This window comes from Candidatus Bathyarchaeota archaeon (assembly GCA_030739585.1).
In the GTDB taxonomy this organism is placed as follows: Archaea; Thermoproteota; Bathyarchaeia; order TCS64; family TCS64.
Map to the genome: position 1 here is coordinate 57,672 of JASLYX010000001.1, position 57,671 is coordinate 115,342.

Sequence of the window (57,671 nt, forward strand, 5' to 3'; positions counted from 1 at the left end):
CCGGGGGATGGAAGTCGAACCTCTTCTGACCGAAGTGGAAGACATAGAAAGGTATAGAAATCTCTAGGTCTCCCTCATCCAGCTCAATTTTATATTTATCGACGGCCTTAAGCTTTTTTTTCTTTCTCCGGTTGAGGGAATCTATTTGACCAGAGATCGCTTTTGCCTCAGCCAGTATTTCTACTTCAATGGATTTGATCTCCTCGAGCCTGTCTAACGTCTGGCTTCGTTCATCAGCCAGCTTCTCCTCGTCGCCTTTTAACTCATCTTTGAACTGGCCCGTCAGGGCCTTGATCTCAGCGTCTCTCTCCTCCTGAAGGCTTTTTACCGCCCTCTCAAGCTCCCCGAACTTTTTCTTCTGCTCTATCAGGGACTTTTTCTCTGAATCAAGCTTCTCTCTACTATCTTCTGACTTAAGTCGGGAAATACGTTTCTCTGCCCGGGTGAGTTTTCTCTTGCGTTTTGTTCGCTCCTCCCTTAGTGGACCTACCTTTCGTTTGTATGCCTCACGGACACGGGCAGTCTCTCTGTTCATCTTCTTTTTGAGCCTGGCCCTCTTCTTCTCAATGGCCCTTTTCAATTGTTCCTGGATCTTCGCGCTGCTATCGTTGATGTTTAATTTCTCCTCTCTCAATACCTTCCGGGCTATATCTTGGGACTCTTGAAGACTCTTCTTAGTCTTTTCTAGGGTTTTCTGGTCTTGTTCAAGTGTTTTATTGTGCTTTTTAAGAGAGTTCACGACAGATTTGACTTCTTTATTCCCTAGGATCGGGCTAAAGATTGCTGAAATAACCTTTGTCTCCTGCGTCTTGGCCCTCTCTAGAAGACAGTTTATTTCCCTTGGGTTTGGAGGATGGGCCACAAGCCCTTTGAACGTCAGTGTTTCTTGTCCTGTAAAATCTTTAAAATGACCTGAGAGACCCTTTAGCGTTTTTAGATATTTCTTGGGCTCCACTGAGAACTTGTTAATGGCTTTGATGAATGCCTCCACGTCAGGAATGATATCGTATTTGAGGCTGGTCTTATGAAGTCCAAGGAGATCGACCATTAATGATCCCCCGTCGTATAGCTTGAAAAGGATCGGGTAAGTCGCGAAGGAGGCGGCCTCCAGAGCTTCTGTCCCTCTCCGTGTATCCCCCACTATGTAAAGTGATGCGAGTTCTAGTTCCCTGGTGAAAGGTTGACCTCTACTACGATCATCAAGAACATATGGTATGGTCAATCTCTTCAATCCCATGGTACTCTCCTTAACTAAATTATACTCTCTCCTAAAAAAATACAGTATGGAACCCCAACCACGGAATCACCAATATTCCACGCGGTGTATTCCTCGACGTTCCTGATGATTCTCTCGGTTCCTTGAAAACGGCCTTGAAGCTTCTTGGATGCGAAAACAGCTCCAAAAAATGATTCTAAGCGATCATCTCTACTATGAGGAGATCGATTACCTCTTCAGCGACAGCGATCCAAGTATAACTGCTCCAGAAAAGGTCTGCAACACCGCAATCTATCGCCTCAGCATCCTGGGATAGAGACTTTCCAACGGCACAGACCCCCTAAAAGATTAATTTAAGTCTCCTGAGGCTATCAAAAACATCAGGGTCGTATGTTCCGTCTCTAGCAATTGCTTGAGACTTAGATTTCCCTCTGAGTAGTTTGACATCCTCCTCAAGGGATAGGCTCCCGCGCCGCTATAAACAGGTGGAGGGAGAGGTGTCCCTCTATAGCTGGATACACTTTTTCCTTTATCTCCTATCTCCGTTACATGGGCTTTTAGATGGATTTATCCCCGAAGTTAATCTCCGGATAGTTTGAGCTCAGAGAAGCGCACGATTTAGAGAAACGCCGAAGAGGTATTTGGTTTTGACTATTAGGAAATGATCTCTTTAATGGCTTCTGTTGTCTCGTTGGGGAAGTCCCTCATGAGGCTAGATATCACGGTCTGTGCAACATACTTTTTGAAAGAGGCCTCATTGAGCTTTGGCCTATAAACCCTATGATACCCTCCTTTACCTGTTTTCTCATTATAGTCTAGGACGCCCTCTTCCACCATGGCGTTGAGGAAGTTGATTATTGATGCACGGCTGATCGTTTTACCAACAAGCTTTTCGTTAACACGGGTCCAGACCTCTCTCGAGATGGCGCCCTCCTCTTTTCTTTCCCAAACGAACCTCAAGGCTTCTTCTTGATAGTCGCGAAAAACCTTTGCAAGGCCGTTGCTTGCCGGATTAAATATCAGTGTCATTTTTAACTCACCGCACCTTTCCCCTAGTTAAAATATAAGTCTATTGCACCAAAAAAAATGGATTTTATGATTATTTGAAAAACGTTGTCTTGCGCGCCTCAGAGACCATGATCTTTCCGGTGAATTTTGAGAAGAGCTGCAGCTTAAACTAGAAAAAAGAAGGGAAGAGAGATAGCCTGCTCAGCGTCGCTCAGCACCACTCGCCAGATAGAAGATGCCGTTGAGCCCGCGATACGCCGTCGGGTAGTCATCGAAGACCGCCGCCACTGTTCTTCCATCAAGCCTTTCTATATAAGGCAGGATAGAGGCAGCATCGGCACTCGTTGCAGATACCAGTTCAACCTGAAGTTTCACGGGGGTTTCCAATCTGAAAGGTTCAATTTCCTCATAGCTTATGAGAGCCTCTGAGACCATTTTCCTGATAATTGGGCCCGTCTTATCTGGGTGGATACATTCAGCCGCGTACCTTCCCATGCCTTTCTTGAGGACGGCAGTTTTGATTTCAGGGATAAGGGCCTTAGCCTCTGTGGCGACTGCGGCGTCCCCGGAGATGAAAATGGATGGGACTCCATAGTGCCCAGCAAGAGCCGCGTTGAGCCCGAACTCCCCTAATTCGATGCCGTTGATATATACTGCTATGACCCCTAGGGTGTAGGTATGGCAGAGAACCGCGTTAGGGGTCCCCCTTCGGGCATGGTATCCCACAAATAGAGCTGCGTCAAACTCGTCGCTTATTCCCGCCATCATACTGAAGGGCTTCGGGGAGCCTCTGATCAGTGTTGCGGCCTCGTTGACCTCCCATGGATGTAGGTTCTTCATTCTACCGTGGGAGTCGGAGATGGTGATCTCCTTAACTCCAGAGGCAAGGGCTCCGTCGATCGCCGCATTCAGGTCTCCGACCATGAGCTTACGGTATTTTTCGTACTCCAATTGATCGCTGCCCACTTGGCTCCAGTCCACAACGCCGGTAGTCCCCTCCATGTCGTTTGTTATAAAAACTCGTTTAGGCTTGGTTGACAATCTGATCAGAATAATTCCTGACTTAGGAACTATAAACCAGTTGCCACCCTCAATCCTTTGCGGGAATTAAGGCGCCGCAATAGAGGCAAACCACAGTCTTGGGTACGACGTGGTCGCAAGTTTCACATAGATAGAGTGCTTTGTGAATAGGCTTCATCACAATGATATTTTCTATGCGAGTCTCTTTGGCCATGGATATTGGGTGAAATCCTCCTCTATTATTATAAGATGTTCGTATGTTCTTGTTCTGGAGAGGGTGTTGAAAGTATATAGTTGGACTCAAATGTGATTGGGGTTGAATGAAAACCCCTCAGCCAATTCTTATATGGAAAATCGAGTTAATTTGGGAGTATGAGGCCCCCGTTAATCTACGCTCCTAAAGGAGACACGTTAATGCGGGTGGCTTCCTTCGTTTCCGGTTCTGGAACCAACGCGAGGAGGATAATAGAGAGGTCCTATGAGGAGGACTCTCGTTTCGAGGTCTCCCTAATCTTCTCTGATGTCCGAGATGGTTGCCTTCTGAGGAACGGGAAGAAAAGGTGTAGGGCTAAGGATATCGCGGATGAGTATGGTATACCCTATGAGTATGAGGACATCCGGGACTTTTACAGGGAGAAAGGGGAAAAGAGGTCCGACCTCAGCCTCCGTCCTGAATATGACCGTCTAGTTGTAGAGAAATTGGCACCTCATAGGATAGATCTCATTGCCCTCGCTGGCTACATGAGCATCACCACATGGCCCCTCCTGGAGGCCTATAGAGGGAGGATAGTAAATGTCCATCCCGCTGATCTCTCACTCCTTGACGGAAACGAACGGAAATACGTAGGAATTCACGTGATAAGGGACGCCATCCTAGCAGGGGAATCCGAGCTCAGGGCAAGCACCCATGTGGTCCGAGATAAAGTGGATCATGGGGAGATCTTGGTCGTCTCCAGGCCCATCCCAGTCAGGTTACCAGAGGGGATCGTCTTAAGGGAGCTGGCTCTGGATAAACACCTTCTCAGTGTTACTGTGGATGAGCATCAGGAAGAGCTGAAGAGACAGGGAGATTGGGTGATCTTCCCCCTGACGATCCAGATGATAGCCGCGGGATTTTTCGCCTTAGACGGAGAGGGAGGGGTGTATGTTAACGGGGTGCTCTCCCCAGGAGGATACAGGTTTTAGATCAACTGGAGGAATCACCCTGGCGAGGGCGTTATCCCCAGTTCCTAGTGGAATTCCATAGATGAAAGACTTCCCAGCTTCGTTTAACACCTATGAGAAATAGCTAAGACCTTGCACCTTTGGTTGATCGCGGAAGGTGTATGGGATCTTTGAATACGTGCTCTCAGAGGTTCGGTTATATAATCATTTTCTGGAAAAAAACTCTAATTGATACGAGTTTTCGTCTATAATCCCGAGCCTTTTCATTGTATGCCTAAGGGTTGCCGAGTTCTTTTTTCCGAGCTCCTGAAGGGGCTTTCGGGGTTTCCCCACATTAGCTCCCACCATGTTCAGGGCTGCCTTAAGGGGCACAGGATTCGTCTCTACATACATCATCCGCATCAATGGGAAGAATCTAAAGAAGGTCTCCTTGGAGCGCACCACGTCCTCATAGTTATCCCATGGCTTCGAAAGAACCGCAAGTTCTCGAGGGGCGATAGAGCCCGTTACGTTACTAGTGCCCTTCCCCCCAGATGCGAGCACAGGGAAGATGAGGGCGTAGCTAGGGCAATCGCAGCATAATACGTTCAGCCTCCCTCGTGTGAGTTCAACAACCCTGAGGACCCCGTATGGGTTGGGTCCCGCCTCCTTTAGTGCCACGATGTTCTCCAAGCGGGCTAGTCGGGCCACTGTCTCTGCCTCCACATTAACCCCCGTTCTCGAGGGGTTATTGTAGATTACTAGGGGCAGGTCCACAGCCTCGGCGACATCCTTGAAGTAGCCGTAGATGGCCTCCTGACTCGGCTTGATGTATCCGGGCTGGACAATGAGCCCCCCATCGGCCCCGGCGTCCTTGGCGTAGCGGGCGTTTTCAATGGTAAGTTTTGTAGTGGATGCTGAGACTCCTACCAGGGCGGAGACCCTATTCTTCGATGCAGCAAGTGATTCGTCTATGATCTTGATCCTCTCGCTTTGGCTTAGGAGAGTAGCCTCACTTGTGGAGCCGAGGAGGAGTATCCCGTTGCTCCCGTTCTCCACTTGGAAGTCAATCAGGTTACGGAGGATGTCGTAGTCGACCTCATTGTTATCGTTGAAGGGGGTGACCAGTGCTGGCCAGGATCCCACTATATTGAGTTTCTCCATAGCAGTCTATTATGTGTTAGAACGAATTAGGATTTTCCTTTTCGGAATCTCTGTTAGTGCGCGCGACGTGCCCACCACAACGAGATCGATTTCCCCCTCGGCCTTGACCATATTGTTGTTGAAAAAATACGCGGCCAAGTATGACCTAAAAATCCTCTAATTTAATCTCACTCCTTGCCTTTCAAGGTTTTGAGCTCGCGTAGTATATGATCTAAAGATATTTCCAAATCTTTGTTAGATACGACAAATAACCCGCGCGCGCAAATATAGAAGTCTCAAATGTCTATGACAGATCTAACCATGAAACCTTTGTAATCTACGTTGAGATCTCTGCCACGATTGCGCCTGTCAAACGCTTTATATCGTTGACCCTGACTTCAAGCAGTCTATTATTAGAACCACCACCGCAGTAGAACGTCTTAAAGCCCGCCAGCTCCTTATCCAAAACCACCCTCATCAAGGTTTTGTGGAAGATGGTCGGGGTCCCCCCAGGGGGGTATCCACTAATGGTTTCTGCCTCTAAAAAGGGTATAAGTCTCACTTTCTTCGCACCCAATGCCTTGGCCGCGGCTTTGAGATCGACTCTCCTATCCCCTGGGACAACCAGCAAGACGTATTCCCCTTTCCGGGTTTTGGAGACAAGATTCTTGGTGATCCTGTGGAGATCGATTCCCGTGGCCTCGGAGGCGTCAGCCGTGTGTACCGTCTCTGATTTTTCAATGAATTTGTGCCAGATCCCTTTCTCTTGTAGGTAGACTTCGATATCCATGGTGCTACGTCTCCCAGTGGATGGGCGTAGTCACACAGTGGGAGCCTTCCCATCCCATGATAAGCCTGCTCCCCGGGATCCAGATGACGTTGAAGCAATATTCCGCAAGGACATGGTGATTACAGCACTTGATCTGAACACAGAAATCCATTATTGATCCCTAAAGCTAAGGACAATGCTAATTAAATCGTTTTCCGGGAGGCTCAATCCTAATAAAATTGCGGGGGAAGGCGGTCCCCCCCCCTCATCTGTCACCATTCTTGTTATTTCGCTACGCATAGGCTTTTTATGTCATGTGTCTGCTGTAAAATTCTAATACTTTAGAAGAGAGCCTTATCTACCTCGTCACAGTATCCTTCTCCTTCATTATGATGTTCTATATGCGCGAGTCCTTATGTACACGCATGCGGGAGGCAGGATACCAGTTACGAGGCCGAAGAGCTTGAACCACTCCTTAGTTACTTCATGGCTTCGGGTTCCAGCGATGATGTGATCCCTTACTACGTGACTACTGCCCTCAATATAGTGGGGGACAACCAGAGATCTAAGAAGAGATAACCTTGGAGTTCTATGGACTTTGAAGAGGTCCAGAGGATGGTCAATAAGAACGTTATCTAGGACGCCAAGACCATCATATACCTCCTTTTCCCATGGCGCGCAGCTAGGCTATAGGTAGGCTTCGACCAGTCTCTTTTTATAAAATGATCCATTCATCCTTTCTGAAATTATTCTAGGGAGAACTATACTATGAAGATCGGAGTCACCTGTTATCCCACCGTAGGGGGCAGTGGGATCTTGGCAACCCGCCTAGGTGTCGAGTTTGCCAAGAGGGGCCACGAGGTCCACTTCGTCACCTATGAGAGGCCCGTTGCCATCCAGGGTGGCGATCCCGAGAATGTCCACGTCCACTTAGTTTCCGTTCTTGAGTATCCTCTGTTTAAGTATCCTCCCTATACTATTGCACTAGCCTCGGAGATGTACCGAGTCTCAGAGCAGCATGATCTTGATGTGTTTCACGTTCATTACTCCATTCCCCATTCTACGGCAGCCCACTTGGCCCGGGAGATGACAGGCGTTCCCTATGTTGTCACGCTTCACGGCTCCGATGTAACCATCTTGGGGAGTGACTCTTCATATCTTCCCGTAAACTCCCACACTATTGATGAGGCAAACGCTATCACCACAGTCTCCCGGTTCATGGTGGATGAAGCCTACTCGAGGCTCGGGATCAACAAAGAGATCCGGGTCATTCCCAACTTCGTCGACACCGATATCTTTGCTCCGAATTCTTGCAAAGAGAACTATTTAGGAAACGGGGAGGACGTTGTTATATCTCATATCTCTAACTTCCGGCCTGTGAAGCGGGTTCATGACCTTGTCTACGCGATGAAGATGGTCTCTAGAAAGGATCCAGGCACTAAGCTTATGCTCATTGGAGACGGCCCTGAGAGGATTAGCGTCGAGCGGCTAGTTAAGCGCCTCGACCTTGAAGAGTACGTGACGCTTACAGGGTTCAGAAGTGACGTCGCGAACCTCCTGAAATGCAGTGACGTAGTGGTCTTGTGCAGCGAGACTGAGAGCGCGCCCCTCACCCTCCTAGAGGGGATGAGCAGCGGGCTTCCTGTGGTCGCGACGAGGGTGGGTGGGATACCAGAGATCATCAAAGATGGTGTTAATGGTCTTCTGGTGCAGTCTAAGAACCCTGAGGCGATCGCAGAAAAGATTCTTGAACTCAACTCGGACCCGGAGATGAGACGTAGCCTTGGGGAGGCAGCACGAGAGACCGTGTTAGAGAAGTATACCGCGGAGAAGATTGTAGGTCAATATCTGGAAACCTATGAGAGCGTGACAATCATCTAGTGTCCCCAATGAACTTGATTTCTTTTGACCTTTGAATACCATTCTGAAACATGGTAGTCTGATTTGCTCAATCTTGGAAAATCAGAGTGTCGACACAGACGGATATATCAAGTTTTCGAACAGCCCTAGCTTGGGAGTAGAGATCAATGAGGAAGAGTGCATTAAACATCTCTATGAATCCCGCCCCTCTAGGGATCTACCTGTAGAGGATTTCTTCACTTCCAAGCCAAGGTGGTTGGATCCTGCCTAAAGGCTCCCGTCGCGGGCAAACATCAGTTAACTTATAGATTCGCATAAAACATCAAAGAGTTGGGGGTGTTCTTGTTGTACTGTCTGAGGAAGACCCCCAGAAGATCCCTGACCCCAGCGACAGTCGCGATGTCAAACCAGGCCCAGCTCACCTCCTGGCCAAATCTCTCGGGGCTAAATCTGCCCATCGCTGATGACATATATCGCTCGATCTCCTGAACTTGCACCTGCTTTCCCCGCATCTCCGTGATTAAGGCTTGCCTGTCCTCCGGATCTCTGAGTTTTGCTTTGATCTCCTCGATCTCCTTCCTGAGGCATACGAGGGTTGCTTCGAGCCGACTTGCTGTCATCTCGATAAAGTCTCGGATGGCCACATGGGCGTTCCTCAGCCCTTCAGGGTCATCTGCATTCCTGGCCTCGACCCAGTCGCCTAATGCTTCAAAGAGCTCCCCGTCTATTAGGTTGCAGTTTCCCCTAGCCCTTAGATCCCAGGCGTATCTGTCGTTCCATGGGGCATTATAAAAGAGTCTAGTGTATCTTACGAAGACCGGAAATGGTAGGTCAAGGGCCCTAGCAGCTGGTATAACCTCTGCGTAGTAACTTGTCTCTCCAGGTCCCCCGATATGGGCCAATATCGGGACAACAAAGTCGACGACAACTTGGCGAGAGTCGACTCTTGGAGAGATATTTTCTGCAATCTCGGTGAGATCGGGGCTTCCGGCATTGAAGGAGAACTGATACATCTCGCCGCACCGCGGGCACTTTCCTGAAATACTAGCAGTGACAGAGCCAGCTTTTCTGCTGTAATTGACCTCGATTCTGGATCTGTTGCATTCTGATTCCTGGCATTCAAGGAAGAACGGCACATAATCGGTCTCCCTGAGACCAATCCCAGCATCATAGCCTGAGGCCTTGACGAGTTCCGCAGCCTGGTTGGTCGCCTTTATAAATCTCTCTCGATTGGTAGCTGAGAGAAGGTTTTCATACCCAGATTGAAACAGTATGCGGGAACCAGGCATCGAAAAGGATAGCATTGGGATACCTAGATCCGTTTCTAGATTGACGAGGGTACCAATGGTTTTAGTGGACCAATCTGAGACGTTTTCTGTTGAGTAATAGGCTCCTTTCAGGATAGTAATTGAATGTTCTAGGTTGAGGAGCCCCCTATCCCTGATCCCGGGGTCGGTGTTCCTGAGGAGACCACGATAGTTTCCCCGGAGGCTCTCTAGGGCCTTCTTAAGCCAAGCCTCTGGTGGGTTAGGTAATTTATAGATGGGAGCGTTCTCTAATTCTTGGCCCGCGGGGTAGCTGAAGAGGAGCCCCCTCGGTGAGGGACTGGGGACACGAGTATTGAGGAGCTCTGCCTGAACTCCGTCGTAGTCGGCGACGAAGAAGAGCGGTACATAGCCCTCCCCCCCAAGGCCGCTCAGACTGGTGATGTAGGCGATCTTGTTGAGGATGAGGCTGGATCCCCCAAGGGCGTAAGGCTGCTGCCCTGTCTCGATAGCTCCCCGGTCAAGGCGGTCGATATTCTCTGAGGCCTTCTTGGTGAGGATTCCGAGACCCCTCATGTTAGTCTTCATCGCCTTTTTGAGGTCCTCAAGCTCATCTGGGATCGAGCCGTAAGCCTCTCTGATGCCCCCCAACAACTTGTAGGCACTCCCCATATTGACGGGTATTTTTCCCCAGAGTTCTGTTGCTGTCTCCCTCTGGGCCCCGCTCTCGACGTAGTCTGTGTAGATCCTATGGACGGGGGCACCTTTAACTTCCTGCGTCAAATCGATCACAAATCTAGTTAACGGCTGATTATCCCTTCCCGGTCTAAAAATCCTTCTGGAATAGACTCAATCAACTCTTAGGAGCCTCGCGGCGTTTCCGTAAAAGATCTTCTCAATGCTCTCATCATCAAGCCCAATGGAGTGGCAGGCCTCAAGTTGCTTCATAAGATAAACCTCACTAAATCCCCGGGGGAAGTAGCTGGAGTCGGTACCGAAGACAAGTCTGTCCGGGCCTACGGTTTCAGTTGCCCTCTTTATCAGTTTCTCCAGGTCAAGTTCATATGGGAGCCACCGCATCCACTGGTTGGATCCCGAGGTGTCGATGAGGATATTAGGGCAGCTCCAGCAGAGCTGGAGGAGCTCCCGGAAATAACCTGAACCGAAGTGGGGGACCACGAAGTTGAGGCGGGGGAACATCTTGGCTGGCTCCCACAAGGTAAGAGGATTCATGTTCCTGAGGTTGTGGGGTGGGCCGCCTCCACCCCCTAGAACCCCAAAGTGGATCACCACAGGGATTCTGAGCCTCTCGCAGGCCTCCCAGACCGGATATCCTGCTTCGTCATCGATGGGTCTCGTTTGTCCCGAGGCGATAACTTTGTACCCTTTGAGGCCGAGCTCCTTGACTGCGCTTTTTACCTTCTCCTCAGCTCCCTCCTCAAAGAGGGCGTTATGAGCGAATCCGGTGAACCTACGGGGGTTCATCTTTATGACTTTGGCGAGGTTCTCGTTCCCCCCGCCTGTGACAAAGTTGACCATTTTGATGCCTTTGGAGTCCATGTCAGCAACCCATCGTTCGGCCAGCTGCTTGTCAGAGCAGCCCCGGGGCTCGGGGGGCTCAAACCCCCAACGTTTCCGCCACTCAGCCCTGTATTTCCTAGACTGTGTGCTGAATATTCCCATCCTTTCCTCACCGTATTTATCTAGGAGCCGTTTCCTCCGATCTCCCCTACTTTGCCAGTTGGCCGTAGGGAAGTGGGCGTGGAAATCTATGACATTTATACCGTGCTTCGTTTCGTTCACCAATTATGGTGTATTTCACGCTGAGCTGGACCTTAAACATTATCTCTTGAGCATCATCCCAATCAAAACAGAGACCTGGTCGCCTTCTTCAAGAAGAAGGGGCTGCTGATCGCGAGGGGCTCCATGAGGAACGCCTCTGCGTAACCGCAGCCTCCTTGGACGCCTCTGAGTTCCGCTTTCTTCACCATGAAATCCTGGTAATACCCCCATTGGAATTTAGCGAGCTGCGATACATATGCCTCAATGGCAGCCTCCTTTCTTTGCCAGACATCGGAGATGTCGACCACGATGTGAGGGCTGGAGATAAGGGTGTTCACCTCCATGAGCAGCAACCTTCCCACAACCCAGGGGTCGTCATAGATCGTTTCGTGGCCTGCCCACTCCAGTGCCTCTTTAACAAGCCCGTGGGCGGCCCGGTGCTCCCGGTGATAGTCGAAGGGGAGATGGGTGATGACAACCCAGGGGCGCCTTTTAACGATGACGTCCGAGACCTTCCGGATGAGCTCCGGCGTTGGCTTAAGGCTCTCCTCGGGGAATATTATGGGCTTTCTGATCCCTAAGGCCTCAGCGGCCCGATTCAGCTCAGGGCCTCGCTCAAGGTCTGAGCATGTGAGGCATAGGGCTCCTACGTTATGCCCCGCCTCGGCGTGGTGGGCGAGAGTGCCCCCACACCCGAATGTCTCGTCGTCAGGATGGGCGAAGATCGCCAGAATTCCTCCGGATAATGTAGTCATCGGTATTCGGGTCTACCCAGAGTTTAAAGGGGTTTCCAAGCTTCGTGGGACCGTCTGGATGATCATCTCAGGAAATTGTACCATTGATGACTCCTATTATGATGCGACCCATATCCCCTTTGGCTCCTCTCTACCTCCCTGGAGCCTCTAATCTGGGAAACAACCCCTGCCATATTCTTGACGCGATTGTCTCAATTACTTAGCTTTCTAATTCGTCCCTAATTCCTGAGACTGTGTCCTCAAATCCGGGGTCGCCTTCTAGGTCCAATATCCTTAGGGAGATCCCTTCAAGCCCATGAGGTCCCAGGTCACGAATTTTTGCGATTTTGAACTGCTCGTGCTCCCAGACGGCTCTTTCTATAACTTTGTCAGCCCCATTGAGGCGCATAAGCGCAACTGATGCTGCGTCTGATGCTACTCTGTTGCCACTCGCGATAATTATCCCTGGCTCGGCGGCGCGCCTTGAGTTGCGTTTGTTGGAGACCAAAATCTTGCTAGCGTCGGCAATTATGAGGTCGGCGGAATATGCGAGATTGAGGTCCACGACTTTCGCGTGGTGGGCGTGGCCGTCGTGGAGCCACTCCCGGCCCACTGAGTCGAGCATGCCCACAACGAGCTTTAAACTGATGGTGAATGTTGCAGTGCTATGAGGTCTCATAATTGGGGTGAGGATCACCCTCTCGGCGTCGTAAACCCGCTTGGGAATTTTGATGCCCTCCGGCCATGAGGGCGCCCCTGGTGGCTTAACTGTTACCCACTCTTCTTCCTCCTCGAAGAAGCAGACGCCGATGCCAAGGTCCTCGGCTACCGCAAGCATTCCTAGGTTCTCCATGGTTTGACGGGTGGGGAGTCCCCTCGCTCTCCCGGAGGTCTCCCCAAGGACGATCTTATCCGGCTGCACTCCAGCACCCATCAGGCTCTCGACAATTGCCCTAACTGTCCCAGGATGTGAGTCTATGGGGTATGGGTTGTCTGTGTTGCAGTTTGGCTTAATGAGAAACTCACCCTGGACCCCCTCGACAATAGGTGCCAGCCCCCCGAGGAGGGAGATGGCCTCGCGTATCCCGTTAGCACGGTCGTCCGATCTGACAATTGCAACAACATGCTTGCCGTTCTCATTATACGCGTTAGATCTCAATCGTTTTACTGGCGCCGTCGGTCCCAGCGGTGGATCTTTGAGGAGCCGGTTATAGAGGGCCATTGATCCCTCGTGAGTAATCTCCATTTCAGGCCTTAGATCTCGATGATACCGGATATAGTTTCCTAGTCAGGCGGCGTTCATCCCGAGGGTCTTCCAATTTAAGACCTCTCGGTATTATCGTTGATACAACGCCTTTGATTACTAGTTCGTAACCTATCCTAGTCGGCCAGAATTACGTCGAAAACTGTTAATGTTCATTGTTGAATTATTTATACTGGATAAAATAAGGAGGGAGGATGAAGTCCTACTTCAGGTACCTGTTGAACCAGCGGACGATGTGCTGAAGCCGTTCTATCCTATGTTTTGGCTTCCCATCCCTGGATAGACCATGGGGCTCGTCTGGAAACCTGATGAACTCGGTGGTCCGCCCCAGCTTCTTGAGCGCAATGTAGAGCTGTTCCCCCTGCTCTATGGGGCAGCGGTGGTCCTCCTCGCTGTGGATGATGAGCATAGGCGTCGTCATGTTCGTGACGTACGTGATAGGGGATTTCGCTAAGCAGAGCTCCGGGTCGTCCCAGGGTTCCTTCCCGTTAACGAGTTCGTGGGTGGGCAGGGTCATCCAGCCGATGTCACTTGTCCCATGGAAGCTGTACCAGTTACTGATGCATCGCATTGTCACCGCTGCCTTGTACCGATCGGTGTGGCCCACGATCCAATTGGTCATAAAGCCTCCGTAACTCCCCCCTAATACCCCTAATCTCTCTGGATCTACGTAGTTATAGTTCATGATGACGTGGTCCGTAGCCTCCATGATGTCCATATAGTCCCTTTCCCCCCAGGACCCGGAAATGAGCCTGGCGAATTGCTCACCGTAACCGATGCTTGCCCTGGGGTTGGTGTACACGACAGCGTATCCGTGGTCGGCGAGGACTTGGAATTCGTGGCATGTGGAGTCCAGTTTGAACCCGTAAGCCCCTCGGGGACCCCCGTGGATTTGGATACACGTGGGATATTTCTCCCCCTCTTGGAACTCCCGTGGCTTCACAATCCATCCTTGAACTGAGATGCCGTCACTCGCCGTGAACCAGAACTCTTCGGGTGCGATAATTCTGAGCTTCCTCAAAAGTCCCTTATTCATCTCGGTTAGCCTCCTTTGCTCTTTATCAAGGATGAATAGTTCAGATGGGGTAACAGCGTCGGACATATTGAAAGCAAATTTCGTACCCGAGCCGTCTAGGCTGAAGGAACCAATATTCATCTCACCTTTCGTCAACTGCCTCACTTCTCCGTTAATTCCTATTCTGTGGACGTGGGTAGTACCATTTTTAGGAAACAGGGCGTAGAGATGACAAGAGTCCGGGGACCATTTCAGGCCTGATGACCTGGCTACGGTTCTATCAAATTTGCTGGTGAGGCATTTCACGCCCTTCCCCTCCAAGTCGAGGATATAAATCTCAGTATTCTTATGCCAGACGAGGTCCGGGTCTTTTAGCTCCCTCCCCGTGAAGGCGATGTATCGCCCGTTGGGAGACCATTCTAGGATCCCAATGGGGCCCTTTCCTTCCCAGATGAGCGTGGGTTTCCCGCCTTTCACGGGGACGGTGTAGATGTTTCTGTGGAATGATTTGTCTGCGTCCTCTCCCCTGATGGTGACAAAGGCTATTCTTGTGGAATCGGGGGCCCATGTAGCGGTCTCGATATCAAAGAGTCCGTCAGTGAGCTGCTTGGCCTTCCCCCCTTTGGCCTGTACTACAAAGATATGAGGATACATCCCTACGCGATAGCCTTTCCCGTCGCGCTTGTACTTAATGCGGCGAATGATCTTTACATCACTTCCCTCGGCTTTCTCACCTTTGAAGACATCGGAGAGGAATAAGATGCTCTTACCGTCGGGGGACCATGCAGGGTTCTGAACCGCTTCATCTACCTTGGTGACCTGCCGCGCTTCCCCACCATCAGTGGGGAGTATAAAGAGCTGGGGCTTCTTCTTGTCTTCTTCAGGGTCACCAAGGCTGGGGCGATTTGATGTGAATAGAATTCTGTCTCCTTTAGGTGACCACCGGGGATTGGATGCGTTCTTCTCTCCTGAGGTGAACTGGATAGGCTTCTTGGTATCGAGATCGAGGAGCCAGATTTGGGTGTCGTACCTATCCTTTTCAATATTAACCTCAGAGTATGTAAACAGGATTCTTAAGCCGTCGGGGTTGATCTGTGGGTCTCCCACTGGGGTTGCGGGAAACAGGGACATAATCTCGATCTCCTCAAGTCTCTGCATCTCTATCATTTGTTTGTTTGATGTGAGGGCCTTAAAATATTCCTACTTATTCCGGAGCCGTCGGAGTTCAACCAACAATACTTGTTTGAACTAAATTAATAAAGAAAAGTCATTTGGAGAACTACACTTTATCGCGTGCGATTTACTCAATGGTACTGTGCTTCTCTCTCATCGAGGCCTCTGTGACCTCAAGTCGTGTCATTAGTTCAACTATCAGGCCGTCTAGGAAGACGGCGCAGGTGTCCTCGAACAGGGTCCCCATAGGGACTAGGGGCTTGTGTTCTCCCAAGAGCTGGCGGCTCTGGTACTCGCTCTCCTCAGAGACAGAATCCCGTCCGGGAACCACTACGAGATGGTCAGAGACCCGGGCTAGCTCAGATTCGGGGTAGCAGGTGACTGAGAAGATGATCGAACCGAGCCGTTTCGCTACACGGGCTGCCGTTATGGACATGGCACTTTTCCCAGAGCCCGAGATAATTATGACTATGTCTCCCTCCCCAATGGCGGGTGTTATGGTCTCCCCCATCACGTAGACATCAATGCCCACGTGCATTAGGCGCATCGCGAAGGCCTTTCCCACTAGTCCGCTCCTCCCCGCGCCCAGGATAAGGGCCTTTTTCCCACCCCTCTTTACGTTCATCAGGGTGTCTAGCAAGGCCTCCACCTGTCCCAGATCAATGGCGTTGACCGCTCTGCTTATCCCACGCAGGATCTCTCCGGATGCCTCCCACCAGCTCAAAAAGGTTCCCTAATATAATCGTCAAGGCGAATTAAAAACATAAGTCTCTCCACGAGTTTAAATCCCGAAACGGATCATTCTAGAGTGATGGAAAAACGCTCGAAATGATGGACGGGATCCACTTTATCGACTTTTCTGCGTAAAAGAATCGCGGTATAGCGCTGTATTTTAAACTGCTCGGAGGGCATATTCCCTTGGACTTCGGGATGGGGGGCAAGTCTTTGAGATGATCGAGATCGAGCTTGAGTTCCTGAGAAAGGGATAGGGTGACGTCAATGCCCTCTCTATCCTCACAGACACATGGACCCCGCGTGTGTGGTGCTGCTATTGATCTTGGGAGATCTGTTGCTCGCTGTGGCCCTCTATTATCCGCTCAATCTCCTCGAGGACGATGTCCCTATTCGCGGGCTCATCTCGCCAGCGTTTGTCGAGATCCCTTCGCTTTTTAGCAGATACCAAGCCCTTGGCCCGGACAGTATTCAGTAGCTCAACAAACTGCCCGTATCTTAACCGTTCGTTTTCTTGAATTGTATTCATTATTGTCTCCAACATTCACATTTAATCTGGATTGGATATATATCCATGTATATTCTAAAGGGCTTGGCCTTAGAGTTACTTTGCTCCTTCCTCATGCGTCGGACGATCTCCTAGTATTCCCTCTTGGACATTAAGTGGAATGCCCTTAGGCTCTTGGTTTACAAGCTCTAGGTAGATCCGTCTATGACCGGATGGTCTATCACCCTTACATCTATGGGCGGTCAACTGACGAGCTTGTGCAGAACTGTGGAAAGTCCGTGTGTAAGGGGTGGAAGTTCGTGCGTTAGGGGCTGCCTGAAACGGGAGGAGCCCTAGAGTATCGGGTCAAGGAGGGACGTCTTGAGTCTATGAAGTCCATCCGGATCGCTATGGAGCAAATATCCATGGTGAGGGATCCCTTAGTCATGATATTCAGATCTGCCTTGACATCAATACCCTTCTAGACATCGCTTGCACGATCACACTGTGTCAGGCCCTCGAGAAGCATAGGCCCTTTATCCTTGAGGGTTCGCTGAAATCTGATAACCCAGTAAGCTACAGGACTCTGGTGCGCCTCGTCTCAGTTCCCATCATATCGGAGAAGCAGTGGAGCTCCAAATTGAGGGGGTTCATTAAAGTCATCTAGGAGGGGCTCATCAACTACCCCTGCATTACAGGGGGGGCTTAAAGAGTCCCTCATGATCACCCACTGGCGTGAAATCCACTACTTCAATATCTCCCTCAGAACTCCTTAGGCCCTGTAGCCGCAGTAGTGTGTGCTATCTCTACATGACCCCCATCAATGTAGGCGTCCAGTAGATATGTCCCCCCAGCCAAGGAGCTTAGCCATGGGCCTCTTCCCCGAGCAGATTGAGTGGGATGGCGGCTACGCCTTTGCCTCGAACGTGCCCGGGCTGACGTTCGACGGGGCGCTAGCCGAAACTAGACGGATATAGGCCACAGGATGGCCTCCGCTGCTGAGGCACGATGATGGGCCTTCACTAACTGGTCGCCTCCACGGATTGCACTCTTAAATTGGCCTTGAAGTCTACTACTGTTATAACCGCGTTCTAAACGAACCTTAAACCGGATAATCAAGGATTTTTTTTATGGTGGGACCGGTGGGATTTGAACCCACGATCTCGCACACCCCAAGCGCGAATCTTGCCAAGCTGGACCACGGTCCCGAGTACCTAACAACGATCAACCCCCCGCCTAAAACTCTTACCCCCCAGCCTAGCGACATCTAATATCTCTTGAAACGACCCCTCCCCCGGCCGACGTCGGTACGCCGACAAAGCAGTCTTAAGCTTACCCCGGTCAGTTTGCGGCAAACTCTTTTCTAATCTCCCCGCCATCCCTCGGTTGAAGAAGAGATAATGCGCTAATGACGTCACATTGGCACATCTTCTAGATATACTAGCCGACTCGAAATCTACGATCCTCACGACTCCCTTCGATATAATCACATGACGCCGGGCGTTTGAGAGTTCCCCATGATCCAGACCTACGACGTCCATCCTCCGGGCCTGCTCCATGAGGTCCATTAGAACCATTCGCAAAAGTCCAACCTCCCCAGGCCCTAATCCCTCCACCCAGTCCACGAGGTAGTACCCATCTACAAGATCCATGACCAAAGCTTCCTTGGAGACCCTCAGAAGTTGCGGTCCCACCGAGACTCCATTCGCCACACCCAGAAATCTTGCCTCGGCCTCCATAGACGTCCTGTTTGCATCAGTCCGCCTGATCTTGACGGCAACCTCCTCTCCTCCAAGTAGCGCAGCCATCACCACTCCCACATGCCCTTTGCCCATAACTGGTATGCCAATTAGCATATGGCGCCCCCTCAGAACGAGAGCGGAGACACCCATCGCTTCAAGCTCCTTCAGGACAACATGTGCCCTCTCGGCATCATAGGAGGGGTAAGAGAGAAGAAAACTGGCGCGACTCTCCAAGAGCGCTTGGAGGGGGATTACGTCACTCAAACCATCCATGCCGGCCCCTCAGGAAAGCATCAAGGATCACAGCAAAATCGGGTGTCACGACAGATTCGGCCCCCCCTCCGAGGAGAATGCTGAAACCCCTGGACACTCTTTCAGCTATCCCCCCTGAGATGCCTATGCCCCGACCGCCGTCTTTGAGAAGCGATTTAAGCGCGGTTCCGACCTCTCGATTCCCCCGTTTCACCATGACCTGCCATCGATCCCCTTTCACCCAGGGACCTGATACCGTATCATCTGAGCTAGTATAGGTCTCTAGGAACCTACGGCTCCCTTCCACTATCCTCACAGGTGGTCCAGTTTTAACAACGAAAGATGACAAGATTGCAGACTCCAATTCGAAAACAAAGATATGGCGCGATAACTCATCACTCCAGACTTTGGAGCGGACCACGCTGAAACCCGTCTTCCCGAGGGCGGTAACCAAAGCCCTTTCCGACTTGTATAGCTGACCCCAGAGCACGTCCTGGACCTCTACCTCCCCATCCCTCACCACTAGGAAGACTAGGTCGAACCCGTGGCTACGAACTCTTGTCATTAACCCGTCGATATTCACTTCCCTCTCAACAGGATAGAAGAACTCCCAACGTGGCCCCTCAAGAAAAGCCCTAGCAGCGGCCGAGAACTCCCAAAACCGGTTCTCTGATACGGCCGAGGCCACGTTCCTCCTAGGGTCAACTGGGTCTTGAACTATTAGGGGCTCCCTGAACCGTTTCTTGAAATTCCCATGATCTGCATTCTTCAAGGGATCCACAACCTCGCCCTGTCTCCACCCAGAAGCCGTTTCAAGTACCCTCTCAAAGGAACCAATGGCGATCATAAGCAGCTCACAGAGATATCCGGAGAATCCCCCCACCTTTACTTCGGCACCGTAAACACCTATGCCCTTCATGAAACGCTTAAGGAGACGGACTTCATCCTTTGCTGATTCTGCGAGGTGATCTAAAACAAACCTCGTGTGGAGTGGGGTCCTATCTGTGGCTGAGACAAGCCCATTTTTGGGGTTTATATGGAAACATGGTACGAAGTCGACCGTGAAGCCATCAATCTCGGCAATCAGATAGGGGTGCTCGGCATAGGCCTCGATCCATCCCTCCCCAACAAAGTCTTTTACAACATCCAATACTGTTTGGAGGTCCGATCTCCTGTATTCTTCCTCAAGGACGATGAAGACATCAAAATCCCTATCCCCCGAAATCCAGGTCCCCCGGGCGACAGACCCGTGGACCTCTGTAATCCCACTGATCCCGACTTCTGCAAGTCTAATCCCAAGATCCTCTACTACCTTTCGGGCAAACTTCTCAACAGCCTCCACCTCGGCTTGCCCAGGTACCACGGCATCTAGCACTCTATCTCGTATCTCCTCCCAGGATGAGCCTCTCACCGTCTAGTACACCGCAGGGAATAGATCAAATAAGAATCCTATAAGCACACTGTACAGGTCAAGAGTAACCGGCTAACATGGCGTGAAAAGTCGTCACATCTGGAACCTAGAGTCACCGGTTCCCCTGGTTAACCGTGGATACTGAGAACAATCTCAGTATCCTCTCCCTTAGCATGGCGGTCGATCACCATTAAGTTTTGTCCCCGAGACGCGTGCACGCGCTGTCAAAATTCGGGATACACCTCCGGTAACCGTTGTAGCAACGCTCTTTCACCCGCGTAATGTTGAGGAGATGAGCTTATAGTTCATTTAGGCTATAGCCTCCCACCTCCTATGTTAGGGCGCCCCGCTTCTCCCTCCGGAGCCCCGAGATGGTTCTCTCCATCCAGCTCTTGCTTTTCACGATTGAGCTGAAACTGTCGCAGGTAGCTGTGTAGATGCATAGCTCCGTTCTTTCATAGACGTTTGCCAAGACACCCCTGGAATCAACTGCATGCGCAACGCACTAACTCCGATCAGACTCCGCTAGGGTCGAATATAACGGTCCCCTCGGTGTTAAGACGCTCTGCTTCAGCTTAATGCTCCTGACATCGAAACCTCCAAAAACCGCGTCTCTATACTTGAGAACCTCCTCCATGAGCAAATCCCGATTTCTCCCCGACCTCACCCTGGCGATAGTGATATGAGGGTTGAACCGTCGCCCCTCATGTTTGAACCCCAGCCCAACAAACCCCGCCTCCAACTCACGGAAAATAGCCGCCAACTCGTCAATTCCCTCAGAAACACCCATCCATATCACTCTGGGTCTCCTCAGATTTGGGAATGCTCCTATCTCCGTTAGGGTCATTCGGAACGGCTCAAATCTCAAACTAGTCACTATATGCTTCACCTCTTCCAGAAGCCTTTTTTCTATGTCTCCTAGGAATTTTAGGGTTAGATGGACATTTTCCAGCTTCACAAGCTTCAGTTCTCCCCCAGATCCAATCAGACCGGCCTGAAAACCCCTCAAAGCGTCTAAGATGCCTGGATCAGCCACATCGACCGCGACGAAACACCGGATACCCAATTCTCCGCACCCAGCAACAAATTGACCATACAAGATAAAGTAGTTATCATGATCTCGAGCTAAAGGGAAAAATGAATGATAATCTAGGTTCCCCTCACATCAAGCATATTAACGACCCACCTACCCTAGGAGCAATGGAACCCGGCCCCTTCCTCCTCGTTATGATCTCTGCGTGCTCCCATGCCACATGGAACTTCCTCGCGAAGAAAGGTGAAGACAAGGAAGCCTACATGTGGATCATGGTTTCCACCTCCCTCATAACCCTCATCCCCATCTATCTAATCTTCCTCCCCAACTGGACATTCCCCCTTACTGCCCTTCCCTACATGCTCGTAAGCGCCGTAGCTGAGACCCTCTATTTCATAACCCTGAGTAAGGCATACGAACTGGGAGATCTCTCCGTCGTCTACCCACTCGCTCGTTCCTCCCCCCTATTCTTATCTGTCCTGGCGGTTTTACTTTTGAACGAGAGTATATCGGCTTGGGGTGCAGTGGGTATCTTACTAATGGTAATCGGCGTCTACACCATTCATCTTAGAAGCTTTGATCTCAAGGGGCTGTTCCTCCCATTCCGCTCTTTGAAAGGGCGAGCTTCCCAATTCGCGATTTTGACTGCCATCTGGACTACGGTCTACTCCATCGCAGACAAAGTTGCCGTTGGCACAGTGGACCCTTTGCTTTACTCTCTCTGGCTTGAGGTGTTCATTTTTCCTCTATTGACTGTAGTTGTCCTCTGGAGGCGAGGGAAAGAATCAATAAAACGGGAATTGAGGAACTCCTGGGTCAACGCTACCGCAGGAGGCTTCCTAATGAGGATCGGCTATGTTCTCGTCCTTATTGCGATGAGCCGCGTCCAGGTCAGTTACATCCTTGCTCTCCGCCAGGTCAGCGTCGTTCTAGGAGCTGCTGCAGGAGTGTTTTTCTTACAGGAGAAATATGGTCGAGTACGCCTCATTAGCTCCACGCTCATATTCCTAGGTGTTTACATCCTCGCAATCTTATCCTGAGGACAGAACCTCTCGACGACTGGAATAGTAAAATGTATAATGGCCACCTACTCGTTCTGGGAGGAGCGCGCGCGTTCATAGGCCCAATGTTATTTCAGAACCGTTTATGGTTCTCCTTATTTAGTCTGATCGTTAGCTGGGCAACCCTGGAAAATTTGGTTGATGAAAATCAAGCAATTTAAATCCAGGTCTTCTGTGTTTGGTTTGATGCCCGATTATAAAGGGGGCGGGGGGCTAAGGCTGGACGAGTCATGTTTGGAGCAGACTTTAAGAACGTCTATGTTAAGGCCCTGTGATCGGTTCTTGAACGGATTAGATGATATATGGTTAAACAGCTCCTTTTGATCACTGGTATGACTGGGTCTGGGAAGACTACCCTCGTCGCACACTTCAAGAACATGGGGATCGCGTCCGTGACCATGGGGGACGTCATACGGGCTCTCGCCAGGAAAAAAGGTCTCCCCCCCACACCAGAAAATTTTGGACGTCTCTTCACGGAGATAAGGAAAGAGGGGGGTGATGACGCCGTGGCCAAGCTATGCATTGACGAGATCGATAAGATACCCGATGGCCTAATTCTTATAGACGGAATAAAGAATATGGAGGAGGTCGGGGTCTTCAGCAGGAAATTTAAGGTCACTCTAGTGGCTGTTTTTGCCGACCAGAAGACTCGATATGCACGTCTTTTAGCTAGAGGCCGCAGTGACGACCCACCTGACATAGCTACGTTCAAGGCCCGAGATGCCCGTGAGCTTGGTTTCAACCTGGGGCATGCCATCGCCCTCGCCGATTATACTATTCTGAACGAGGGGAATCTCGAGGACCTCAAGGCAGAGTTCGATATCTTGAGAGAACATCTGAGAGGGATATAGCGGAATGAAGGGAGTGGTTAGGGTTAAGGTACATTCTACTGAGAGCGTGGAGAGGGTAAAGCAAGCTGTTAGGAATGTTTTAGGGGAGATCAAACTTCATAAATCCGATGATGGACGGGGGTCCATCCTCAAAGGGGATCTCGAGAAGATGGAGGACCTCCTTCCTATTAGACAACTGATTGCCAGGATGCGGATAAGAGACGCCGCTTTTTCGTTTTTGACCCAATCATCCACTGACGATCGCTTATCCTTCGGTTTAAATAAGCAGGCGGCCTACGCAGGTCGCGCCTCCTTCCATAGCGCTGATGTGTCTGTATTGGGTCCAATCCAGTTCCAAATCACTGGAGAAATTGAAAATATAGTTGGTTTTCTGTGCGGAAAATTCTGAGAATCTCTTGAGTCCGTTTTATATGCAGAGTGTCTATGCTGGGAATGCCCCACCACAAACAATATATAACGCGCATCTAACCATAAGTGATTCCCCGAAATGGTGAGGTTTTCAATTTTCTCCGATGCAAAAAGATATCGCTATTTGTGCCAAATACATTCTCTTTTTACAAAGGGTTTGAGGCTTCAATTCTATTCTACTTAAGGGATGAAAGGTTTCATGATTGAGCTAAACGCAGCATCGCTTTTAGATGAGGGAGTTGCAGAGTTCAGTTGGGATGAGTGCCATCAGTGTGGAAAGTGCACCAGTGGCTGTCCCTCGGCGAAATATTTGGACCTGAATCCGAGACGGATTGTCGCGATGACTCAACGGGATCTCATACGTGAGGTCCTTGACTCTGGTGTCATCTGGACATGCACGGGGTGCCTCCAGTGCATAGAACGGTGTCCTCGGGATATCACCCCCTATGACATCATCGTATCCCTACAGAATCAGGCCGTCCGAGAGGGACTTCCGTACCCGAAGGGGCTTTCAAAGATGATGGGCTCCGTAAAGCGCCATAGTTCCATCCAGCTCCCCCAAGAGGTTGTTGATAGGGAATTCGATTCTTTCGAACGTGATGAGCTTGGTCTTCCGGAGATGAGTAAACCGATGGATATGAAGAAGTTCCTTGAGGCCCTCGAGAAAGTAATGGAGGAAAGAGATGATGCCTGAATACGCCTTTTTTATCGGTTGTACAATTCAGACGGAGCAATATGGCTTTGAGATGTCCGCGCGGGAGACACTTCCCCGGCTAGGGATAGATCTTGTGGATCTCGAAGGTTTCAGCTGCTGCGGCTACCCTTTAAGGAGCATCAACGAAAAAAGCTGGGTATACCTTACCGCAAGAAACATGGCCATAGCGAACGACAAAGGGCTCAATGTTCTTACCTTGTGTAATGGATGCCACCTCTCTATGTGCGAGGTCAAACATCTCCTTAACGAAGACCCAGAGCTCCATGAAGAGATCAACAAGATTCTGGCTATAGAGGGGTTGAAATATTCGGGGGAGGGTAGTTCTCATCACCTCCTCGACGTTTTGAGGAAAGACGCCGGCGCTGATGATATCAAGGGACTTGTGAAGGTACCGCTAGATGGGTTCAAATTTGCGGCTCATTACGGGTGCCATGTCCTAAGACCGAGTGTCATAGGGAGACCCGATGACTCAGAGAATCCCCATCTCATCGAAGATCTCACCATAGCTCTTGGGGCCAAGACCGATCTATATCCTGAGAGGCTCGACTGCTGCGGGGCAAACCTCGTAGTGAACGACCCCGAGACCTCTTTTAAGATGACGGGGGAGAAGCTGAAGGCCGTTCAGGCCCAAGAATTCGACGGGATGGTGACCGTCTGTCCCTTCTGCCACAAAATGTACGATGCGAAGCAGGGCGCGGTCAAGAATATACTCGGTGATGATACCATTGAGCTCCCGGTAATATATTATACCCAGCTCCTTGGCCTCGCCATGGGAATTGGACAGGAGGCGTTAGGAATCAACTTCAACCTAAGCCCCGTTGATGTTCTTCTTGAGAAGCTGGAAGTCGATTGAATTGGCAAAGATTGAATCCGTTGTCGTGATAGGTGGAGGCATAGCAGGGATGCAAGCTTCCCTAGACCTAGCCGACAGGGGTTACCAGGTCCATCTTGTTGAGACGACTCCAAGCATAGGGGGGAAAATGGCGCTCCTCGATAAGACTTTCCCCACCATGGACTGCTCCAACTGCATCCTATCCCCTAAAATGATCGAGGTTTATCGCCACCCTAACATAGAGCTCCTAACCTACTCTGAGGTTAAAGAGATTACGGGGGAAGCTGGGGATTTCACAGTTGAGGTTATAAAGAAACCTAGGTACATCGACGAGGACAAATGTGTGGGTTGCGGGATATGCGCCGAGAAATGCCCTGCGAGAGTCACAGACGAATGGCAGATGGGACTCTCCCGGAGAAAAGCAGTTCATATTCCCTTTACCCAGTCCGTTCCACTTGTCTACAGGATTGATAGGGAGCACTGCCTCTACTTTCAAAAGGGGATCTGCAGAGTCTGCGAAAAGTTCTGCGATCCCAATGCCATCGACTTCGAGCAGAAAGGGGAGATCATCAAGATCAAAGCCAGTGCCACAATAGTGGCCACAGGCCTCGAACTCCATGATCCCTCAGCCCTGAAGGAATACGGCTATGGGCGGTATGAGGATGTCATCACGGCTATGGAGTTGGAGCGGCTCGTTTCGGCCAGCGGCCCGACGAAGGGGGATCTGACTCGCCCCTCCAACCAGGATCACCCTCATGACGTCGCTTTTATACAGTGCGTAGGTTCAAGAGACCTCGTCGAAGGCAAGCCATACTGCTCCGCGGTCTGCTGCATGCATGCAACAAAAGAGGCTGTTCTGGTCAAGGAACATGCTCCTGATGCTGATGTTACAATATTCTACACAGACATCAGGGCATTCGGAAAGGGCTTCAGAGAGTTTGTGAACAGAGCCCGAGAAGAGTATGGGATAAAATATGTCCGGGCCAAGCCCAGCGAGATAAGGAAGAATCACGAATCCGGAAGACTATATTTCTGGTACGAGGAGACCCATACTGGTGAGATGAAAGAGGGGGTCTTCGATTTAGTCGTTCTCTGCACGGCTTTGACCCCCAGTGAGGGAAACCCCGAGCTATCTGAGATCTTGGGCGTAGAGCTTGACGAGCATGGTTTCTTTGTCAAACCGAGCCCTATACTGGCCCCCTTTGACACAACTAGAGAGGGTGTCCTGATGTGCGGTTTTTGTCGAGGACCCAAGGACATTCCAGACACTATTATAGAAGCAAGCGGTGCGGCCGCAAGGACCGCAGAGATAATTGAATCCATGGGAAAGGCGAAATAGTTTGAGCGAAAATAATACAAACGAACCTAGGATAGGTGTTTTCCTATGCCATTGTGGCTCAAATATCGCCGGCGTCGTCGGCATGAAGGAGGTTGCGGAGCATGTAAAGGGTCTCCCCTCGGTTGATTACGTTGAAGAGAACCTATTCACCTGTTCCTCTGACGGGATTCAGTGCATCCAGGATGCTATCGCCGAGGAGAAGCTTGAAAGGGTCGTGGTGGCCTCCTGTACCCCTAGGACCCACCAGCCCCTCTTCAGGAATGCCTGTGAGGAAGCTGGCCTCAACCAGTACCTCTTCCAGATGGTCAATATCCGGGAGCATGATTCTTGGGTCCATAAGGATCAGGCAGCGGCCACGGAGAAAGCAAAGTACCTGGTCCAGATGGGTGTGGCAAAGGCCCAGTTCTTGGAGCCCGAGAAGGAGCCCGAGATTGATATTCTTCCTGTTTCCCTTGTGATTGGTGGAGGCGTCTCCGGACTTTCAGCTGCCCTCTCTGTTGCTAAACAGGGCTTCGACGTCTACTTGGTGGAGAAAGAGACTGAGTTGGGAGGGATCGTCAAAGATCTCCATAAGATATATCCCACTGGAGATGATGCGAAAAAAATACTAGAAACTATTATTGAGGCTGTCAAAAATCACGAAAGGATCACCGTGTTCACTTCATCTGAGGTGAGTTCTATCAGTGGTTTCGTTGGAAGCTTTTCCGCCCAGATCACGTCACGTACTGGTAAGGTTAAACGTGTTGATGTAGGTACCATTATCGTAGCTACAGGTGCTGAGGTCTTTGAGCCCCAGGGATATTACAGCTATGGAATCAATGAGAAGATCTTGACCCAACTTGAGCTCGAAAAGTTCTTGGGATCGGGCTCTCCGAGCCTTCCAGAGCGGGTTGTTATGATCCAGTGCGTCGGGGCGATGGAGGAGAACGGAAGGACCTACTGTTCCCGGATCTGCTGTGGGGTCGCTATCAAGAATGCTCTCCATATAAAAGAACTGAGCCCCGATACGGACGTCTACATACTCTATAGGGATCTGCTGGCATACGGCATCGAACTGGAGGAGTATTATAGGGAGGCCCTGAGGGCGGGGATTAAATTCGTGAACTTTGTTCCCGAGCAGCCTCCGAATGTGTCTATCCTTCCAGCGGGTGGCTTCGGGGTCAACATCTATGACACGCTGGTTGGGTTGGAGACTACACTGAATGCCGATATGATCATCCTCTCAACCCCTCTTATTCAGAGAGAGGGCGCTATTGACCTCGCCATGATGCTCCGGGTCCCAATAGGCACTGACCAATTCTTCTTGGAAGCTCACCCTAAGATGAGGCCTGTGGACTTCTCATCTGAGGGAATCTACCTATGTGGGACGGCCCACGGGCCCAAAGGCATCATGGAGAGCATTGCCCAGGCCTACGCTGCAGCATCGAGGGCGGCAATTCCCATGGCCAAGGGGAAGGTCTACGGGGAAGCAGTAAAAGCAGTATTTGATCCGGCGTTTTGTGTGGGATGTGCAGCATGCGCTGAAGCGTGTCCCTTTGAAGCTATAACTATGAGCTCTTTTAGCGAGCCCAATGTGAACGAGGCGGAATGTAAAGGATGCGGCATCTGTGCAGTGGAGTGCCCCATGGGAACTATGCAGTTAAAATATTTCAAGGATAGCCAGCTGATCCCTGCTGTCGAGGCCCTCCTCTCCCCCGGAAAGTGGATGAACCCGGACAAAAGTGCGGAACCTGCGATCGTTTGCTTTGCATGTAAGTGGTGTAGCTACGCGGCCGCCGACTTTGCAGGAGTTATGCGTTTACAATACCCTGACAACCTCAGGATAATCCTCGTTCCGTGCACGGGCAGGGTAGATTTCAGCCACATTTACAAGGCATTTGAGAAGGGAGCTGACGGTGTTATCGTGGCGGGATGCCTTAAGGAGCAGTGTCACTATATCGATGGAAACCTCAAAGCGGAGAGGCGGATCGATGTGGCAAAAAAGGCTCTTGACGTGCTGGAGATAGGTGGCGATCGGCTCGAGATGCTCTTTAATAGCGCAGGCATGCCTAGAGAGTTCGCTGAATTTATATCTGATTTTACCGAAAAGTTGAGAGGCATGAACCCCTCCATATCAACGAAGGAGACAACGTTAGAACTGGAAACGTTCAGTAAGGATTGACATCTAGGTATAGTTATGACAAAATTTCCATGATCAAGATAATCACTATTTATCTAAACCATTTTGTAGTATTTGTATAACAAATATTGGATTCCATCTAACCGGAAAAAACATATATAGTAAACGTGGGCTTCCCTATCCTATTTACGATGTGATGAACTTTGAACAGTTACGCTGAGAAAGTTTACAATAGCGTGGTCGAGAATGACCCCGGTCAAAGGGTCTTTCATCAAGCAGTCTATGAGGTTCTTGATACTATTTCGCCTGCAATTAAAAAATATCCCCATTACGAGAAATATAAGATCCTAGAGAGAATAGTCGAGCCGGAGAGGGTAGTTCAGTTCCGCGTCACCTGGGAGGACAAGGAGGGCGAAATCCAGGTTAATAGGGGCTTTAGGGTCCAATATAATTCCGCTATAGGACCTTACAAGGGTGGTCTCAGGTTCCACCCAACAGTCGTTCTTGGTCTCATCAAGTTCCTGGGCTTCGAGCAGAGCTTTAAGAACAGCCTCACCGGCCTCCCTATGGGTGGTGGAAAGGGTGGCTCAGACTTTGACCCAAAGGATAAGACCGATGCGGAGGTTGAACGTTTTTGCCACAGTTTTATGCTTGAGATGCACCGGCACATCGGCCAGTTCGTTGACGTCCCCGCGGGTGACATCGGCGTAGGGGGGCGCGAGATCGGCTACTTATACGGTTCCTTTAGGAAGATCACAAACATCCACGGCACTGCTGCCTTCACCGGTAAAGGATCTAACTACGGAGGGAGCCTCATCAGGCCAGAGGCTACTGGCTATGGTGACGTCTACTTCGTTCAGGAAATGCTCAAGACGAAAGGCGAAGATATGAAGGGCAAGGTTGTCACTATCTCTGGCTCAGGTAACGTCGCTCAGTACGCTGCTGACAAGTGTCTTCAGATCGGAGCCCGGGTCGTTACGCTGAGCGACTCCAGCGGTTGCGTCTACGTGCCTGAAGGGATCACGCGTGACCAGTGGGACTATATCATGGAGCTTAAGAACGTCAAGAGAGGAAGGATTAAAGATTTCGCCGAAAAGTACAACGAAGAGTACATCGCAGGGGGAAACCCATGGGTATACAAGTGTGATATCGCATTGCCTTGCGCCACCCAGAACGAACTGGATGAAAAGGACGCCCAGACCCTTGTGGATTGCGGGGTGCTAGCCGTGGGCGAGGGAGCCAACATGCCTACCACCCTAAAGGGTATCAATATCTTCCTCGAGAACAATGTCCTCTACAGCCCTGGAAAAGCCTCCAACGCTGGAGGCGTCGCGACCTCCGGTCTCGAGATGGCCCAAAACAGCCAGAGATACTTTTGGAGCAGGGAGGAGGTCGATGCTAGGCTTCACCAGATAATGGTGAACATCCACACGGCTGCATACGAGACTTCCAAGATCTTTGGTGAATCGGGTAACTATGTTCTCGGCGCAAATATCACGGGCTTCCTTAAGATCGCCAATGCTATGGTCTCCCAAGGATACCTATCCTAGATGGCGATATGATTGTGAGAGGGGAATGACTCTACTTTTTTGTACTCTATGGGGTAATGAGGACGAGATCTCCCCGCTTCGAGTTTTTTCCTCCCGAATCTCCAAAATATTCGGCTTTTCCCAAGTATAAGGTTATATCCCCTTTTCAGGGGAAATATCCATAGGCCTCACAGGCCATCATTTTCTGACCTCAATTTTATTAATAACCCTTTCAATTGATTTAGGATTCATCAAGGGCTTCAAAAATGTCAAAGATTGTCTCAAAGGTGGTTCTCACCTCTAATGTAAAGCTGTTTGAGGTGGAAGCCCCAGCAGTTGCCAAAAAGGCCCGCCCGGGGCAGTTCGCGATTCTCAGGACCCACGAGAAGGGCGAGAGGGTCCCTATCACGCTAGCCGGGAGTGATCCAAAGAAAGGGACGGTTTCCCTCGTCTTCGCGGAGGTCGGAAAGTCCTCAATTCAGTTGGGGAGACTAGAGGAAGGGGATGAGATCCTCAATTTCGCGGCGCCCTTGGGAAAACCGGCCCCGATGGAGAACTTCGGCAAGGTTATGTGCGTGGGTGGAGGCACCTTTATCGGAGCCCTCCTCTATCACGCTATGGATCTTAAAGCGCTCGGGAACGAGGTCGTTATCGTCCTTGGGGCTAGGAGCGAGGATCATCTCTTCTTCGTTGAGGAGGCCAGAAAGATCGCTGATGAGCTGTATGTGTCCACCGACGACGGGAGATTAGAGTACACGGGCCTAGGCTTCTTGGAGGGCCTCTTTGAGGAGTCTTCATACAATCACGTGTTCACTATAGGCCCCACATCGATGCAAAGGATGATTGCGGACATGACTAAACCCTTTGGTATACCAACTTCGGTGAACCTCTTTCCCATCATGGTAGACGGCATGGGGATGTGCGGGGCTTGCAGGGTTACCGTTGGAGGCGAGACCAAATTCGCTTGTGTTGACGGCCCTGACTTCGACGGCCATCAGGTTGACTACAACCAGCTTTCCTCACGGATGAAGGTCTATACCCCTCACGAGAAGATCTGCATGGTCCTAAGCGAGGAGGCTTAACACTGGCGAACTTGAAGCCTGAGGTCAGGATGCCTAAGCAGCCTCTAGAGGAGAGGATTCGAAACTTCGAGGAGGTGGCGATTGGCTACACCGAGAAGATGGCTGTCGAGGAGGCGAAGCGGTGCCTCACCTGCCCCAATCCCCAGTGCGTTAAGGGATGTCCCGTAGGCATCGACATCGCTGGGTTCATTGCGTTCGTCAAGGAGAAAAAGTTCGATGAGGCCATTAAGAGGATCAAGGAAAGGAATGCACTCCCTGCAGTCTGTGGGCGGGTCTGCCCTCAAGAGGATCAGTGCCAGTTTAAATGTATCCTGAAATACCGTGGAGATCCTGTCTCTATTGGTCGTCTAGAGAGGTTCGTTGCCGACTGGGAGAGACAGAATGGCACGGATATACCCCCCATAGTCGAGAACTCCGGGGGGAGAGTGGCCGTTGTAGGAGGAGGCCCCGCTGGCCTTACATTAGCCGCGGAACTAGTAAAAAAAGGACATGGGGTCGAGATCTTTGAGGCTCTTCACACTGCCGGTGGTGTGCTGATGTACGGTATCCCCCAATTCAGGCTGCCCAAGGAGATTGTGCAGGCCGAAGTTGAGTACGTAAAAAAGCTCGGTGTTAAGATCCATCTTGATTCCATGATCGGAATGCTCCACACCGTCTCAGAGCTGTTTGAACTCGGCTTTGACGCGATCTTCATCGGGAGCGGCGCTGGTTTACCCCGGTTTATGCAAATCCCTGGGGAGAACTTGAACGGAATCTATTCCGCGAACGAATTCCTCATTCGGATCAACCTCATGAAGGCCTACCGTTTCCCCGAGTACGACACTCCGCTTGATATGGGGAAGGTCGTGGCGGTTATAGGAGGGGGCAACGTTGCGATGGATGCTATCCGCTCGGCTTTAAGGATGGGGACAGAGAAAGTCTACATCGTCTACCGGAGGGGTATGGAGGAGCTCCCTGCAAGGCATGAGGAAATAGAGAACGCCGAGGAGGAGGGAGTCGAGTTCAAATTACTGACCAACCCCGTTAGGTTCATCGGCGACGACAAGAACCAGGTTAAACAAATTGAGCTCATCCGGATGGAGCTTGGGGAGCCTGACGAGTCCGGCAGAAGGAGGCCGGTGCCAATAGAAGGCTCTGAGTTCCTTCTTAATGTTGACACAGTAGTCATCGCCATCGGCCAGACACCAAACCCCATCATCCAGCAGACCACGGAGGGGCTCGCGACAACCCGGCGGAACACATTGGTCGTCGATGAGGATACGATGCAGACCAATATAGAGGGCATCTACGCGGGAGGTGACGTCGTTAGCGGGGCAGCCACTGTCATCAGCGCGATGGGAGCCGGCAAAAATGCGGCGAACGCAATACACGAATATATCATGTCTAAGCGTGATGGTTGACCCATCCCACGAAAAAAGACCATTGGCGGGGTTTTCAACATTTTACTATCCTAGAAGAATAATCTTGAACATATAATTGACTAAGTGGACTGTTGAGATCGTCTTTAGCATCGCAGTGATAATAGCTGAACAGCTTATCCAGCCATACCTACCACGATAAACGAGCTTCAGAACCCAAGTTCAAAGGTGGTCCTCAAGGAACTATTGGAGATCGAGGAGTGCCCCCAAGAGGAACTCGCCGAGGCTAGGACCAACCGGAGAAGATTGCCAGGATAGGGTCCTTGCACTACAGGGTCATTGACATGGAAACAGCGGAAACCTAAAGCGGTGCTTACCTCTCTCCTGGAGCAGACTATGAGCAGTTCCTACGCTTCAAGGCACAACTGGAGAAAGAAACCCCCAACTATTGCTTAAGGCAATTAGGAGACTTTGAGGGAAAGCTGATAGGTGGGATGTTTGAGGCCTCCCGCCAGGAAAAAAGGAAGCATCAGTACTGGCTCGAACGGGTGTGCGACGAGTTCGACCCCTAACTTACAAACCAATCTATTCACGTTTTCAAAAAAGGAAAAGAGGCTAATCAGCCTAGACTTAATGGGGCTACAGGTCCATCTTGATTGTGAGTTTCTGGGTGAGTTCCTTGTACCTGTTCCTGATGGTGACCTCAGTTACCTGGGCGCCCCTGGCGATCTCACCCTGAGTGCGGCGCTCATCCGTAAGGAGACTAGCGATATAGGTTGCGGCCGCTGCGATCCCAGCCGGCCCTCTGCCGCTCGTTAGTCTCATCTCCGAAGCCTGCGTCAATATTTTCATCGCGAGGTTCTCGACACTCCCAGAGAGAATAAGCTGGTTCACAAATTTGGAGACATAACTCTTTGCTTCCACTGGGGGAACTCGGGTCTCAAGCTTTCGAAGGAGAAATCTATAGTTGCGACCGCTCTCTTTCTTCGAGATGTTCGAGGCTTTTCCTACTTCCTCGAGGGTACGGATCACCTTGCATTGACGGCATGCCATGTAAATAGATGCTGCTGCCACTCCCTGGATTGAGCGTCCCCTTATGAGTCGTTTCCCTACGACTTGGCGGTAGATCACTGAAGCAGTTTCGAGGACGTTTTTAGGCAAATTAAGCTTGTACGATATCTTTGTCAACTCTGAGAGGGCATACGCGAGGTTCCTCTCGCTGGCCCCAGACACCTTGGACCGTCGGTTCCATTTCCTGAGGCGATACGCTTGTGCCCTCTGCTCAGGCCTAAGCCCTCGACCGTAAATGTCTCTCCCTGTCCAGTCTATGATGGTTGAGAGACCCTTATCGTGGATCGTCCATGTTAAGGGTGCACCCACCCTGGTCCTTTTCTCCCGTTGCTCGAGGTTGAAGGCTCTCCACTCTGGCCCGTGGTCGAATAGTTCGGATGAAACGACCATGCCACAACTTTGACAGATAAGCTCCCCCGCCTCATTGTCCTGGAACAGATTACTTTTGCCGCACTCTTGGCAACCCGTTATTTTCTCACTTTTGATCAAGTCATTACTCCCATCCTCTGCTTGCCTTAGGGTCATATCTGGGAACCCTTGACTTACTATCCTAAGTATATCTCACGAAGGGGCTACGGTGATAATTTTTTCATCCAGTCCGGCAAATTTCATAGAACCCCTTCAGAACCAATGATCTAAAACGAGGGCTTCTTTATATGTGTTTATTGTCTCTAGCTGATACACCCTTAATCTCTGGTTCTAAGTTATGGTCTTAATTATTCTCTTTTTGACCTCCTTTTCATGTATGGTGGCATGAATAAGGGTAATTAGAGGCATTCACTTTGATAGTGATTTAACTTATCTTCACTCTTAAACATTGATCTAAGCGAATTATTTACCTAATTGAGTCACGTTTAATTCTGCAATTTCTAGAATCCCTTGCAGATGGTTCTGGACGCGCACATCCAGCAGGTTCTCATTATGGAAATCGACCCGGAGAAGATATGAACGATAAGAGGACAAGCAGCTAGTACGATCTAAACAAGAATAGAGAAGACGTACTTAGCTACTTCAAAAAGACGGGAGCCCTTATGGAGTTAGAGGCCGCCTCAAGCTGCTCCTACTGAAATTTAAGTGGATGCCCTGTTCTTCTCTTTTGAGCCTAACACCCTTTAGATATTTACAGTCACCTGAATGGGTGTCCTGTTGAACCTTTGAAAAATATTGGAGCGAAAAAACGGCTCCTACAAAAATTTCTATATCAGTAGGAGGTTCTAAGACGTCCTTGGAGCGCATCCTCGATGACATAAGGAATTTTTTCTATTAAATCTCTGGGCTCTATACGGTAACCCTTCTCTCTCACGGCAATGTCTCCTGCCACCCCATTGATGAAAGCAGCGGCAACTGCCGATTCTAGAGGCGGTATTCTCTGGGCTAAGAATGCACCCGAGATCCCAGAGAGGACATCGCCTGTTCCACCGATTGTCATTCCGGGATTCCCCGTCCTATTGAACCGCGTACATGATCCGTTGCTCACAATATCGATGTTTCCCTTGAGAAGTATCGTGGCACCTAGCCTCTCCGCCTCTTTCCTCACCATCTCTCCTCTCTCTTCAAGAGTCCCTGAGGGGGACTTTTTAGTTAGGATCCAGAACTCTTTAGAGTGTGGGGTGAAGACTGCATCCGTTTTAATCTCTCTCCTAAACGGATAACTTTTCAAAGCGTCCGCATCGATAAGAACTGGAATCTTCTCCCTCTCAAGCTCTGTAACTATCTCCATTACGGCTTCCTTGGTTTCTGTGTGGAGTCCCAGGCCAGGACCGATGATTGCTGCATTGATTTTAGTATAGAGGGCGCCTATCTTCTCAGCGTTCCTAGAGTTTAGTCTAGACCCCTTCAGCTTAACTGTGATTAAGCTTGGAGAGAAACCAGCTATGACAGACGCAACGGATTCGGGGGCTGCAATGTAGACAATGTCTACTCCTGTCGCATACGCAGCCATCGCGGCCAGTGAAGGGGCCCCGGAATAGGTCTCACTCCCGCCGATTACGAGGAGGATGCCGTGGTCTCCCTTGTGGGAGTTTGGAGAACGTTTGTTCGTGGCAATGAATGCATCTCCTGGTCCTGCAAAGAGTTCCGCTTCAGGGGGGATCCCAATAGGCGCAGTTTCAAGTTCTCCTATATATTCTTGGGCGATCATGAGCCCCTTTTTCTTTCTGTGGAACGTGATGGTCAAGTCAGCTTTAACTGCACTACCCGTGACTTCTCCGGTGTCCGCATTGATGCCTGTGGGGATGTCCACTGCTATCGTGTATCCCTTTGATGCATTGATGGCTTCAACCATTTCCATGTAAGGCGATGCCAGTGTTCCTATCCCCCCTGTCCCGATTAGCGCATCAACAATCACGTCTCCTTTGAGATCACTAATCTCCGCTGAGTCTCTTACCTGTATTATGCTGATTGTTTCACTCATTCCTTGGAGAGCGTCCCAGTTTACCTGAGCTTCTAGGGAGCCAATATTTTTAGCTTGGCCTAGGAGGACGACCCGGGGGATATATCCTGCACCTGCAAGATGCCGTGCGGCAACGAATCCGTCGCCCCCGTTCCCCCCGAGGCCACAGATGATGTCAATGCTGGTTTCCCTCCTGTAGCGCATCATAATCGCGGAGGCAACCGCACTTCCAGCGTTTTCCATGAGTTGGAGCTTAGAGACCTGGAGGTAGTCTGAGTTCATCTCCACGGCCTTCATCTCACGGGAGGTAAACGTTCCGTTTGGGTGCATTGCCTTTCCCGTCTGTCATCAAGTCTTGCCGGTTCTTAAGATTCGCGTAAGGCTAGGCCTTTAATTTCCCCGGTTTATTCGGTATACTCCCTCTGAACAACGAACATCTGTTGTGTTTTTTCACGGAAATAAGGGAAAACTCTAGTTAACTTCGATGCTAGCAAACGTTAAGTATTCCTGTTAGATTAAAATAATTGAGGTAAACTTATGGCGACTGCTTTTGTACTAATAAACGCCGAGATCGGCTCGGAGACCGAGGTGCTAAAGGATTTAAAGGCGATCGAGGAGGTCAAAGAGGCCCACATGGTTTATGGCGTCTACGACATTATAGCCAGGATCGGGACCGAGACGATGCAAGAGCTCAAGGACACAATCAGCTGGAAGATCCGCCGTCTGGATAAGGTCCGCTCAACTCTCACGATGATCGTCGTCTAATGCAAAGACCGATCAACTCACTGTTTTTAATCTGATAATCTGTGTTGACCTTTTCAGTCCTTGTGCGAGTTTGAATGTTTAAGACTGAGTTCTTACGCGTGTAAATTATATGCCATCACTCCCAGCCTTTCATTTTACTGTATTTAGTCTGCAGTGACCCTAATGTTAGGGATTTTTATTAAAATATCTTCCAAAGTCTGATGCAAAAAACGTGCACGAATTGATATGTAATCATCAAAACCGATTATTTGAATACCTGTTGAGTTAAGCGGTCAGTTTATAGTGTCTTCAGGAGATCTGCCTTGGTGATTATCCCTGTGATTTTATCTCGTCGTTGGACTATGATAGCCGGGTAGTTTCTCAGGAGTTCGGCGATGATGGAAATTGGGGCGGCCTCTCCGACTTGGGGAAATGGTTCGTCCATGATTGTCGAGATGGATTGCTCCCCCATGGGGATCTCAATGCGCCCATTCCTCATGGTGTCGATGATTGTCCTCTCGGTTATGCTCCCTACAGGCCTCTCGCCGTCCATCACCGGGATCTGGGAGAAACCAGTGTCCCACATTATGTCCATTGTCTTTCGAATTAGGTCGTCCATCTGGATGTTCACGATCTCCTTGGACATGATCTCTTCCGCCTTCTTCTCATTTCCTCTCTCCAATCCATTAAGGACCTTCAGGATCGACCTTATCCTGGTGTAGGAGGGCTCGATTTTCCTGGCCTCGAGCTTGGCTATGTAGGACTGGCTTACCTCGGCCTTCTTTGCGAGTTGGGTCTGGGTGAGTCCAAGGGCCCGTCGCCTGTGAGAGATCGAGTCTATTTCTGGGAGCATGAGTTAAATTTCATCTCAATTACGATATATTCTTTTCGGAATTTTTTTTGGGAGTCGACATTCATTTTGGAATAGAATCCATAGGATCCTCTGGGAAAGTTTTGATGCTTCCAAGGTTCAGACATCCTTTTTAATGGAGGTGTCTCACCAATTTGAGAGGTTTCAAGCTGTGCTCCTTCACATAGGGATCGATGATACCGACTCCCTCAGCGGAGGCTGTACAACTTACATTGCAGCCCGGCTTATTGATGTGCTCAACGGTCTCGGAGCCCGGTTCGTTGATTATCCTAACCTCCTGAGACTGAATCCTAATGTCCCTTGGAAGACTCGGGGAAACGGGTCCATATGCCTCCGTGTGGAGATAAACCAATCCCGTGAGGAAAAATTACATAGGATGATCCTAGAGCTAGTAGAATCCTACGCGGATTTCCATTGTGACCACACCAATCCTGGTGTTGTCTTTCTGGAAGGTACGGTTCCGGCGGATATCATCAAGTTCTCTGAAAGAGTGGTGAAAACCGTTGTATCCCTCGATAATGCGCTAAAGTTGGTCGATGATAACGGGGCTTCAGCTATAGGCTTTAAGAACATGAGGGGGATCATCGGGGCACTGGCTGCAGTCGGAGGGCTCCAAAGAGGCGATCACACATACGAGTTCCTAGCTTACAGATTGCCCGGGAACTGGGGGATCCCTAGACAAGTTGACCGTGACTCAGTGGTACGCATGAACAAGGCAACCGCCGGAGCCACATTTAATAACCTGGATCCGGAGACGGGCCAAGCTCTTATCGCGCCAAATGGGCCGGACCCTGTTCTATATGGGATCCGTGGTGAGGGTCCGTTAGCGGTGAGGAAGGCGGGGCTAATGGTGGATTCTGAGCCTTTGGAAAGTTGGGTGATCTTCAGGACCAATCAGGGCACAGACGCTCATTTTGATACTCGTATCCCCGTATCATCTTTAAAACCATATAGTCCTGGCGTCCTTGAGGGTCTTATTTTAGGTCTCCCAAAGACAGTTCAGGGGGGGCATGTATTTGTTGGGCTCATGGACGAGACGGGGAGTGTTGATTGTGCTGCCTATGAGCCCACAGGCGCTTTAAGGGATATCGTTCGGAAACTGATCTCCGGGGACCGAGTCCGCGTGTATGGAGGAGTTCGAGGTAGTTCTTTTGGTGATCGGGTTACATTCAATTTGGAGAAGCTCGAAATATTGGCACTTGTTAGGGACCTTCGCAAGGTGAACCCAAGATGTCCGGAGTGTAGCGGGAGCATGGAGTCGATGGGACGGGGAAAAGGATTCCGATGCAAGAGCTGTAGTTTCAGAGGAGCCAAGCTAGAGAAGCAAACAGTGGAGGAGGCGAGGCAGATTGGAGAGGGGCTATTTATGCCTCCTCCGAGGGCTCAGAGGCATCTTTTGAAACCCAAGGTCCGATACAATAAGGAGAAGACGGGGGCTTTCCGTTTAGAGCTGGAAGCTCCGTGGCACTGGCCATAAAAAACTTTTCTTAAAGCATTCAGTTAAAATAATATCATAGGATCGTGCAGGTTATTTGTGTACTTGTATAGGTGATTTGAATGGAGTTTGATGATGTTATTAAAACGAGGCGGAGCATCCGCAAGTACAAGGGAACCCCCGTGCCCAGGGAATCTCTGATGACGATACTTGAGGCGGCGAGAATCGCCCCCTCCTCAGGCCACCGTCAACCTTGGCACTTTATAGTTGTGGAAGACAAGGGAGTCAGGGTGAAGCTGGCGGGTCGCCGGGCGTGGGTAGCTGATGCTCCGGTGATTATAGTGTTTCTCGCAGATCCTGTGGCTTCACCTAACTGGCACCTGAATGACGTGGGGATTGCAGGGGAGCATATCGTCCTCGCGGCGAGGGATCTAGGTCTCGGGACCTGTTGGGTTAGTTGTACCAAGAGAGATGCGGAGATTAAGGAGATTCTAGGGATCCCCGACGAGCTGAAAGTGATAGCTTTGACACCATTAGGAGAGCCCGATGAGGTCAAAGTTCCCAAGGAGCGTAAGAGCCTTGAAGAGATCGTAAGCTGGGGCGAGTATGCAGGCAAGCCGAGTTAAGGGGCACAATTTGACCTAGATCGAACTCAAAGGATGCGGGAGATTTCAGTTAGGGTCACCGCGTGTGAAGTATTGCTAGTGTGGAGTAATTCTACATGTAGTGCTTATCGGTTGGCTGAGATATAAAATCGCTATGTCAATTTCCAATTTCATGAACTTTTGTGATCTACTATTTGTCATATATCCCAAGTTTATGCCGAACTCAATCAATAATTCATAAATACTTTTATTTTTAATTAGATTTTTATAGATTAATGTGCAAAGATACTTTATAATTAAGATAAAGATCTGTTTTCTTTTCTTATTATTAACCACGATATCGGGGACCTGCTCTGTATACGCTGATCATGAAATCACAAGCATTACTGAGTCTAGTGATGTTATTGAGGTTTTAAGCCATAGTTACTATGTTTCTGTAGGTTATTCCTCTGTCGTAGGCGAAGTTCAGAATATTGGAAGTCAAAACTTGGAGTATGTTGAACTAACTGTAACCTTCTATGATGCCAGTAACAACGTAATCTCCACCTCGTTCACATTCGTTGGGGCAACATTCGGCATCCTAAAACCAGGTGACAAAGCCCCCTTTACGCTTTCTTCATTTCCCGATGAGAACCTGGCTGTAGATCATTACAAAGTGGTTGTAGCCGATCACATGGTTACCTCAGTGTCTCCTTATCGGGAACTTGAGGTCAAAGGAGTGACTGCAGGAACTGAGTTAGGATATTACAACATTCAGGGAGAAGTAGAAAACACTGGATCGGTTGATGCGACGTAAGTACAAGTTATTGCTACTTACTATGATTCAGATGGAACGGTTATTGGGACAAGTTTCACATTTACGAATCCGGAAGATATCAATTCGGGAAGAACCGCTCCCTTTGAGATATCTTCGTTTCCGTTGGAGATTCCCCCGACAGTTATTCCTTGATAGTTGAGCCTATGGAAACAGTTAGTGAATCTACACCATCACCTGAAGCAACGCAGGGTATCCCCGGATTCCCGATAGCGTCCATATTCCTTGGTCTTCTAATTGCGATATTTGGACTCTTAATCAATAATCGTAATATTTGATAGCCTGAATTTCATTTCAAGACATTTTTTTCCCGCAAGAGACCGGGAATCGCAATAACCTGTTATAATAGAGTAGCGGAGTTTTGACAGGTGTCAACCCATGCCGTTCAACCAGGACGAAGATCCCCACCTCTGGCTCGAAAATCTGGAAAACCCAAAGGTGATCGATTGGGCAACCGTCCGAGACGCTGAAACTAGAAGCGCGTTAGCCCCGATCTCGAATAGTCTCAGATCCCGTATCGCAGCCTACTACAGCATCCCCGTGGTCATCTCCCTCAAGGCATCAAGACGGGGGGTCTTCGCCCTCACCCGGGAGGAGGGTGCTTACAAGGTCAAGCTCATTCATCGAGACGGATCGTTCCAAGGTCTCATGGACTCGAGGGACCTCGGCGATGATATCCTTATCAAATACGTTCACCCAGACCCAGATGGCGACCGATACGCTCTCAACTACTCTTACGCAGGGTCCGATAAGGGATACACTGATCTCATGGACACCGACTCTGGTGAGCAGTTTGATCGGCTCGAGGGGGTCACAAATGACGTGACCTGGTTAGATGATGACCGTTTCTACTACGTTAGGTCCTATAGGGAGACCGCTACTCCAGATGGTGTCAAACCCCCAACCAGCCGGGTCTTCCTTAGGGATGGTGGCCAGGATGAGATGGTGTACGGCTCAGGGGTTCCCACCTCCCACGGGTTGAGCATGGGAGAGAGTCTCCATAGCGAGAAGGCTCTCCTCGTGATGAGCTACGGCTGGCACAGGAGCACCGCCATCGCGGGCGAGCTCGCGAGCCCCGACTCCTGGGAGAAGATCTACGGAGGCAATGATTTCCTAGCTTACCCGATCGACCGCGTTCGGGGCAAGTATCTCGTGGCATCATTCGAGGGGAACGGATGGGGGCAGGTCCTCTCCATCGACGATGCCGGGTCCGTGGAGACCGTCCTAGGAGAAGGAAAGGAGGTCCTCCAAGGCGTCATATCCACGGCGGATAACCTCGTTTCCATCTACATGGTGGATGCATCATCAATTGTCAGGCGCCACGACCTCGAGGGACACCTCATCGACCAGTTTGATTTCGAGGCCCCCGGCTCTGTATCCTCACTGACGACAGACGGCTCCGACTTCTTCTTCAAATACCAGTCGTTTACCACCCCTCATAGAGTCTACCGCCTAGGAGAGGATGGGCTAAACCTTCTCACATCTGAAGATGCGCCCGGCGATTTTGACATTAATGACCTCTGGTCCACCTCCAAAGATGGGACTCGGGTCCATTCGTTTCTTGTTAAGAAAAAAGGCGTCAAACCTGTTAAGGCTCTCCTATACGGATATGGGGGCTTCTCGATCCCGTTAACCCCAGTTTACTTCCCCAGCGCCATTCCCCTCCTTGAGGACGGTGGGGCATTCATCTACGCCAATCTCCGAGGTGGAACCGAGAACGGTGAAGAGTGGCATCGGGCCGGGATGAGGGATAGGAAGCAGAACGTCTTCGACGATTTCATCTCGGTCATTGAGAAGCTCCGGGAGGAGGGGTCCACAGTCGTAGTCACAGGCAGGAGCAACGGGGGGCTCTTAGTCGGGGCGACCATGACGCAACGCCCCGAGATCCTCGACGGTGCAGTAATCGGCTACCCCGTACTTGATATGGCGAGGTTCCATGAGCTCTTGATAGGCAAAGCCTGGGTCCCCGAGTACGGTAACCCAGAGGACCCGAAGGATGTCGAGTTCCTCTCTCGCTACTCCCCCTACCATAACGTCAGGAGAGGCACGGGGTATCCCCCAACACTTCTGTTTACCGGGCTCCATGACGACAGGGTTCACCCAGCTCACGCCCTCAAGTTCGCCGCCCTTTTAGAAGATCACGGCCACAAGAGCTTCCTCCGGGTTGAGACCAAAAGCGGCCACGCAGGAGCGACCCCAGAGACCAAGATTTCAGAAGAGGCGGATGTCTTGGCTTTCGTCTACCAGTCCCTCAGTTTATCTAAAGACGTCTAGCTCCTAATAAAATTGCATATATTCCTTGTTTTCATGATGCAGGGATTAATCTAGCTGATACGAAACTGGGAAATCAGCCTTCTATCTCCTATTCCATCTCTGCGGGTACGTAGAGTTCTTAGGTGAGGCTCTTCCTGAGCCCCAGATATAGGGCGGTATTAGCGTCAGGAGCTAGCTTCGTAACTAGGCGCCCTTCCTTGGTGCTGAGAAGAGGATTGACTCCGGGGCCGTGACCGGCGTAGTCACTGGCTCCGTGGATGATAACTCCGATTGTGATGGCGCCTTTGTAATAACCCCTTCCGTTGATACAGAGTTGGTCCTTGAGGGCGACGATATCCCCAAGTCTCAGAGACTCAAGGCCGTACTTTTTTATAGCATTGGGATCGTTGGTCTGGATATCGTAGTCCACGGGCTCGGTGTTCCGAGAGAACCCGACGCCAGAGCCCATGAGGTATCCTGGGATCTCCTTCACGACTGGAGCGACCAGCTTTCCGTTGACCTCCCCGATATCCATTGACTGTAGGAGCCTTGGGCTGCACTTGTTTACCCTTACGTCGTCGTATCCTTCGATTTTAAGCCCCACGCCGTAGGCCTTAATTTGGACCTTATCACCTATGGCCAGCTTCTCGATGTCATCTTCGCTGAACCAGACCATATCATCTGAGCCAGCGTGGCGCCCCGTGAAGACCCCCCTGACCCCTTTCCCCTCTTCACTGGTCACCACTTTCGCCTCATTCCCGATACACGCGAAGTGGGCTAGGGCGCAGTCGCTGGGAATTGGCTTATCCTTTCCCCGGATGGTGACTCCGGGCTCCACGTGGTCCCCTGAGGCCCATCCAAAAGCAGGGTCCCCCACCCTGAGGTTGTATTTGATGCCTCCCATTCCAACGGAAAGCTTTGGCTGACCGTCCCACTGAGCCCTGTAGCCAATGCTTACTGGGGAGACGATCTCCCCCTGGACGGCGACCTTGATGAGTCTATCGCAATTTGTTAGGATCATCATACGTTTCCCCCTAGGTTCAGGTATTTCGTAAGATTCGCCCATTGATCAATCTTTGGCTGGAGCTCTCCGCCCTTGCCTGTTAGGAGGGCCGTGACCCCTATGCCCTGACCCATGGAGTTGCTGGCGCCACACGATACGACGCCAATAGTGGCTGCCCCACCAAAGTAGCCCCGGCCCCAGGCAGTGAGGATGTCCTTAAGATAGACGAGGTCCCCCAGCTTCAGGTCCCTGAGATGCTTGACTGCATCAGGCGATTGGGTCATGACGTCCCAGTTCCGGCTCTCCGTTGGCGAACCCCCAGAGCCCTGCCCCACGTACTCTGGTGGGATAACCTTAGTCACAGGCACGCAGAGCTTCCCGTTTCTCTCTTCAATCCCCCATGCATTTAGCAGCTTGGGGGATGTACTCACTGCCCTCACGTTAGGATACTCCGTGAGCTGCAAGCCCATGCCTCTGGCCCGGATCTGAATCTTATCCTCTATGGCGAGGTTCTGAAGAGTCTTCTCGCTGAAGCTGATAAGGACGTGGTGGGCTCCCCCAGGGAGATAGCCTACCTTGCCGACGACTATCCCTTTATCACCCTTTGCTTCTCCCTTTATTATCTTAACCTTGTTGCCAACGTTGGAGAGGTTCCGAAAGGAGCCTTTCTCCCGCTCGTTGCCGATCCCATCTGCAGATGCCCCTGGCTCTACCTTTTCTCCCCATGCCCAGCCGAAGCAGGGGTCGCCCACCTTGACATTGTAGACTATGCCTCCCCGGCCAAGGCCTACTTGGGGGGTCCCGTCCCATCCCGTCATATAGGCCCCCTCAACTGCTGGGTGGGTGATCTTTCCCACTAGGGCCACCTCGAGGAGGCTTCCTTCATTGATTTTCACCATCTGTTCTCAACACTTGTTTTAGCCCGTAGATCCTATTTGACTGTTGTCCGACTTTTTTCAAAGACGTTTATATATTTCATCCCCATTCATTATCGAAGTTATTAATCTGAGATGATCGTCTATGATGCGTTCTAACCAATACGATGCTGCCATCACCATATTTTCTCCTGAGGGCCGGTTATACCAGGTTGAGTATGCTTTGGAGCTCGTGAAACGAGGTGCCCCCATTGTGGGCATCTACTCCCCCTTTGGTGTGGTCCTTGCTGCAAACGAGGCCGTCGACAGCCCCCTCGAAGACGCCACTTTTTTCAGGAAGATTTTTCAGTTTGACAACCATATCGGAGCGGCAATTGCAGGCCTTAGCAGTGATGCCAGGGTCCTCCTGGATCAGGGCCGCGTCTACTGCCAGAGCAACAGGCTTCTTTATGATGAGGCACCTGATGTCGAGGGGCTCGTGGGGAACCTGAGCGGGAGGATTCAGGTTTATACCCAACACGGGGGGATCAGGCCTTTTGGGGTTAGCATGATCATTGCTGGTGTCGACGTAAACGGCCCTGCCCTTCTCACTACGGACCCTAGCGGCTCCTATAGGGGTTACAAAGCTCGGGCTCTTGGGCGGAGCGCGGATGAAGCGAACCAACTTTTGGACGAAAAATACTTAGATGGCCTCTCTCTTGATGATGCCATAAAGCTTGCTATTGAGGTGGTAAATGTTGCCTCTGGCGGGGAGCTCCAAGCGGCGAGCGTCAAGGTAGCAGTCATTCCTACAGAGACCAAGACTCTAAAGAGACTCCCCGAAGAAGACATAGTAAACTATATGTAGTATTTGCAGGCTTTTTGAATCATTTTTACAGATCCGTTAGAACGAAAAGTCTCAATAAATCCCTAAAACTAAATAATGCCGCTAGTCGTCATCCGAGTCCACGACCCCGGCTGCGGTGATTGCAAACCTGATCTTCTCCTCTGGGAGACTAGGGGAGTCGATGACCCTAGCAAGTCTGGTGTTTTTGCGCCCTTTCCTGAGGAAAACTCTGTGGGTGCAGGCATGAGCCATGACGTGACCCCCTGTCGGCTTGTTGGGATCTCCATACATGGTGTCAGGGGTGGACATCACCTGATTGGTGAGGACTACAGAGACGTTGAAGGCCTCTGCAACCCTGAGGAGCTTGCTGAGGCAGCTGCCCAGCTTCTGTTGACGCTCTGCAAGGGTGCCTCTTCCGATGTACTCTCCCCTAAAGTGGCCGATCATGCTGTCCATAATGACCAGTTTGATGCCACTCTTTTCCACGAGCTCCGGAAGGCTGTTAATGAGGATGATCTGATGCTCGCTGTTATATGCTCTGGCAATGAGGATCCCCTCCAGAGTCTTGGTAGCATCTAATCCTCTTTCCTCGGCGACTTGCATTATTCTTTCCGGCATGAAAGTGCCCTCGGTGTCTATGACACATACATTGCCCTCGAAACCCCCCTCCGTAATAAGCTGTTGAGCAGTAACCGCGAGGGTGAAGCAGATCTGGGTCTTCCCCGAACCAAACTCCCCGATGAGTTCGGTGATAGCTCCGGTCTCAATACCTCCGCCTAGAATCCTATCGAGCTCCTCAGAACCTGTGGTGCACTTTATCATGTGTTTGCGCATCTCCAGAACCTCGATCGCCGGGACGAAGCCAGGGTCTATGTGCATCCGAGCCAGGCGACAGACCTTAACGGCTGTGTCACTCCCCATCCCCGCCAGATCAGCGATCTCCCTTGCTGGTGTGACCGCCACAGCCTGTACAGTGGTGAACCCAGCTTTCAGAAGCTTTTTCACCGTCGTGCTGGCCACGCCCTTCAACATTCCTGACTCAAGTATCTCGGTCAATCTAATTCTCCTCAGGCGCAGAGTCAGTTCCGCCTCATATAAGAAGAACGTAGCTTCCGGTAGAGGGGAGAGGCGGGTGAAAGTAGCCCCGATGCAGTTTTAACAGGAGGGGCTCTACAGATGTTTTGTGGACCTAATCAATGCTCTAGTCTTGGGGCTTCTCCAGGGCATTCTGGAGTGGCTCCCCGTCTCAAGCCAGGGGAACCTCGTCCTTCTGGCTATTACTCTACTAAGACTCGAGCCAAGTTATGCCCTGAACTTCTCGGTTTATCTCCACCTAGGTACGGGGCTCGCTGCACTGGTATATTTTCGGCGAGAGGTTATCCGAATAATCAAGCGGGGATCTGAGGATGATCGAAGGCTCTTCCAGTTCTTAGTTGTAGCGACATTGTTGACTGGGCTCGTTGGTTTTCCACTTTTTATATTCGTAGAGCTAACCAGCCTTTACGGGGAGGCATTGCTTGCATTGACTGGTGTGGCGCTCCTCTTGACCGCGTGGATTCAGAAGGATAGGGGAACCCTCAGTATACCCCTCCCGAATGGCCTCAGGCTTAAAAACGGTCTTATCTTGGGTATTATTCAGGGTCTGGCAGTTATCCCTGGACTGTCTCGCTCAGGGGTGACCACTACGGCCCTCCTGATTAAGGGGTTTCCAGGTAAGGAGGCATTCCGCCTTTCCTTCTTGATGAGTATTCCAGCTGTATTTGCGGCCGCAACGGGGCTAGCAGTCGTTAAGGGGGTGCCCCCTCTTGATAGGGGCATCCTTGTGGCTATTTCAGCGGCTTTCATATCTGCTCTCGTGTCGATTGATATTCTCATCAAGCTGGCTCAGAGAACCCGGTTTTGGAAGCTCTGTATTCTCTTTGGTTTAATTGCGATCCTCGCTGTCCTCCCGTCCTTCTTTTAGTAATACTTTGTTTATCGAGAGGAACTGATATGATTAATGAATCGCAGAAATAACGCCCGGAAATCAGAGAAAATCCAATTGATGTGTTTATTACCTACTCTGAATTAAAAATCTCTTATCCTCTCTGTTCGATATCGATGACTGCTCTCAGAGGAAAAGATCCATCTCCCTGAGCCGAACAAGTTCTAACGCTGACGAAGATTCAGTGGGCTCGTACGGATATCCCCTAATTACTGCTGCGGGGATTCCCTCATCCGCCTGACCCATGATCAGCTCAGCGGCCCCCGCGAGTTCATCCGCTACCGCTGTCCGTTTCACTTTAAGCTCATACCCAAAGAGGTCGTACTCTCCCCGCCTATCCCGAATGACGCTTAAACCTGAGGCCCCTACTGCCACGTTCACCTCGCCGTCTCTGTGTCCCCTTCCATGGGTATCGCAGACGATCACCGCAATGTCAACTCCCGCCAGCTCTTTGATCCGGTGGCGGAACGCCCGGGCAGATGCATCAGGGTCCTCCGGGAGGAGGGCCACCACATCCTCCCCTGGGACGTTAGACTTGTCAACACCGGAGTTGGCGCAGACGAACCCCTGCCAGGTCTCGGTAATTAGGATTCCCGGGGCCATCCTCCGTATCGACCTAGAGTTGTCTAAGACGACTTCCACGAGCCGAGGGTCCTTCTGTGTGAATTCTGCATATCGGACAGCTATTTCCGAGGGTTCGACGGAGCCTAGGTTCACGGTCCTCCCCTCCGCCCTGGAGACGATAATGTGGGACAGGACTACAATATCCATGCTCCAGAGGGGGTTCCCTTGGGTCTTCAAATCCTCCAGGATGAGGGCTGCAAGGTCATCTCCCTCCCTGATTATAGGTAAGCCCTTGACGCCAATAATCTCAATACCCATGAAAATCTCATGTGACAACCAAACTTCAATCTGTTAAAAGGGAGCCGGTTAGAAAATGCCATTAGACTGGGATCTTACAATGAGAGAAAGACTTTGCGCAAAGGATTTTAATCGTGTTGAACGTCTATTCATTCGCATTTGACTTAATTCATCATCAAGATGGACAACCTCCCGGGTGTTTTTCAGATCGATAACCTTTTCGAGACTAAGATCAAGGGTAGCGGTATCAAGCAGTACCCTCACGTGGTGACGAGAATGCGTGAGGGTGACGAGGTCTGCGTTGTGATCTTCGATCCATGATTTTAGAAGGGCACACGGCTCTCAACAGCGATGATTTGTTAGGTTGCGAGGGCCTCAATAGCACCTAATACAGGACGGTAAAGGGCGAATCAGGTCCCAATCACCAACATGCACAATTCCCTGGTTATTACAGGCGTAAAGAAATACCTAGAGATGTCCAATGCCAAGTTCATAATGTTTTTATAATGACCCCCTTGCTAGGTAGATACCTACTAGGTTGATATCTACTATGTTGAGGATTGGACCCCTAGCCTCTGGGGCTGTAAGCCCCCTACAGTTCCTCCTACTCCTACAACTGAATAAAGGTCCAAAATATGGCTATGAGATGCTCACCTTCCTAAGAGCGGAGTTCCATGGAGTTTGGGACGTCAAAACGGGGAGCTTCTACCCCGCCTTAAGGAGCCTTGAATCCAGAGGATTTGTAGAGACCTCCATGATAGATGAAACGGAGTTTTATACTTTGACTCCCAGTGGGGAGTTGCTCCTCAGCAGCTTTAGCGAGCGGATCGAGCTCCGGAGCAAGTTTACTAACAGGTACTTTAAGGCCATGTTCAAGCTCATGCCTCCAAATATTACGACCAAAGTTCTCGGGATCTTTAGGAAGCTCAGCGAGGACAATATTGAGTTTTACTCCACCCAGATGCTCCTCCTCAATGATTCCATGGACAAGGATGCTCTTATTGAATTTCTAGACGAATCAAAGTCTATAATGGAGGCCCGCCTCGAGAAAATTAAGAGTGTGCGGCAGAAGATCAGGGAGGAGATATGATGTCCGTAATCATGGAGACCGTGGGACTCATAAAGGAGTTTCCCCAGGCCGATGGGATCCTTAGGGTTCTAAAGGGCATCGACCTTAAAGTCATTGAGGGAGAGTTCATGGCCATAATGGGGCCATCCGGCAGCGGCAAGTCGACCCTTCTCAACATGCTGGGGGCCCTCGATAAACCGTCGGCCGGGAAAGTCTTCATCCAGGGAACAGACCTTTCCACCTTTAATGACAATGAGCTCGCGGATCTCAGGAATAAGGAAATAGGGTTCGTGTTCCAGTTCTTTAACCTAATCCAACGCCTCAACGCCCTGAGCAACGTCGAGCTTCCCATGGCAATTGCCGGGCTCCCCTACAAGGAGAGGCGTGATAAGGCCCGGAATCTACTCACGCTCGTGGGCCTCGGGGAGAGAATGGACCACAAGCCATCTGAGCTGAGCGGCGGGGAGCAGCAGAGGGTCGCAATCGCGAGGGCTCTCGTAAATGATCCCTCGGTATTGCTTTGCGACGAGGTAACTGGGAACCTCGACTCGAAGACGGGCTTTGAGGTAATGGAGCTGCTCCTGTCTTTTAATAAGGAACAGGGGAAGACGTTCATCCTGATCACCCACGACCCTAACGTTGCCAAGATGGCGCAGCGCCTAGTTCAGATCCAAGATGGAGAAATCATTGGAGAGAAACAGCTATGGTGAGAATTCTAAAACGTGAAAAAGCATCAATATTGATAATGGTTATCGCAATAGCGATGGCCTTCCAGATCATAATGGTCGAGGCACCTGACTACCTGCCCGTCCTCCGGATATCAACTGACGACGTCTACCTCACCGCAGGAGAAGTGAGTGAGATCAAGTTTAACCTGACCAACATGGGCACATGGGATATCTATGAGGCTAAGATCTCTATCTCTGTCCCGTCAACCACGCCAGGGGTATCACTATTGGAGGACTACCACAAAGTCTACAACAAGATAAAGGGCGGTGCTTTGAAGTCCTTTGTCACCCAGGTATACGTCGACCAGGACACGCCAATCGGTGCTTACAGCCTCACCCTCCAAGCCACGTATATGCAAAAAGTCAAGTACGGGGTCGAGATGCTGGAGTCGTCTACTATCCAGATAGGAATTGTGGTCGACAGTGTTTCTAGGCTTAGTTATAGGATGAGTGCAGAGGCCGAAGACCCTGTGTTCACTGCTGGTGCCGACAACCAACTAAACGTTGTTCTCGGGAACCTCGGGGATGCTACCGTTCACAAGATCGATGCGACTGTCTCATCTACCTCTCCTTACATCGTGGTGCTTGAAGGATCGAGGTTCACCCATGGTAGCCTAGACGCCAACCTGAGCGTGATGCACCCCGCGACAGTGAGAGTGTCCAAGAATACGCCTCTAGGGGTCTACACGCTGTCGGAGACAGTGGTTTACGAAGACGAGTCGGGGCAGAGTTATTCCGAGAGTTTCGTTGTGGGGATAACAGTTGACAGCTCAACGCTTTCTAATCCCCTGCTAAGCGTCAGCGTCAAATATCCTCAATTAATCGCTGGAGCAGATAATCCTATCACAGTTAACTTGCTCAACATCGGCAGTGAGAGGCTCCTTGATATCGAGGTCACTCTGGTTTCCGCATCGCCGTACCTCGTGATCTTGGAGGGGGGAAGGATCAACATTGATGAACTTGAACTCGAAGAGGGGTTCTCAGCAGATGTTGTTATCGCCGTCTCCAGAAGCGCGCTCGTTGGAGTCTACACTCTATCAACATCATCCTCCTACCAGGGACCCGACGGCCAGGGCTACATAGAGGCCTCGACCCTTGGTGTTAGCGTCGAGTCAGTTGAGGTCCCCGTCCAGACCTCGGTCGTGATGAGCGGCTATAACTTATCGATCGACCCGGTAAGGCCTGGGGATAGGTTTAGTCTTGTACTGGAGCTGGATTCCCTTGGATCTGACGCCCACGACGTAAAGGTGGCCCTCTCTCTCGATCCCCTCACAGGGATATCGACGATGAGTCCTACCCTGGTCTCCTTAGATGGCATGGATCCCGGGGAACGGTCCGAGGCCAAGTTCGATCTCCTTGTGAGCGGTGACGTACGGGCGGGCCAGTACCCCGGCATAGTCACCATCACCTATCTGGACGCCGATGGGCTGCCCAGGAGCTTCATGGAGACCGTGACGCTGAGCGTCAGGGGGATAGTTGAATTCAAGCTTATAAATATCGGTACCGTGACGGTGGGCATTGGGGACTCCATAGAGTTCGAGGCTGACATGCTCCTGGTGGGCACAGAGAGCGTCCAATTTGTGAACATCGAAGTGGTCGAGGACTCAGTCTTCCAGCGCACTGTCGAGAGCGAGGAGTACATAGGGGCAGTCGATCCCGACAGCCCCATCCCCTTTGAGGTCCAGTTTAGGGTTGCAGAGGGTGCAGACGCAGGGAAGCACAACTTGATCCTGAGGATCACCTATCAGGATGATTTGAACCAGCAGCACGTCGAGACCTTGGAGCTCACGTTGGATGTGGAGGAGGTTCGCTCTCAGGGCAACATTGAAACAAGTTCCATAGGCGGTTTCTGGGTCTGGCTTCGTAAAATCTTGGGATTGGGACCTTAGGGGGTAGACTTTGAGGATCTTAGATATCTTGCGGATGTCTCTTGAGAGCCTAAAGGAGAGGAAGTTCAGGTTCGCCCTTAATCTGATAGGCATCCTCATTGGGTGCACCGCGGTTACGGGGCTCGTTTCCATCACCCAAGGGCTGAGTAACAACATCAACACCCAGCTAGAAGTCTTCGGACCCCAGAATATCATGGTGATCCCAGGTCAGATCCAGCAAGGTAGAGGCATCGTGGGTTCTACGTTGAATTGGAGAGATCTCGAACTTATCTCAAAGGTTGAGGACGTCAATGTCGCTACCCCTATAATCGCAAACAAGATAGTTAGCTTCAGCGTGAGGGGTCGATCTTTTATGGTGGAGATGTTTGGTGTCACCAGCAAGTACTTCGAGATCAATAAGGCCAACGAGGTCGATGACGGCCGACAACTACTTAGGACTGATACATCGGCAGTTGTGATCGGGGCTAACATTGCTGATCCTCTCGATGAAGATGAGCCTATCCTCGGGGTAGGAGACAGATTAAAGGTCAAGGCAAAGGTGAACGGTAATGAGAAAGAGCTTGCCCTCCGGGTCGTCGGCATTTATGGAAGAACTGGGGGGAGCTTCGGGGCCGACCTAGACAACTCCATTGCGATACCTCTGAGAACTGCCCAGCAATTCTGGGAGATCGGGGGAGAGTTCGACTATTTCATAGTCCAGGCCGAAACCCTTGAGGTGATCAGCGATGTTGTTGAGAGGATCGAGGATAAACTGGGTGAAGCAGTCACGGTCATAAGCTTCGAATCCGCCCAAGAGCTCGTGGGAGAGGTCATGGGCACCATTGAGGCGGTGCTTGGGGGCATCGCGGCGATCTCCCTCATCGTGGCAGGCGTTGGCATCATCAACACCATGACTGTGTCTGTAATGGAACGGACTCGGGAGATCGGGGTTCTCAAGGCTGTAGGCGCAAAGAGCAGGGATGTTCTCCTGATGTTTATCTCTGAGGCCGTCGTCACAGGCATCTTCGGCGGCGTCACAGGATCTCTACTGGGAGTCCTCCTGGCCCAGGTCATCGGGGGCTACATCAATATGCCCCCCGACCCCAGCCTTGGTCTCGTGGTCTTTGTAGTGGGCTATGCCGTAGCGACAAGCGTTATATCCGGGCTCTACCCTGCGTGGAGAGCATCGAATCTGCACCCGGTGGAGGCATTGAGATATGAGTAATAGTAAACGTGGATTCTTTGGAACATTCATAGATTTAGCGTCATCGCCGAGGACCGTTTTCTCAGGTATTGAAGAGAGCGACCTCAAAAGCGGCATCATCTTGATCATGACCATCGCGCTCCTTTCTGGATGGGCGGGGATGGCCTATTTCACAAAGTCTGAGCTGCAGCTCCCCAACATGGACTCAGGCTCCAGGCGAGGAAGCCCCATGTTCAACCCAGGGGTTCAGGACTCAGGGGAGATCGATATCGAAACGATCCGCAGTCGCCTCACCCCCTTCATCGCGCTCGGCGGCATGCTAGGCGCAGTGACCAGATGGATCATACCCAGCATACTCATACTGTTTACAGCGAACATATGGGTAGGTAAGGGGAGCTCCAAAAGGATGCTCGCGATGACCAGCTTCGCATCGGTACCCCGAATTATCCAGCAGCTCCTAAGGATCATTGACTCATATACCCTCAACTCAACCGACATTGCATCCCTAACAGCAATGCAGGTGCCTTCCCCGGGCCTGTATGGAAAACTCGTTAACGAGGTGTTCACGGTGTTCAATCTGTTTGGGGTACTTACAATAATCTTGACCGTTGTCGCTGTCTCGGTTAACTACGAGGCTAATCCCAGGAAAGCAGCTTACGTTACTATCTTGGCATACATAGTGTATATGATCCTCCGAGTCTATTTGCCTATACTCTGATAGTCTCCCAGGGTTTATTGCTGGCTTACGAACCAGCACCTGGTGTGAATATTGATCTGACTGATTTCCATCTGAAGGTTTTTGACCTCTAGACCTTAATCCGCATCCCGTCGAAAGCAGTTTCGAAACCCCTCTTCTCGAGGATTGATGTGGCCGGGTGCCCAGGGTCCATCAACGGGTTCGTATGGTTGAGATGGGTGTAGATGACTCTCCCGATTCCCTTCCCCCTGAGTATCTCCACGCTTTCCTCCACGGGGACGTGGCCCAGATCGTACGAGGTCTTCGCCAATCCGCTGATCCTCGACAGCTCATCATTCCACCAGAATGATGCGTCAAGCATGAAGAGGTCTGCACCCTCTATCCGTGTTAGGACCTCGTCTGAGAGGCTCCCTATATCGGGGGTGTATACGAACCTCGCTTCGTCGGTTTGGATCTCATAGCCATAAGTACTGCTAGGGAAGTGGGAACCATCATCAAGCCTGTCTGTATGCTCGATCTTGAACCCTGAGATCTTCAGGCCTGGCAGGGGCTCCACGATCTTCTCTTCCTTAAGCCCAATGGGATCTACGTAGTCCATAGCCAGCCGCCCGATGTTCCCGAAGAAGTTACTCCTGTCCCGGGAGCCAAACATGAACTCAATAAGATCCGGGGGAGCGTAGACAGGGATGGCAAAGCCCTTCCCCGTTGAGAACTCCGAGACGCCAATAATGTGATCACCATGTCCGTGGGTAAGGAAGACGGCCTCTATCCTACACTGACGGCCGTTCTTGGCCTCATCCGGCTTAGGTGTGAGCCTGTTCATCTCTAGCTGGAACTTGATGTCTGGAGTAGCATCGAAGAGAACAAGTTGTGTCCCTCCTACGGAGACGGAGACGGACGAGCGGGTCCGGCTCTGTCCCGGGATCGTACGCGCCTGAGTGCAGTTCTTACAGCAGCAGTCCCATTGGGGAACTCCTCCATTGGACCCAGAACCGAGGACCGTGACGATCATCATGGGTTTGGTCTTAGTGGGTTCTTAAAAGCTGAGTGGGCAGGTTGGGCTACCTTTTTACTAGAATAAGGGGTATATGGGTTTGATGGCGGAGGTTTACAAGTCGGCTGAGGACACCTTTCTCCTGCTGAAGCACGCGGAGAAATTGGTTGAGGGTAATATCCTCGAGATGGGCACAGGAAGCGGATACATTGCCATTCAGCTCTCCAAAATGTCCCGGGTGGGGCGGGTTGTAGCGGTGGATGTCAACCCTAAAGCTGTTGAGACCGCCCGGAACAACGCCCTCATGGCAGGTGTCTCGGAGGCGGTCATGTTTATGGAGAGTGACCTTTTCCAGAGACTAGGTGATTCAAGGTTCAATTGGGTTCTTTTCAACCCGCCTTATCTGCCTAGCGAGGGCATCATCGATGAGCCCTCCTGGGCTGGGGGGAGAAATGGAGGAGAGCTGATCACGAGGTTTCTGAGCAAGGCCCCACTACATCTCTCACCTGGTGGTAGAATCCTTGCTATTATCTCCTCGAAAACAAACTTTGATTTTAGGAAGGTCGAAAAACAGTATGAAATAAAGGTCTTGGAAGAGATCCCCCTTTTCTTTGAGACCTTATCGTGCGTTATGTTTGTCCCATTAGCCCTTCTGGAGTCCGATGTAAAATCCCCCGACGAACGCCACGCCGAAAGGGGCATGGACGACAAAGTTTGTCATCCAAGTCTGAACTCCCGAGGTTTGGCCTAATATTTCATTGGCGTATAACTGGAGCGCGCCGTAGTCGATAGTTATGATGTTTTTATAGGCGAGGTATTGTAGACTGAGAAAGAATAACCCTATAATGAGAGCCATGATCTTCGCGGCTTTCTTGATCGCAAAACCCACCAGGAAGCCACCCACCCCACCGATGCCGAACTCCCCTATCAAGGGAGTCAAGAGGTTCGATAGCTCAATCATCTCGAAAATATACTTTTGTAGACTAATATTTAATGTATTAGGACAGCAGGTACAAAATCTTATTCACAAACAGATTTCCTTTTCTAGTAGGAGACTCGCGCGTGTGAATATAGGAAATTGAGTTATTATCTACTGTTATAGGATATCCCGCGCCCCATAGGTTCTTGTATCCATGGCCCTCCGAGCATTCCCTCATATAACGGGGTTCGCGCGCGCGGTATTTTGCTTAAATATCTCGTCTAAAGTTTAGCTTACGTAGGCCTTTATACAGTTTATATAAAAAAAAGATATAAAAACCTATAAGTGAGGTTGTCCCAGACTGCTGAGTACTCTGTTTCGTATATGCCTGGGTGATCGAGATCATGGTGCGAATAATACCAGGGTCGTTTCGTCTCCTTCTTGTGTTATCTCTGATGACTTTAATTTTGGTTGTTCCGGCTTTTGCCCAGATACATGATCGGGCGTTGTTAGTTGGGTCAATCTCTTCGGGGGGTCTTCCCGTGGAGGGTATGACGATTATAGCTAATATGGTGATGGGTGAAACCTATATTCCAGTATCCAACGTCACCACTGACTCTAAAGGGAGGTTTGAGGTATTCGAGGATCTATTCGGTCACCCGTTCCTGCTGGAGTTCGAATATGGTGGAATAACTCATTTCAAGACTTTCGTATCTGGGAACGGGACCTATACGATTGATCTTGATCTCTCGGGAACTCTGGACTTTAAGGTGCTTGACTTGGATGGAAGGGGTGTCGAGGGGATTGAGGTGGCGATCGTTAACAAGGTAGGCTATATCATGGGGTACACAGAAACTGACTCCGCAGGATCGGGTCATTTTGAAGCCCTCAATATTGGAGATCCCTTCAGTCTTATGTTCGACTCTGATGGTGTACCCTACTCTCAGGTCTTCGATTTCGCTAATGAAACCACAGCGAGTGTCGAGGTGCAGCTTCTTGAAACGACTTCCAGCGATGGGGGCCTAGAGATGTATATGCACCACGTGATTGTGGAGATGGAAGGAGAGTATCTCAACGTCTGGGAGGCTATTACCTTCCGCAATCTCGGTGACCGGATCTTCAACAACAGCTGGCTTAAAATATTTCTCCCCTCCGAGGCTGAGGAGATAACCAGTGATGTTATGGACTGCTGCGTCCAGATCACTGCAGAGGGAATTGTTATCGACCCAATGGACCCTATTTTTCCCAATGGCACCTTCGAGACCACCATTGAGTACAAGATCGAGGCGAAGTTGGGCACTCAGATATTATCTAAGAGAATGGCGTATGACACTACCTACTTCTATTATTTTATAGAGAACGTCCCAGGAGTCACGGTAGAGAGCCCAGTGGGGCTCAGTTACGAGGGGGAGAGGATCCTTGCTGGAACCAACTATCTCATTTATATGGGCCCTGCACTTCAAGCAGGCGAGACCGCCAGCGTCCAGTTCAAGGGGCTTATCAGCTGGACAGATGCCCTCATGAAAAACCCCCTAATGTGGGCTGGAGGGCTTCTCGTTGCCCCCATAGCCCTCTTAGTGTATTTTTTCGTTTTGAAAATCGACGATGAGCCGAAAGATCTTGAACTTATGCCGATTGCACCATTAGGTAAGATCACGGTTTCTTCAGGGTCAATAGAGGAGGAATCTCTGTTGGCGGGTAAAGGCTCAAGAGTGGACTTCAAAGTGGAACTGAATGAGTTGAGGCCTGTCCTGTATAAAGTTGAGGAAGAATACATGAACGGCGGGACATCTGAAAAGACACATAGCCCGTTGATATCAAGGTGCGGCGAAAACCTCAAAGAAATCGAAGCTGAGCTTCAGAGTCCCCGGGAAGATGACGAAATGGATGATCTCGCAGCCGAAGAGTCCGCTATTGGAGCAGTGCTTGGGACGATCACATCGAATCACAATATGGGGATGCTCTCTGAAAGGGAGTTTTATCTGCTAAAGGAAAGGTACGAGGCGCGCCTAGCCGAGGTTAAGTCGAAGTTAGAGAAGAACGGTTAAACGTTGTATCGATGTGCTAAGCTATGATTGGATTCGCGAGTCTTGTAGTCGCCGCAGTCGTCATGGA

56 protein-coding genes and 1 tRNA gene (2 of these 57 cut by a window edge) are annotated in these 57,671 nt (G+C 50.7%); 31 read left to right on the forward strand and 26 right to left on the reverse strand.

The window, feature by feature from the left end; all coding sequences use genetic code 11:
- A protein-coding gene (locus QGG23_00280; GenBank protein MDP6047874.1) for a hypothetical protein crosses the window boundary here: on the reverse strand, positions 1 to 1,231 show its 5' portion. It extends 335 nt beyond the left edge of the window; 1,231 of the gene's 1,566 nt are visible here — the first part of the coding sequence; its start codon is at positions 1,229 to 1,231; its stop codon lies beyond the left edge, outside the window.
- A 175-nt stretch (positions 1,232 to 1,406) separates the two neighbouring features.
- Here QGG23_00280 and QGG23_00285 point away from each other — a divergent pair, with 175 nt between their 5' ends.
- Positions 1,407 to 1,532 carry a hypothetical protein gene (locus QGG23_00285; GenBank protein MDP6047875.1) on the forward strand — a complete coding sequence of 42 codons (126 nt, stop codon included), beginning with the start codon at positions 1,407 to 1,409 and terminating at the stop codon, positions 1,530 to 1,532.
- Between the two features lie 338 nt (positions 1,533 to 1,870).
- Here the strand turns inward: QGG23_00285 and QGG23_00290 are convergent, their stop codons facing one another.
- Entirely contained in the window at positions 1,871 to 2,245 is a 375-nt protein-coding gene (locus tag QGG23_00290; GenBank protein ID MDP6047876.1) for a BlaI/MecI/CopY family transcriptional regulator, read from the reverse strand.
- A 180-nt stretch (positions 2,246 to 2,425) separates the two neighbouring features.
- On the reverse strand, positions 2,426 to 3,265 hold the full coding sequence (locus QGG23_00295; GenBank protein MDP6047877.1) for a M55 family metallopeptidase: 840 nt from the start codon (positions 3,263 to 3,265) through the stop codon (positions 2,426 to 2,428).
- 393 nt (positions 3,266 to 3,658) lie between these two features.
- On the opposite strand from QGG23_00295, the gene QGG23_00300 reads away from it, so the two are divergent.
- Positions 3,659 to 4,429 (forward strand): formyltransferase family protein, encoded by a 771-nt coding sequence (locus tag QGG23_00300; protein MDP6047878.1) that lies wholly within the window; start codon positions 3,659 to 3,661, stop codon positions 4,427 to 4,429.
- A 183-nt stretch (positions 4,430 to 4,612) separates the two neighbouring features.
- Here QGG23_00300 and dapA read toward each other — a convergent pair whose 3' ends face one another.
- The 3 genes from dapA to QGG23_00315 form a co-directional block, all read right to left on the reverse strand.
- Complete coding sequence (gene dapA / locus QGG23_00305) at positions 4,613 to 5,551, reverse strand: 4-hydroxy-tetrahydrodipicolinate synthase (GenBank protein ID MDP6047879.1); 939 nt, start codon at positions 5,549 to 5,551, stop codon at positions 4,613 to 4,615.
- A 316-nt stretch (positions 5,552 to 5,867) separates the two neighbouring features.
- Positions 5,868 to 6,320 (reverse strand): YbaK/EbsC family protein, encoded by a 453-nt coding sequence (locus QGG23_00310; protein ID MDP6047880.1) that lies wholly within the window; start codon positions 6,318 to 6,320, stop codon positions 5,868 to 5,870.
- A gap of 4 nt (positions 6,321 to 6,324) precedes the next feature.
- Complete coding sequence (locus tag QGG23_00315) at positions 6,325 to 6,471, reverse strand: hypothetical protein (protein ID MDP6047881.1); 147 nt, start codon at positions 6,469 to 6,471, stop codon at positions 6,325 to 6,327.
- 596 nt (positions 6,472 to 7,067) lie between these two features.
- Here QGG23_00315 and bshA point away from each other — a divergent pair.
- Together bshA and QGG23_00325 are read left to right on the forward strand one after the other, a co-directional pair.
- The gene (gene bshA / locus QGG23_00320) at positions 7,068 to 8,180 is read left to right on the forward strand and encodes an N-acetyl-alpha-D-glucosaminyl L-malate synthase BshA (GenBank protein MDP6047882.1); all 1,113 of its coding nucleotides are present in this window, start codon (positions 7,068 to 7,070) and stop codon (positions 8,178 to 8,180) included.
- 73 nt (positions 8,181 to 8,253) lie between these two features.
- Positions 8,254 to 8,430 carry a hypothetical protein gene (locus tag QGG23_00325; protein ID MDP6047883.1) on the forward strand — a complete coding sequence of 59 codons (177 nt, stop codon included), beginning with the start codon at positions 8,254 to 8,256 and terminating at the stop codon, positions 8,428 to 8,430.
- A 31-nt stretch (positions 8,431 to 8,461) separates the two neighbouring features.
- On the opposite strand, the gene bshC is transcribed toward QGG23_00325, so the two are convergent.
- From bshC to QGG23_00360, 7 genes are all read right to left on the reverse strand, one after another.
- Positions 8,462 to 10,207 carry a bacillithiol biosynthesis BshC gene (gene bshC, locus QGG23_00330; protein MDP6047884.1) on the reverse strand — a complete coding sequence of 582 codons (1,746 nt, stop codon included), beginning with the start codon at positions 10,205 to 10,207 and terminating at the stop codon, positions 8,462 to 8,464.
- A 66-nt stretch (positions 10,208 to 10,273) separates the two neighbouring features.
- Entirely contained in the window at positions 10,274 to 11,227 is a 954-nt protein-coding gene (locus QGG23_00335; protein ID MDP6047885.1) for an amidohydrolase family protein, read from the reverse strand.
- A gap of 62 nt (positions 11,228 to 11,289) precedes the next feature.
- Complete coding sequence (locus QGG23_00340; protein MDP6047886.1) at positions 11,290 to 11,961, reverse strand: PIG-L deacetylase family protein; 672 nt, start codon at positions 11,959 to 11,961, stop codon at positions 11,290 to 11,292.
- A gap of 199 nt (positions 11,962 to 12,160) precedes the next feature.
- Positions 12,161 to 13,186: a DUF362 domain-containing protein gene (locus tag QGG23_00345; GenBank protein MDP6047887.1), complete on the reverse strand. Its 1,026-nt coding sequence runs from the start codon at positions 13,184 to 13,186 to the stop codon at positions 12,161 to 12,163.
- Between the two features lie 220 nt (positions 13,187 to 13,406).
- Positions 13,407 to 15,377 (reverse strand): S9 family peptidase, encoded by a 1,971-nt coding sequence (locus tag QGG23_00350; GenBank protein MDP6047888.1) that lies wholly within the window; start codon positions 15,375 to 15,377, stop codon positions 13,407 to 13,409.
- A 142-nt stretch (positions 15,378 to 15,519) separates the two neighbouring features.
- Positions 15,520 to 16,116: a 6-phospho-3-hexuloisomerase gene (gene hxlB, locus QGG23_00355; protein MDP6047889.1), complete on the reverse strand. Its 597-nt coding sequence runs from the start codon at positions 16,114 to 16,116 to the stop codon at positions 15,520 to 15,522.
- Positions 16,117 to 16,440: 324 nt separating this feature from the next.
- A complete protein-coding gene (locus QGG23_00360) occupies positions 16,441 to 16,653 on the reverse strand; it encodes a hypothetical protein (protein ID MDP6047890.1) in 213 nt (70 codons plus the stop codon).
- A gap of 755 nt (positions 16,654 to 17,408) precedes the next feature.
- Here QGG23_00360 and QGG23_00365 point away from each other — a divergent pair.
- Positions 17,409 to 17,588: a hypothetical protein gene (locus QGG23_00365; GenBank protein MDP6047891.1), complete on the forward strand. Its 180-nt coding sequence runs from the start codon at positions 17,409 to 17,411 to the stop codon at positions 17,586 to 17,588.
- Between the two features lie 154 nt (positions 17,589 to 17,742).
- Here the strand turns inward: QGG23_00365 and QGG23_00370 are convergent.
- The 5 genes from QGG23_00370 to thpR all read right to left on the reverse strand — a co-directional run bounded on the left by QGG23_00370 (position 17,743) and on the right by thpR (position 21,115).
- Positions 17,743 to 17,819 (reverse strand) — tRNA-Pro (locus QGG23_00370).
- Between the two features lie 6 nt (positions 17,820 to 17,825).
- Positions 17,826 to 18,626 (reverse strand): hypothetical protein, encoded by an 801-nt coding sequence (locus QGG23_00375; protein MDP6047892.1) that lies wholly within the window; start codon positions 18,624 to 18,626, stop codon positions 17,826 to 17,828.
- Entirely contained in the window at positions 18,610 to 20,016 is a 1,407-nt protein-coding gene (cca, locus tag QGG23_00380; GenBank protein MDP6047893.1) for a CCA tRNA nucleotidyltransferase, read from the reverse strand. The genes QGG23_00375 and cca overlap by 17 nt, the downstream gene beginning before the upstream one ends.
- A gap of 331 nt (positions 20,017 to 20,347) precedes the next feature.
- Complete coding sequence (locus tag QGG23_00385; protein ID MDP6047894.1) at positions 20,348 to 20,488, reverse strand: hypothetical protein; 141 nt, start codon at positions 20,486 to 20,488, stop codon at positions 20,348 to 20,350.
- 33 nt (positions 20,489 to 20,521) lie between these two features.
- On the reverse strand, positions 20,522 to 21,115 hold the full coding sequence (thpR, locus tag QGG23_00390) for an RNA 2',3'-cyclic phosphodiesterase (protein MDP6047895.1): 594 nt from the start codon (positions 21,113 to 21,115) through the stop codon (positions 20,522 to 20,524).
- A gap of 38 nt (positions 21,116 to 21,153) precedes the next feature.
- On the opposite strand from thpR, the gene QGG23_00395 reads away from it, so the two are divergent.
- The 10 genes from QGG23_00395 (at position 21,154) to gltA (ending at position 32,385) form a co-directional block, all read left to right on the forward strand.
- On the forward strand, positions 21,154 to 22,089 hold the full coding sequence (locus tag QGG23_00395; GenBank protein ID MDP6047896.1) for a DMT family transporter: 936 nt from the start codon (positions 21,154 to 21,156) through the stop codon (positions 22,087 to 22,089).
- 323 nt (positions 22,090 to 22,412) lie between these two features.
- On the forward strand, positions 22,413 to 22,961 hold the full coding sequence (locus QGG23_00400; GenBank protein ID MDP6047897.1) for an AAA family ATPase: 549 nt from the start codon (positions 22,413 to 22,415) through the stop codon (positions 22,959 to 22,961).
- Between the two features lie 4 nt (positions 22,962 to 22,965).
- Positions 22,966 to 23,349, forward strand: a complete 384-nt coding sequence (locus QGG23_00405; protein MDP6047898.1) for an RNA-binding domain-containing protein — start codon at positions 22,966 to 22,968, stop codon at positions 23,347 to 23,349.
- Between the two features lie 219 nt (positions 23,350 to 23,568).
- Positions 23,569 to 24,063, forward strand: a complete 495-nt coding sequence (locus tag QGG23_00410; protein ID MDP6047899.1) for a 4Fe-4S dicluster domain-containing protein — start codon at positions 23,569 to 23,571, stop codon at positions 24,061 to 24,063.
- Complete coding sequence (locus tag QGG23_00415) at positions 24,053 to 24,937, forward strand: CoB--CoM heterodisulfide reductase iron-sulfur subunit B family protein (GenBank protein ID MDP6047900.1); 885 nt, start codon at positions 24,053 to 24,055, stop codon at positions 24,935 to 24,937. Before QGG23_00410 ends, QGG23_00415 begins: the two co-directional genes overlap by 11 nt.
- Position 24,938: 1 nt before the next feature.
- Positions 24,939 to 26,255, forward strand: coding sequence for a CoB--CoM heterodisulfide reductase iron-sulfur subunit A family protein (locus QGG23_00420; protein MDP6047901.1), 1,317 nt, complete (start codon positions 24,939 to 24,941; stop codon positions 26,253 to 26,255).
- 1 nt (position 26,256) lies between these two features.
- Positions 26,257 to 28,416 carry a hydrogenase iron-sulfur subunit gene (locus QGG23_00425; protein ID MDP6047902.1) on the forward strand — a complete coding sequence of 720 codons (2,160 nt, stop codon included), beginning with the start codon at positions 26,257 to 26,259 and terminating at the stop codon, positions 28,414 to 28,416.
- A 161-nt stretch (positions 28,417 to 28,577) separates the two neighbouring features.
- On the forward strand, positions 28,578 to 29,924 hold the full coding sequence (gene gdhA, locus QGG23_00430) for an NADP-specific glutamate dehydrogenase (GenBank protein MDP6047903.1): 1,347 nt from the start codon (positions 28,578 to 28,580) through the stop codon (positions 29,922 to 29,924).
- A 245-nt stretch (positions 29,925 to 30,169) separates the two neighbouring features.
- Complete coding sequence (locus QGG23_00435) at positions 30,170 to 30,985, forward strand: sulfide/dihydroorotate dehydrogenase-like FAD/NAD-binding protein (protein MDP6047904.1); 816 nt, start codon at positions 30,170 to 30,172, stop codon at positions 30,983 to 30,985.
- A 29-nt stretch (positions 30,986 to 31,014) separates the two neighbouring features.
- The gene (gene gltA / locus QGG23_00440) at positions 31,015 to 32,385 is read left to right on the forward strand and encodes an NADPH-dependent glutamate synthase (GenBank protein MDP6047905.1); all 1,371 of its coding nucleotides are present in this window, start codon (positions 31,015 to 31,017) and stop codon (positions 32,383 to 32,385) included.
- 597 nt (positions 32,386 to 32,982) lie between these two features.
- Here gltA and QGG23_00445 read toward each other — a convergent pair.
- Together QGG23_00445 and QGG23_00450 are read right to left on the reverse strand one after the other, a co-directional pair.
- Positions 32,983 to 33,903: a transcription initiation factor IIB gene (locus QGG23_00445; protein MDP6047906.1), complete on the reverse strand. Its 921-nt coding sequence runs from the start codon at positions 33,901 to 33,903 to the stop codon at positions 32,983 to 32,985.
- Positions 33,904 to 34,615: 712 nt separating this feature from the next.
- Entirely contained in the window at positions 34,616 to 36,136 is a 1,521-nt protein-coding gene (locus QGG23_00450; protein ID MDP6047907.1) for an NAD(P)H-hydrate dehydratase, read from the reverse strand.
- 207 nt (positions 36,137 to 36,343) lie between these two features.
- Here QGG23_00450 and QGG23_00455 point away from each other — a divergent pair, with 207 nt between their 5' ends.
- The gene (locus tag QGG23_00455) at positions 36,344 to 36,571 is read left to right on the forward strand and encodes an Lrp/AsnC ligand binding domain-containing protein (GenBank protein ID MDP6047908.1); all 228 of its coding nucleotides are present in this window, start codon (positions 36,344 to 36,346) and stop codon (positions 36,569 to 36,571) included.
- A gap of 277 nt (positions 36,572 to 36,848) precedes the next feature.
- Here the strand turns inward: QGG23_00455 and QGG23_00460 are convergent, their stop codons facing one another.
- Positions 36,849 to 37,403: a CBS domain-containing protein gene (locus QGG23_00460; protein ID MDP6047909.1), complete on the reverse strand. Its 555-nt coding sequence runs from the start codon at positions 37,401 to 37,403 to the stop codon at positions 36,849 to 36,851.
- Positions 37,404 to 37,542: 139 nt separating this feature from the next.
- On the opposite strand from QGG23_00460, the gene QGG23_00465 reads away from it, so the two are divergent.
- The 4 genes from QGG23_00465 to QGG23_00480 all read left to right on the forward strand — a co-directional run bounded on the left by QGG23_00465 (position 37,543) and on the right by QGG23_00480 (position 42,549).
- A complete protein-coding gene (locus QGG23_00465) occupies positions 37,543 to 38,898 on the forward strand; it encodes a tRNA(Ile)(2)-agmatinylcytidine synthase (protein ID MDP6047910.1) in 1,356 nt (451 codons plus the stop codon).
- A gap of 80 nt (positions 38,899 to 38,978) precedes the next feature.
- Positions 38,979 to 39,482 carry a nitroreductase family protein gene (locus QGG23_00470; protein ID MDP6047911.1) on the forward strand — a complete coding sequence of 168 codons (504 nt, stop codon included), beginning with the start codon at positions 38,979 to 38,981 and terminating at the stop codon, positions 39,480 to 39,482.
- A gap of 256 nt (positions 39,483 to 39,738) precedes the next feature.
- On the forward strand, positions 39,739 to 40,257 hold the full coding sequence (locus QGG23_00475; protein ID MDP6047912.1) for an FxLYD domain-containing protein: 519 nt from the start codon (positions 39,739 to 39,741) through the stop codon (positions 40,255 to 40,257).
- 396 nt (positions 40,258 to 40,653) lie between these two features.
- Positions 40,654 to 42,549, forward strand: coding sequence for a prolyl oligopeptidase family serine peptidase (locus tag QGG23_00480; protein MDP6047913.1), 1,896 nt, complete (start codon positions 40,654 to 40,656; stop codon positions 42,547 to 42,549).
- A gap of 118 nt (positions 42,550 to 42,667) precedes the next feature.
- Here the strand turns inward: QGG23_00480 and QGG23_00485 are convergent, their stop codons facing one another.
- Together QGG23_00485 and QGG23_00490 are read right to left on the reverse strand one after the other, a co-directional pair.
- Complete coding sequence (locus QGG23_00485) at positions 42,668 to 43,552, reverse strand: DUF4438 domain-containing protein (GenBank protein MDP6047914.1); 885 nt, start codon at positions 43,550 to 43,552, stop codon at positions 42,668 to 42,670.
- The gene (locus tag QGG23_00490) at positions 43,549 to 44,430 is read right to left on the reverse strand and encodes a DUF4438 domain-containing protein (GenBank protein ID MDP6047915.1); all 882 of its coding nucleotides are present in this window, start codon (positions 44,428 to 44,430) and stop codon (positions 43,549 to 43,551) included. The genes QGG23_00485 and QGG23_00490 overlap by 4 nt, the downstream gene beginning before the upstream one ends.
- Before the next feature lie 121 nt (positions 44,431 to 44,551).
- On the opposite strand from QGG23_00490, the gene QGG23_00495 reads away from it, so the two are divergent.
- Positions 44,552 to 45,253, forward strand: a complete 702-nt coding sequence (locus tag QGG23_00495; GenBank protein MDP6047916.1) for an archaeal proteasome endopeptidase complex subunit alpha — start codon at positions 44,552 to 44,554, stop codon at positions 45,251 to 45,253.
- 81 nt (positions 45,254 to 45,334) lie between these two features.
- Here QGG23_00495 and radA read toward each other — a convergent pair whose 3' ends face one another.
- Positions 45,335 to 46,288, reverse strand: a complete 954-nt coding sequence (gene radA / locus QGG23_00500) for a DNA repair and recombination protein RadA (protein ID MDP6047917.1) — start codon at positions 46,286 to 46,288, stop codon at positions 45,335 to 45,337.
- Positions 46,289 to 46,415: 127 nt separating this feature from the next.
- On the opposite strand from radA, the gene QGG23_00505 reads away from it, so the two are divergent.
- Positions 46,416 to 47,195 carry an undecaprenyl-diphosphate phosphatase gene (locus tag QGG23_00505; GenBank protein ID MDP6047918.1) on the forward strand — a complete coding sequence of 260 codons (780 nt, stop codon included), beginning with the start codon at positions 46,416 to 46,418 and terminating at the stop codon, positions 47,193 to 47,195.
- Between the two features lie 147 nt (positions 47,196 to 47,342).
- On the opposite strand, the gene cofE is transcribed toward QGG23_00505, so the two are convergent.
- Complete coding sequence (gene cofE / locus QGG23_00510; protein ID MDP6047919.1) at positions 47,343 to 48,098, reverse strand: coenzyme F420-0:L-glutamate ligase; 756 nt, start codon at positions 48,096 to 48,098, stop codon at positions 47,343 to 47,345.
- Between the two features lie 159 nt (positions 48,099 to 48,257).
- Here cofE and QGG23_00515 point away from each other — a divergent pair, with 159 nt between their 5' ends.
- The 6 genes from QGG23_00515 (at position 48,258) to QGG23_00540 (ending at position 53,664) form a co-directional block, all read left to right on the forward strand.
- On the forward strand, positions 48,258 to 48,398 hold the full coding sequence (locus QGG23_00515; GenBank protein MDP6047920.1) for a hypothetical protein: 141 nt from the start codon (positions 48,258 to 48,260) through the stop codon (positions 48,396 to 48,398).
- Positions 48,399 to 48,627: 229 nt separating this feature from the next.
- On the forward strand, positions 48,628 to 49,167 hold the full coding sequence (locus QGG23_00520; GenBank protein ID MDP6047921.1) for a PadR family transcriptional regulator: 540 nt from the start codon (positions 48,628 to 48,630) through the stop codon (positions 49,165 to 49,167).
- Positions 49,164 to 49,856, forward strand: coding sequence for an ABC transporter ATP-binding protein (locus QGG23_00525; GenBank protein MDP6047922.1), 693 nt, complete (start codon positions 49,164 to 49,166; stop codon positions 49,854 to 49,856). The genes QGG23_00520 and QGG23_00525 overlap by 4 nt, the downstream gene beginning before the upstream one ends.
- A complete protein-coding gene (locus tag QGG23_00530; protein ID MDP6047923.1) occupies positions 49,850 to 51,763 on the forward strand; it encodes a hypothetical protein in 1,914 nt (637 codons plus the stop codon). The genes QGG23_00525 and QGG23_00530 overlap by 7 nt, the downstream gene beginning before the upstream one ends.
- A 10-nt stretch (positions 51,764 to 51,773) precedes the next feature.
- Positions 51,774 to 52,967, forward strand: coding sequence for an ABC transporter permease (locus tag QGG23_00535; GenBank protein MDP6047924.1), 1,194 nt, complete (start codon positions 51,774 to 51,776; stop codon positions 52,965 to 52,967).
- A complete protein-coding gene (locus tag QGG23_00540; protein MDP6047925.1) occupies positions 52,960 to 53,664 on the forward strand; it encodes a YIP1 family protein in 705 nt (234 codons plus the stop codon). Before QGG23_00535 ends, QGG23_00540 begins: the two co-directional genes overlap by 8 nt.
- A gap of 88 nt (positions 53,665 to 53,752) precedes the next feature.
- On the opposite strand, the gene QGG23_00545 is transcribed toward QGG23_00540, so the two are convergent.
- The gene (locus tag QGG23_00545; GenBank protein ID MDP6047926.1) at positions 53,753 to 54,658 is read right to left on the reverse strand and encodes an MBL fold metallo-hydrolase; all 906 of its coding nucleotides are present in this window, start codon (positions 54,656 to 54,658) and stop codon (positions 53,753 to 53,755) included.
- Between the two features lie 82 nt (positions 54,659 to 54,740).
- Between QGG23_00545 and QGG23_00550 the strand changes: the two genes are divergently transcribed.
- From QGG23_00550 to QGG23_00560, 3 genes are all read left to right on the forward strand, one after another.
- Complete coding sequence (locus QGG23_00550; GenBank protein MDP6047927.1) at positions 54,741 to 55,388, forward strand: methyltransferase; 648 nt, start codon at positions 54,741 to 54,743, stop codon at positions 55,386 to 55,388.
- A gap of 710 nt (positions 55,389 to 56,098) precedes the next feature.
- A complete protein-coding gene (locus QGG23_00555) occupies positions 56,099 to 57,604 on the forward strand; it encodes a carboxypeptidase-like regulatory domain-containing protein (GenBank protein ID MDP6047928.1) in 1,506 nt (501 codons plus the stop codon).
- A gap of 23 nt (positions 57,605 to 57,627) precedes the next feature.
- On the forward strand, positions 57,628 to 57,671 hold the 5' portion of the coding sequence (locus QGG23_00560) for a cytochrome c-type biogenesis CcmF C-terminal domain-containing protein (protein ID MDP6047929.1). Its footprint extends 1,876 nt past the window's final position; only the first 44 of its 1,920 coding nucleotides appear in the window; it begins with the start codon at positions 57,628 to 57,630; the stop codon falls past the right edge of the window.

Bases quoted from the DNA above. Each gene is read 5' to 3' on its own strand.
- QGG23_00285 (MDP6047875.1), top strand. From the start codon at position 1,407: ATGATTCTAAGCGATCATCTCTACTATGAGGAGATCGATTACCTCTTC.
- QGG23_00290 (MDP6047876.1), bottom strand. From the start codon at position 2,245: ATGACACTGATATTTAATCCGGCAAGCAACGGCCTTGCAAAGGTTTTT.
- QGG23_00300 (MDP6047878.1), top strand. From the start codon at position 3,659: ATGCGGGTGGCTTCCTTCGTTTCCGGTTCTGGAACCAACGCGAGGAGG.
- dapA (MDP6047879.1), bottom strand. From the start codon at position 5,551: ATGGAGAAACTCAATATAGTGGGATCCTGGCCAGCACTGGTCACCCCC.
- QGG23_00310 (MDP6047880.1), bottom strand. From the start codon at position 6,320: ATGGATATCGAAGTCTACCTACAAGAGAAAGGGATCTGGCACAAATTC.
- QGG23_00315 (MDP6047881.1), bottom strand. From the start codon at position 6,471: ATGGATTTCTGTGTTCAGATCAAGTGCTGTAATCACCATGTCCTTGCG.
- bshA (MDP6047882.1), top strand. From the start codon at position 7,068: ATGAAGATCGGAGTCACCTGTTATCCCACCGTAGGGGGCAGTGGGATC.
- QGG23_00340 (MDP6047886.1), bottom strand. From the start codon at position 11,961: ATGACTACATTATCCGGAGGAATTCTGGCGATCTTCGCCCATCCTGAC.
- QGG23_00345 (MDP6047887.1), bottom strand. From the start codon at position 13,186: ATGGAGATTACTCACGAGGGATCAATGGCCCTCTATAACCGGCTCCTC.
- QGG23_00350 (MDP6047888.1), bottom strand. From the start codon at position 15,377: ATGCAGAGACTTGAGGAGATCGAGATTATGTCCCTGTTTCCCGCAACC.
- QGG23_00360 (MDP6047890.1), bottom strand. From the start codon at position 16,653: ATGAATACAATTCAAGAAAACGAACGGTTAAGATACGGGCAGTTTGTT.
- QGG23_00375 (MDP6047892.1), bottom strand. From the start codon at position 18,626: ATGGATGGTTTGAGTGACGTAATCCCCCTCCAAGCGCTCTTGGAGAGT.
- QGG23_00395 (MDP6047896.1), top strand. From the start codon at position 21,154: ATGAATGATAATCTAGGTTCCCCTCACATCAAGCATATTAACGACCCA.
- QGG23_00400 (MDP6047897.1), top strand. From the start codon at position 22,413: ATGGTTAAACAGCTCCTTTTGATCACTGGTATGACTGGGTCTGGGAAG.
- QGG23_00405 (MDP6047898.1), top strand. From the start codon at position 22,966: ATGAAGGGAGTGGTTAGGGTTAAGGTACATTCTACTGAGAGCGTGGAG.
- QGG23_00410 (MDP6047899.1), top strand. From the start codon at position 23,569: ATGATTGAGCTAAACGCAGCATCGCTTTTAGATGAGGGAGTTGCAGAG.
- QGG23_00415 (MDP6047900.1), top strand. From the start codon at position 24,053: ATGATGCCTGAATACGCCTTTTTTATCGGTTGTACAATTCAGACGGAG.
- QGG23_00435 (MDP6047904.1), top strand. From the start codon at position 30,170: ATGTCAAAGATTGTCTCAAAGGTGGTTCTCACCTCTAATGTAAAGCTG.
- gltA (MDP6047905.1), top strand. From the start codon at position 31,015: ATGCCTAAGCAGCCTCTAGAGGAGAGGATTCGAAACTTCGAGGAGGTG.
- QGG23_00450 (MDP6047907.1), bottom strand. From the start codon at position 36,136: ATGCACCCAAACGGAACGTTTACCTCCCGTGAGATGAAGGCCGTGGAG.
- QGG23_00455 (MDP6047908.1), top strand. From the start codon at position 36,344: ATGGCGACTGCTTTTGTACTAATAAACGCCGAGATCGGCTCGGAGACC.
- QGG23_00460 (MDP6047909.1), bottom strand. From the start codon at position 37,403: ATGCTCCCAGAAATAGACTCGATCTCTCACAGGCGACGGGCCCTTGGA.
- QGG23_00470 (MDP6047911.1), top strand. From the start codon at position 38,979: ATGGAGTTTGATGATGTTATTAAAACGAGGCGGAGCATCCGCAAGTAC.
- QGG23_00480 (MDP6047913.1), top strand. From the start codon at position 40,654: ATGCCGTTCAACCAGGACGAAGATCCCCACCTCTGGCTCGAAAATCTG.
- QGG23_00485 (MDP6047914.1), bottom strand. From the start codon at position 43,552: ATGATGATCCTAACAAATTGCGATAGACTCATCAAGGTCGCCGTCCAG.
- QGG23_00490 (MDP6047915.1), bottom strand. From the start codon at position 44,430: ATGGTGAAAATCAATGAAGGAAGCCTCCTCGAGGTGGCCCTAGTGGGA.
- QGG23_00495 (MDP6047916.1), top strand. From the start codon at position 44,552: ATGATGCGTTCTAACCAATACGATGCTGCCATCACCATATTTTCTCCT.
- cofE (MDP6047919.1), bottom strand. From the start codon at position 48,098: ATGGGTATTGAGATTATTGGCGTCAAGGGCTTACCTATAATCAGGGAG.
- QGG23_00515 (MDP6047920.1), top strand. From the start codon at position 48,258: ATGGACAACCTCCCGGGTGTTTTTCAGATCGATAACCTTTTCGAGACT.
- QGG23_00520 (MDP6047921.1), top strand. From the start codon at position 48,628: ATGTTGAGGATTGGACCCCTAGCCTCTGGGGCTGTAAGCCCCCTACAG.
- QGG23_00525 (MDP6047922.1), top strand. From the start codon at position 49,164: ATGATGTCCGTAATCATGGAGACCGTGGGACTCATAAAGGAGTTTCCC.
- QGG23_00530 (MDP6047923.1), top strand. From the start codon at position 49,850: ATGGTGAGAATTCTAAAACGTGAAAAAGCATCAATATTGATAATGGTT.
- QGG23_00540 (MDP6047925.1), top strand. From the start codon at position 52,960: ATGAGTAATAGTAAACGTGGATTCTTTGGAACATTCATAGATTTAGCG.
- QGG23_00545 (MDP6047926.1), bottom strand. From the start codon at position 54,658: ATGATGATCGTCACGGTCCTCGGTTCTGGGTCCAATGGAGGAGTTCCC.
- QGG23_00550 (MDP6047927.1), top strand. From the start codon at position 54,741: ATGGCGGAGGTTTACAAGTCGGCTGAGGACACCTTTCTCCTGCTGAAG.